Origin of the sequence: Allokutzneria sp. NRRL B-24872 (genome assembly GCF_002155965.1) — a bacterium.
In the GTDB taxonomy this organism is placed as follows: Bacteria; Actinomycetota; Actinomycetes; order Mycobacteriales; family Pseudonocardiaceae; genus Allokutzneria.
Genome location: NZ_MUMH01000065.1, coordinates 1 through 57,009, shown reverse-complemented (window position 1 = coordinate 57,009; position 57,009 = coordinate 1). Strand labels below are relative to the sequence as shown.

General features: G+C 69.8%; 52 protein-coding genes, 1 pseudogene and 2 riboswitches (1 of these 55 only partly in view). Of the genes and pseudogenes, 23 read left to right on the top strand and 30 right to left on the bottom strand.

Features of this window, described 5'->3' with window-relative positions:
• On the bottom strand, positions 1-149 hold the start of the coding sequence (locus CCN37_RS18335; RefSeq protein WP_086822235.1) for a DUF3263 domain-containing protein. 166 nt of this gene lie to the left of the window's left edge; only the first 149 of its 315 coding nucleotides appear in the window; the start codon lies at positions 147-149; its stop codon lies beyond the left edge, outside the window.
• Positions 150-281: 132 nt separating this feature from the next.
• On the opposite strand from CCN37_RS18335, the gene CCN37_RS18330 reads away from it, so the two are divergent.
• The 6 genes from CCN37_RS18330 (at position 282) to CCN37_RS18305 (ending at position 8,197) form a co-directional block, all read left to right on the top strand.
• On the top strand, positions 282-854 hold the full coding sequence (locus CCN37_RS18330; protein WP_086822232.1) for a peptide deformylase: 573 nt from the start codon (positions 282-284) through the stop codon (positions 852-854).
• 82 nt (positions 855-936) lie between these two features.
• Positions 937-1,063, top strand: a riboswitch (TPP riboswitch).
• Positions 1,054-2,700: a phosphomethylpyrimidine synthase ThiC gene (gene thiC / locus CCN37_RS18325; RefSeq protein WP_086822229.1), complete on the top strand. Its 1,647-nt coding sequence runs from the start codon at positions 1,054-1,056 to the stop codon at positions 2,698-2,700. (Overlaps the previous riboswitch by 10 nt.)
• A complete protein-coding gene (thiD, locus tag CCN37_RS18320; RefSeq protein ID WP_246843120.1) occupies positions 2,697-3,563 on the top strand; it encodes a bifunctional hydroxymethylpyrimidine kinase/phosphomethylpyrimidine kinase in 867 nt (288 codons plus the stop codon). Before thiC ends, thiD begins: the two co-directional genes overlap by 4 nt.
• A gap of 75 nt (positions 3,564-3,638) precedes the next feature.
• Positions 3,639-6,362: a hypothetical protein gene (locus tag CCN37_RS18315; RefSeq protein WP_086822226.1), complete on the top strand. Its 2,724-nt coding sequence runs from the start codon at positions 3,639-3,641 to the stop codon at positions 6,360-6,362.
• Entirely contained in the window at positions 6,359-7,333 is a 975-nt protein-coding gene (locus CCN37_RS18310; RefSeq protein WP_086822223.1) for a GNAT family N-acetyltransferase, read from the top strand. Before CCN37_RS18315 ends, CCN37_RS18310 begins: the two co-directional genes overlap by 4 nt.
• Before the next feature lie 72 nt (positions 7,334-7,405).
• Positions 7,406-8,197 carry an ion transporter gene (locus CCN37_RS18305; RefSeq protein WP_086822219.1) on the top strand — a complete coding sequence of 264 codons (792 nt, stop codon included), beginning with the start codon at positions 7,406-7,408 and terminating at the stop codon, positions 8,195-8,197.
• Here CCN37_RS18305 and CCN37_RS18300 read toward each other — a convergent pair.
• Genes CCN37_RS18300 through thiO form a run of 4 tightly spaced genes read right to left on the bottom strand, consistent with a single transcriptional unit; the run spans position 8,194 to position 10,754 of the window.
• Positions 8,194-8,757 (bottom strand): DUF3558 domain-containing protein, encoded by a 564-nt coding sequence (locus CCN37_RS18300; RefSeq protein ID WP_086822291.1) that lies wholly within the window; start codon positions 8,755-8,757, stop codon positions 8,194-8,196. The genes CCN37_RS18305 and CCN37_RS18300 overlap by 4 nt on opposite strands.
• An 11-nt stretch (positions 8,758-8,768) precedes the next feature.
• On the bottom strand, positions 8,769-9,533 hold the full coding sequence (locus CCN37_RS18295) for a thiazole synthase (protein WP_168200725.1): 765 nt from the start codon (positions 9,531-9,533) through the stop codon (positions 8,769-8,771).
• A 4-nt stretch (positions 9,534-9,537) separates the two neighbouring features.
• Positions 9,538-9,735, bottom strand: coding sequence for a sulfur carrier protein ThiS (gene thiS, locus CCN37_RS18290; RefSeq protein WP_086822218.1), 198 nt, complete (start codon positions 9,733-9,735; stop codon positions 9,538-9,540).
• A complete protein-coding gene (thiO, locus tag CCN37_RS18285; RefSeq protein ID WP_246843119.1) occupies positions 9,732-10,754 on the bottom strand; it encodes a glycine oxidase ThiO in 1,023 nt (340 codons plus the stop codon). The genes thiS and thiO overlap by 4 nt, the downstream gene beginning before the upstream one ends.
• A gap of 27 nt (positions 10,755-10,781) precedes the next feature.
• A riboswitch (TPP riboswitch) is annotated at positions 10,782-10,891 on the bottom strand.
• Between the two features lie 31 nt (positions 10,892-10,922).
• Between thiO and CCN37_RS18280 the strand changes: the two genes are divergently transcribed.
• Both CCN37_RS18280 and thiE read left to right on the top strand, forming a co-directional pair.
• Positions 10,923-11,111: a DUF397 domain-containing protein gene (locus CCN37_RS18280; protein ID WP_210408098.1), complete on the top strand. Its 189-nt coding sequence runs from the start codon at positions 10,923-10,925 to the stop codon at positions 11,109-11,111.
• Positions 11,112-11,160: 49 nt separating this feature from the next.
• Positions 11,161-11,817 carry a thiamine phosphate synthase gene (gene thiE / locus CCN37_RS18275; RefSeq protein ID WP_086822278.1) on the top strand — a complete coding sequence of 219 codons (657 nt, stop codon included), beginning with the start codon at positions 11,161-11,163 and terminating at the stop codon, positions 11,815-11,817.
• Positions 11,818-11,872: 55 nt separating this feature from the next.
• Here the strand turns inward: thiE and CCN37_RS18270 are convergent, their stop codons facing one another.
• From CCN37_RS18270 to CCN37_RS18260, 3 genes are all read right to left on the bottom strand, one after another.
• Positions 11,873-13,078, bottom strand: coding sequence for a S1 family peptidase (locus tag CCN37_RS18270; protein WP_086822216.1), 1,206 nt, complete (start codon positions 13,076-13,078; stop codon positions 11,873-11,875).
• 235 nt (positions 13,079-13,313) lie between these two features.
• The gene (locus tag CCN37_RS18265; protein WP_086822214.1) at positions 13,314-14,438 is read right to left on the bottom strand and encodes a S1 family peptidase; all 1,125 of its coding nucleotides are present in this window, start codon (positions 14,436-14,438) and stop codon (positions 13,314-13,316) included.
• Between the two features lie 324 nt (positions 14,439-14,762).
• Positions 14,763-15,413: a hypothetical protein gene (locus tag CCN37_RS18260; protein ID WP_086822212.1), complete on the bottom strand. Its 651-nt coding sequence runs from the start codon at positions 15,411-15,413 to the stop codon at positions 14,763-14,765.
• Positions 15,414-15,508: 95 nt separating this feature from the next.
• On the opposite strand from CCN37_RS18260, the gene CCN37_RS18255 reads away from it, so the two are divergent.
• Positions 15,509-16,462, top strand: coding sequence for a threonine/serine dehydratase (locus tag CCN37_RS18255; RefSeq protein WP_086822210.1), 954 nt, complete (start codon positions 15,509-15,511; stop codon positions 16,460-16,462).
• Here the strand turns inward: CCN37_RS18255 and CCN37_RS42390 are convergent.
• From CCN37_RS42390 to CCN37_RS18240, 3 genes and pseudogenes are all read right to left on the bottom strand, one after another.
• Positions 16,363-16,767, bottom strand: a pseudogene (locus CCN37_RS42390) (Imm1 family immunity protein); the annotation flags it as partial. The gene CCN37_RS18255 and the pseudogene CCN37_RS42390 sit on opposite strands and share 100 nt — an antisense overlap.
• A gap of 265 nt (positions 16,768-17,032) precedes the next feature.
• Positions 17,033-18,538, bottom strand: a complete 1,506-nt coding sequence (locus tag CCN37_RS18245) for an MFS transporter (protein ID WP_086822207.1) — start codon at positions 18,536-18,538, stop codon at positions 17,033-17,035.
• Entirely contained in the window at positions 18,535-19,290 is a 756-nt protein-coding gene (locus CCN37_RS18240; RefSeq protein ID WP_086822205.1) for a GntR family transcriptional regulator, read from the bottom strand. The genes CCN37_RS18245 and CCN37_RS18240 overlap by 4 nt, the downstream gene beginning before the upstream one ends.
• 294 nt (positions 19,291-19,584) lie before the next feature.
• Between CCN37_RS18240 and CCN37_RS18235 the strand changes: the two genes are divergently transcribed.
• The 6 genes from CCN37_RS18235 to CCN37_RS18210 all read left to right on the top strand — a co-directional run bounded on the left by CCN37_RS18235 (position 19,585) and on the right by CCN37_RS18210 (position 25,553).
• Entirely contained in the window at positions 19,585-20,853 is a 1,269-nt protein-coding gene (locus CCN37_RS18235) for an extracellular solute-binding protein (protein WP_086822203.1), read from the top strand.
• 7 nt (positions 20,854-20,860) lie between these two features.
• The gene (locus CCN37_RS18230) at positions 20,861-21,826 is read left to right on the top strand and encodes a carbohydrate ABC transporter permease (protein ID WP_086822201.1); all 966 of its coding nucleotides are present in this window, start codon (positions 20,861-20,863) and stop codon (positions 21,824-21,826) included.
• Positions 21,823-22,638, top strand: coding sequence for a carbohydrate ABC transporter permease (locus CCN37_RS18225; RefSeq protein ID WP_246843118.1), 816 nt, complete (start codon positions 21,823-21,825; stop codon positions 22,636-22,638). The genes CCN37_RS18230 and CCN37_RS18225 overlap by 4 nt, the downstream gene beginning before the upstream one ends.
• A 6-nt stretch (positions 22,639-22,644) precedes the next feature.
• Positions 22,645-24,081, top strand: a complete 1,437-nt coding sequence (locus CCN37_RS18220) for a glycoside hydrolase family 3 protein (protein WP_086822198.1) — start codon at positions 22,645-22,647, stop codon at positions 24,079-24,081.
• Complete coding sequence (locus CCN37_RS18215; RefSeq protein ID WP_086822195.1) at positions 24,078-25,118, top strand: SIS domain-containing protein; 1,041 nt, start codon at positions 24,078-24,080, stop codon at positions 25,116-25,118. The genes CCN37_RS18220 and CCN37_RS18215 overlap by 4 nt, the downstream gene beginning before the upstream one ends.
• A 99-nt stretch (positions 25,119-25,217) precedes the next feature.
• Positions 25,218-25,553, top strand: coding sequence for a hypothetical protein (locus CCN37_RS18210; protein ID WP_086822193.1), 336 nt, complete (start codon positions 25,218-25,220; stop codon positions 25,551-25,553).
• Between the two features lie 141 nt (positions 25,554-25,694).
• Here the strand turns inward: CCN37_RS18210 and CCN37_RS39055 are convergent, their stop codons facing one another.
• The 6 genes from CCN37_RS39055 to nagA all read right to left on the bottom strand — a co-directional run bounded on the left by CCN37_RS39055 (position 25,695) and on the right by nagA (position 29,605).
• Positions 25,695-25,982, bottom strand: coding sequence for a hypothetical protein (locus CCN37_RS39055; protein ID WP_143261668.1), 288 nt, complete (start codon positions 25,980-25,982; stop codon positions 25,695-25,697).
• Between the two features lie 6 nt (positions 25,983-25,988).
• The gene (locus tag CCN37_RS18205) at positions 25,989-26,456 is read right to left on the bottom strand and encodes an NAD(P)-dependent oxidoreductase (RefSeq protein ID WP_168200724.1); all 468 of its coding nucleotides are present in this window, start codon (positions 26,454-26,456) and stop codon (positions 25,989-25,991) included.
• A complete protein-coding gene (locus tag CCN37_RS18200; protein WP_086822187.1) occupies positions 26,453-26,890 on the bottom strand; it encodes a nuclear transport factor 2 family protein in 438 nt (145 codons plus the stop codon). Before CCN37_RS18200 ends, CCN37_RS18205 begins: the two co-directional genes overlap by 4 nt.
• 21 nt (positions 26,891-26,911) lie before the next feature.
• The gene (locus tag CCN37_RS18195) at positions 26,912-27,538 is read right to left on the bottom strand and encodes an FMN-dependent NADH-azoreductase (RefSeq protein WP_086822185.1); all 627 of its coding nucleotides are present in this window, start codon (positions 27,536-27,538) and stop codon (positions 26,912-26,914) included.
• Between the two features lie 100 nt (positions 27,539-27,638).
• A complete protein-coding gene (locus CCN37_RS18190; RefSeq protein WP_086822182.1) occupies positions 27,639-28,115 on the bottom strand; it encodes a hypothetical protein in 477 nt (158 codons plus the stop codon).
• 263 nt (positions 28,116-28,378) lie between these two features.
• Entirely contained in the window at positions 28,379-29,605 is a 1,227-nt protein-coding gene (gene nagA / locus CCN37_RS18185) for an N-acetylglucosamine-6-phosphate deacetylase (RefSeq protein ID WP_086822179.1), read from the bottom strand.
• A 253-nt stretch (positions 29,606-29,858) separates the two neighbouring features.
• Between nagA and CCN37_RS18180 the strand changes: the two genes are divergently transcribed.
• Together CCN37_RS18180 and CCN37_RS18175 are read left to right on the top strand one after the other, a co-directional pair.
• Positions 29,859-30,536 (top strand): FadR/GntR family transcriptional regulator, encoded by a 678-nt coding sequence (locus tag CCN37_RS18180; protein ID WP_086822272.1) that lies wholly within the window; start codon positions 29,859-29,861, stop codon positions 30,534-30,536.
• 115 nt (positions 30,537-30,651) lie between these two features.
• Entirely contained in the window at positions 30,652-33,501 is a 2,850-nt protein-coding gene (locus tag CCN37_RS18175) for a BREX system ATP-binding domain-containing protein (protein WP_086822176.1), read from the top strand.
• A gap of 71 nt (positions 33,502-33,572) precedes the next feature.
• Here the strand turns inward: CCN37_RS18175 and CCN37_RS18170 are convergent, their stop codons facing one another.
• From CCN37_RS18170 to CCN37_RS18125, 10 genes are all read right to left on the bottom strand, one after another.
• Positions 33,573-33,887, bottom strand: coding sequence for a hypothetical protein (locus CCN37_RS18170; protein WP_086822174.1), 315 nt, complete (start codon positions 33,885-33,887; stop codon positions 33,573-33,575).
• Positions 33,888-34,049: 162 nt separating this feature from the next.
• The gene (locus CCN37_RS18165; protein ID WP_086822171.1) at positions 34,050-34,586 is read right to left on the bottom strand and encodes a M23 family metallopeptidase; all 537 of its coding nucleotides are present in this window, start codon (positions 34,584-34,586) and stop codon (positions 34,050-34,052) included.
• A gap of 113 nt (positions 34,587-34,699) precedes the next feature.
• Entirely contained in the window at positions 34,700-35,530 is an 831-nt protein-coding gene (locus CCN37_RS18160; RefSeq protein WP_086822169.1) for an amidohydrolase, read from the bottom strand.
• Positions 35,527-36,471 (bottom strand): aldo/keto reductase, encoded by a 945-nt coding sequence (locus CCN37_RS18155; protein ID WP_256388053.1) that lies wholly within the window; start codon positions 36,469-36,471, stop codon positions 35,527-35,529. The genes CCN37_RS18160 and CCN37_RS18155 overlap by 4 nt, the downstream gene beginning before the upstream one ends.
• A gap of 38 nt (positions 36,472-36,509) precedes the next feature.
• Complete coding sequence (locus CCN37_RS18150; RefSeq protein WP_086822165.1) at positions 36,510-37,481, bottom strand: ABC transporter permease; 972 nt, start codon at positions 37,479-37,481, stop codon at positions 36,510-36,512.
• Positions 37,478-38,983, bottom strand: coding sequence for a sugar ABC transporter ATP-binding protein (locus tag CCN37_RS18145; protein WP_086822162.1), 1,506 nt, complete (start codon positions 38,981-38,983; stop codon positions 37,478-37,480). The genes CCN37_RS18150 and CCN37_RS18145 overlap by 4 nt, the downstream gene beginning before the upstream one ends.
• Entirely contained in the window at positions 38,984-40,006 is a 1,023-nt protein-coding gene (locus tag CCN37_RS18140) for a sugar ABC transporter substrate-binding protein (RefSeq protein ID WP_086822160.1), read from the bottom strand.
• Between the two features lie 33 nt (positions 40,007-40,039).
• The gene (locus CCN37_RS18135; protein WP_086822159.1) at positions 40,040-40,777 is read right to left on the bottom strand and encodes an SDR family NAD(P)-dependent oxidoreductase; all 738 of its coding nucleotides are present in this window, start codon (positions 40,775-40,777) and stop codon (positions 40,040-40,042) included.
• Positions 40,774-42,069: an enolase C-terminal domain-like protein gene (locus CCN37_RS18130; RefSeq protein WP_086822157.1), complete on the bottom strand. Its 1,296-nt coding sequence runs from the start codon at positions 42,067-42,069 to the stop codon at positions 40,774-40,776. The genes CCN37_RS18135 and CCN37_RS18130 overlap by 4 nt, the downstream gene beginning before the upstream one ends.
• Before the next feature lies 1 nt (position 42,070).
• On the bottom strand, positions 42,071-42,925 hold the full coding sequence (locus CCN37_RS18125) for a fumarylacetoacetate hydrolase family protein (protein WP_086822269.1): 855 nt from the start codon (positions 42,923-42,925) through the stop codon (positions 42,071-42,073).
• Between the two features lie 256 nt (positions 42,926-43,181).
• Here CCN37_RS18125 and CCN37_RS18120 point away from each other — a divergent pair, with 256 nt between their 5' ends.
• The 4 genes from CCN37_RS18120 (at position 43,182) to CCN37_RS18105 (ending at position 48,471) form a co-directional block, all read left to right on the top strand.
• Positions 43,182-46,469 (top strand): S8 family serine peptidase, encoded by a 3,288-nt coding sequence (locus CCN37_RS18120; RefSeq protein ID WP_086822155.1) that lies wholly within the window; start codon positions 43,182-43,184, stop codon positions 46,467-46,469.
• Positions 46,470-46,544: 75 nt separating this feature from the next.
• Positions 46,545-47,498 carry an N-acetylglucosamine kinase gene (locus CCN37_RS18115; protein ID WP_086822154.1) on the top strand — a complete coding sequence of 318 codons (954 nt, stop codon included), beginning with the start codon at positions 46,545-46,547 and terminating at the stop codon, positions 47,496-47,498.
• Between the two features lie 161 nt (positions 47,499-47,659).
• On the top strand, positions 47,660-47,965 hold the full coding sequence (locus tag CCN37_RS18110; protein WP_143261667.1) for a DUF6355 family natural product biosynthesis protein: 306 nt from the start codon (positions 47,660-47,662) through the stop codon (positions 47,963-47,965).
• Positions 47,966-48,150: 185 nt separating this feature from the next.
• Positions 48,151-48,471 carry a DUF6355 family natural product biosynthesis protein gene (locus CCN37_RS18105; protein ID WP_143261666.1) on the top strand — a complete coding sequence of 107 codons (321 nt, stop codon included), beginning with the start codon at positions 48,151-48,153 and terminating at the stop codon, positions 48,469-48,471.
• A gap of 60 nt (positions 48,472-48,531) precedes the next feature.
• On the opposite strand, the gene CCN37_RS18100 is transcribed toward CCN37_RS18105, so the two are convergent.
• The 3 genes from CCN37_RS18100 to CCN37_RS18090 all read right to left on the bottom strand — a co-directional run bounded on the left by CCN37_RS18100 (position 48,532) and on the right by CCN37_RS18090 (position 54,688).
• On the bottom strand, positions 48,532-52,869 hold the full coding sequence (locus CCN37_RS18100) for a DUF11 domain-containing protein (RefSeq protein WP_246843117.1): 4,338 nt from the start codon (positions 52,867-52,869) through the stop codon (positions 48,532-48,534).
• Positions 52,870-53,134: 265 nt separating this feature from the next.
• Positions 53,135-54,016: an RICIN domain-containing protein gene (locus CCN37_RS18095; protein WP_086822146.1), complete on the bottom strand. Its 882-nt coding sequence runs from the start codon at positions 54,014-54,016 to the stop codon at positions 53,135-53,137.
• A 9-nt stretch (positions 54,017-54,025) separates the two neighbouring features.
• A complete protein-coding gene (locus tag CCN37_RS18090) occupies positions 54,026-54,688 on the bottom strand; it encodes a DUF3159 domain-containing protein (protein ID WP_086822266.1) in 663 nt (220 codons plus the stop codon).
• Positions 54,689-54,848: 160 nt separating this feature from the next.
• Here CCN37_RS18090 and CCN37_RS18085 point away from each other — a divergent pair, with 160 nt between their 5' ends.
• Positions 54,849-56,057, top strand: coding sequence for an ROK family protein (locus CCN37_RS18085; RefSeq protein ID WP_086822144.1), 1,209 nt, complete (start codon positions 54,849-54,851; stop codon positions 56,055-56,057).
• A gap of 20 nt (positions 56,058-56,077) precedes the next feature.
• A partial coding sequence (locus tag CCN37_RS18080) for an extracellular solute-binding protein (protein ID WP_143261665.1) occupies positions 56,078-57,009 on the top strand: 932 nt, incomplete at its 3' end.

Genomic DNA, 57,009 nt, shown 5'->3' with positions numbered 1-57,009 from the left:
TCCCGGATGGCCTGTTCCTTCGCGCCCGCGTACTTCCACCACTGGCGCTCGAAGGCGAGGATCTCCTGCTCGGTACCGCTGAGGCCGCCGGTGCCCGGAGCGGACGGCGTGCGGCCGTCACCCTGGGCCCTCACCTCGGCGGCGTCCATCCCGCTCCTCGGAGTCACAGAAGAATCACAGGAGTGTGATTTCCAACTAGTTCTATTACATCACGAGGCACCGACACAGGCTCGGGCACAACCCGGCGCGTCACGGGGAGGGCGAACACTAGGGTTCTCGGCATGGCCATTCACGCGATCCGGATCGCGGGCGACCCGGTGCTGCACAACCCGACGCGCCCCGTCGAGACCTTCGACGACGAGCTCCGCGCCCTCATCGACGACATGTACGAGACGATGGACGCGGCCAACGGCGTCGGCCTCGCCGCCAACCAGATCGGTGTGGACCTGCGGCTGTTCGTCTACGACTGCCCCGACGACGAGGGCGCGCGGCACCGCGGTGTCGTGGTGAACCCGGTGCTGGAGACCTCCGAGCGGCCGGAGACCATGCCGGACCCGGAGGACGACTGGGAGGGCTGCCTGTCGGCCCCCGGCGAGTCCTTCCCCACCGGGCGGGCCACCTGGTCCAAGGTCACCGGTTTCGACGGCGACGGCAAGCCCGTGGAGGTCGAGGCGACCGGCTTCCTGGCCCGGTGCCTGCAGCACGAGACCGACCACCTGGACGGCTTCCTCTACCTGCACCGCCTCGTCGGCAGGTACGCCAAGGAGTCCAAGCGGATGCTCAAGCGCAACGGCTGGGGCGTTCCCGGGCTGTCCTGGATGCCGGGCGAGGACGAGGACCCGTTCGGCCACTGAGCCGCTGGAGCACTGAGCCGGTCGGGTCGGTGGACTTGGCAGTGAGCCGGGCCTGTGGTTAGCCTCGGGCCCGGAACAACTTCACATCGAACGCGGGAGCTCGCACCGAAGCGGGCTGAGAGGGCGGCTGGGCAACGATCCCGGCGCCGCCGACCGCCTGAACCTGTACCGGGTAATGCCGGCGTAGGGAGGATTCGCCATGACGGCCTTTGCCGACAGTTCCGTCGCGCCCAGCGTGACCACCGGCCCGATCACGGGCTCGCGCAAGGTCTACACCGATTCCCCTGGTGGACTGCGGATTCCGCGGCGCAGGGTGGAGCTGACCAACGGTGAGCACCTCGACCTCTACGACACCTCGGGCCCGTACACCGACTCCGAAGCCAGCATCGACGTCCACAGTGGACTGCCGAGGCTGCGCGAGGACTGGGGGCGCGAGCCGGTCAACGGCGCGGTTTCCCAGCTGGCGTACGCGAAAGCGGGGATCGTCACCCGCGAGATGGAGTTCATCGCCGCGCGCGAGGGCGTTGACGTGGAGCTGGTGCGGCACGAGGTGGCCATCGGCAGGGCGGTGATCCCGGCCAACCGGTGCCACCCGGAGACCGAGCCGATGATCATCGGCAAGAAGTTCCTCGTGAAGATCAACGGAAACCTTGGCAACTCCGCGGTGACCTCCTCGGTCGCCGAGGAGGTCGAGAAGATGGTGTGGGCGACCAGGTGGGGCGCGGACACCATCATGGACCTGTCCACCGGCAAGCGGATTCACGAGACGCGCGAGTGGATTCTGCGCAACTCCCCCGTTCCCGTCGGGACCGTGCCGATCTACCAGGCGCTGGAGAAGGTCGACGGCGATCCGGCGAAGCTGTCCTGGGAGGTCTACCGGGACACCGTGATCGAGCAGTGCGAGCAGGGCGTGGACTACATGACCGTGCACGCCGGGGTGCTGCTGCGCTACGTGCCGCTGACCGCGCGCCGGGTGACCGGGATCGTCTCGCGCGGGGGCTCGATCATGGCCGCGTGGTGCCTGGCCCACCACAGGGAGAGCTTCCTCTACACGCACTTCGAGGAGCTGTGCCAGATCCTGCGCACCTACGACGTGACGTTCTCCCTCGGCGACGGGTTGCGCCCCGGGTCGATCGCCGACGCCAACGACGCGGCCCAGTTCGCTGAGCTGCGCACGCTCGGCGAGCTGACCCACGTCGCCCGCGAGCACGACGTGCAGGTGATGATCGAGGGCCCCGGTCACGTGCCGATGGACAAGATCGCGGAGAACGTGCGGCTGGAGGAGGAGCTGTGCGGTGAGGCGCCGTTCTACACGCTCGGCCCGCTCGCGACCGACATCGCGCCCGCCTACGACCACATCACCTCGGCCATCGGCGCCGCGCAGATCGCCTGGCACGGCACGGCGATGCTCTGCTACGTCACGCCGAAGGAGCACCTGGGCCTGCCCAACCGCGACGACGTGAAGGCGGGCGTGATCGCCTACAAGATCGCCGCGCACTCCGCCGACCTGGCCAAGGGCCACCCCCGCGCGCAGGAGCGCGACGACGCGTTGTCCAGGGCGCGCTTCGAGTTCCGGTGGGAGGACCAGTTCAACCTCTCGCTCGACCCGGACACCGCGCGGTCCTTCCACGACGAGACGCTGCCCGCGGCTCCGGCGAAGACCGCGCACTTCTGCTCGATGTGCGGGCCGAAGTTCTGCTCCATGAAGATCACCCAGGACGTCCGCAGGTACGCGGAGGAGCGCGGACTGTCCACTGTGGAGGCGATCGAGGCCGGGATGCGGGAGAAGTCCGAGGAGTTCGACGAGCAGGGCGGCAAGGTGTACCTGCCGGTGGTGAACCCGTGAACGCGCTCCCGGGCCGCGCGCTCAGCTCGGACGGCACGTGGGAGACGCCGCCGTGCGCGCTGACGATCGCGGGCTCGGACTCCGCGGGCGGCGCGGGCATGCACGCCGACATCCGCGCGTTCCTGACCTGCGGCGTGCACGGGATGACCGCCGTCACCGCCGTGACCGTGCAGAACTCGTTGGGGGTCAAGGACTTCGTCGAGATCCCGGCCGAGGTCGTCGCGGCGCAGATCGAGGCGGTGGCCAGCGACATCGGCGTGGACGCGGCGAAGACCGGCATGCTGGCCTCGGCGGCGATCATCGACGCGGTGGCCAAGGTGTGCCACAAGGTCGGCATCGGCCGCGACGGCGTCGCTCCCTTCGTCGTCGACCCGGTCGCGGCGTCGATGCACGGCGACCCGCTGCTGCACGACGACGCGCTGAACGCCTTGCGGGACTTGCTGTTCCCGATGGCCACGCTGGTCACGCCGAACCTGGACGAGGTGCGCCTGCTGACCGGGGTCGAGGTGAGCACGCGCTCCCAGCTCGCCGACGCGGCGCGGGCGGTGCACGCGCTCGGTCCACAGTGGACACTCATCAAGAGCGGTCACCTCACCGAGGACCCGGAGTGCGTCGACCTGCTCTTCGACGGCACCGAGTTCTACGAGCTGCCGGGCGCGCGCTACGACACCCCGCACACCCACGGCGGCGGTGACACCATGGCTTCGGCGATCACGGCGGCGCTGGCCAGGGGCGCGCCGATGCTGGAGGCGGTGCGCTTCGGCAAGCGCTTCGTGCAGCGGGCGGTCGCGCACTCCTACCCGCTCGGCGCGGGTGTCGGCCCGGTCTCGACGTTCTGGCGGGTGTCCACAACACCCGTGTGAAGCACTCGAACGGACTAGCGCGGTGAACCCGGTGGCAAGGTAGAACGCAAGATCGCTGCTCGCCGGAGGTCCCCGTTGTCCCTGTCGTCCGTCGCCACCGTCGATCACGTCGCCGACCTGGTCCCCAGACTGCGCAAGGAGATCCCGCTCCGGGTGCGCAAGACTCTCGGCGAGTCGGACATCACCCAGGCCCTCAAGAAGGGCAGGGTGAACCCGGAGGTCGTCGAGAAGCGAACGGTGGCCCGCACCGACGAGTTGTTGCAGGCCACCAACCCGGAGATCGCCGACCTGCGCACGGCGGAGCTGAACCTGCTCGCCCACCAGAACCCCAGGGCGGCCTCTCCGGTCGCCACCGAGCACCGCCGCAGCTACCAGCGCGGTCAGCGGACGCTGGGGTTCGCGCTGTGGTGCGCGGCGGCCCACCCCTTCGCGGTGTGGCAGCTGTGGCCGGTGCTGCAACCGTTCGTCGGCGGGTTCTGGGTGGTGCTCGCCGCGATCGCGGCGGCGATCGCCATCCTGGTCCACGCCCACGACAGTTACGACAAGGACTGCGGCCAGCCCATCAGCGGCGCGGCGATGGTGCTGGCGCTGGGCCTTGGCGGCGGCCAGGCCCTGATGGTCACGCTCCTGTACGGACCGACGCGCAATGCCACGAACGAGTTCTTCGCCGGGGTGATCTGGATACCGACGAGCCTGCTCGTCGCGGGCTTGGTGCTGTTCTGCCTGTTCGGCGCCTACGGCGACCTCTCCGGCATCGATCGGGTGCGCGATGTCACCGTCAGCCTCTTCCTCGCGATCGCGCTGGGCGCGGCGGCGTGGATCGGGCTCGACCTCTGGGAAGCCGTCACCTGGGACTGGGTACCGGTCGCGGCGGCGGGCGCGGTGAGCCTGCTGGTCGTGGTGGTGTTGCGGCCGTTGACCGCCCGGCGCGGCACCGCATGGCTGCCGAAGTGGTTCTCCAGCGATCCCCGTCGCCTCGGCAGCCCGTCGTGGCGACGTCGGCTGACCGAGCTGAAAGACGCGCGGGACGCGGCCGAGGAGCAGTGGAAGCGCGCCGTGGTGGACAAGGCGATCCGGCCGCTGATCCTGCGCCAGGTCAACGACATGGTGAGCCCGCCGTTCTCCACCAACCTCGACGTGCACGACAGCAAGGGGCTGCACCACCTCCGGTCGAGCGAGTTCGTGGTGGCGACGGGGACCTTCGCGGAGTTCCGGCGCGTGCCCGAGGGCATCGGCGGTGGTGCGATCGGCATCGCGGGGCCGCGCGGCGCGGGGAAGTCGACGTTGCTGGAGGCCTACCGCGACGGGATCTTCCTCGGTCCCGGCGAGGAGCACATCGCGTTGGTGGAGAGCGTTCCTGTGCGCTACGACGCCCGCGACTTCACGCTGCACCTGTACGCGGGGCTGTGCCGTGAAGTGCTCCGCTTCGGCCGCTCGCACAGCCGCCCGGCGTCGAGGCGCTGGCACCGGGTCGGCAGGTGGGCGCAGAACGTCTCGGTGGCGGTCGTCGTGCTCGCGGGCTGGTTGGCCGTGGGATACCTGGGAACGACGACGTTGCGCGCGCCTGATCTCGCCGTGTTCCGCGAGGGGGTCTGGTGGCCGCTGGTCGCGGTGCTCGCGCTCGCGTCGTTGATCTTCCTTGCGGTGAAACGACGTCCGGCCGCGGCGCGGGTCGCGATGAGCGCCGGTGACGTGCGGAGTCTGCGCGATCTGTGCGACTGCGCGGAGGACAAGCTCGACGCGATCCGCTACCTCCAGAAGCACACCTCGGGGTGGTCCGGCAAGGTCGGGCTGCTCTTCGGCGCGGAGGGCAGCCGCTCGGGCGCGGTGGAGCTGGCGCGGCAGGCGATGACCTATCCCGAGGTGGTGAGCGACTTCCGCGAGTTCCTGACCACCGCCGCGAGGGTGCTCGGCACCGTGCCGAGGACCGCGCGCATCAGGATCGCGATCGTGCTCGACGAGCTGGACAAGATCCTTTCCCCGGAGAGCGCGCAGGAGTTCGTCAACGAGGTCAAGGCTTTGTTCTCCGTCGACGTCCCGGGCTGCCTGTTCCTGGTGTCGGTCTCCGAGGACGCGCTCGCCGCCTTCGAACGGCGCGGACTGCCCGTGCGCGACGCCTTCGACAGCGCGTTCGACACGATCTTCCGCATCGAGTACCTGGGGCTCGACGACGCGAGGGCCTTGCTGCGCAGCCGAGTGCTGGGCTTGTCGGAGCCGTTCGTGTGCCTGTGCCACAGCGTTTCCGGCGGTCTGCCGCGCGAGCTGATCAGGACCGCCCGCGCCGTGGTGGCCTCGCGGAAGCGCTCGCTCGCCGCTGTGTGCCAGGGCTTGGTCGCCGAGGACATCGCGGGCAAGACCGCCGCGCTGCGCACGGTGATCGCGCGCGGGCTCGCCGACGAACCGCACGCGAGCGAGCTGATGCGGCACATCCAGGTGCACGCCCGGCCCGACGCGGCGCGGTTGCTGCAAGGCGTGAGCACGCCGCCGATCGATGACGGCGAGCTGTGGCACCTCCAGCTCGAAGCGCTCTGCTACCTGTACTACGCCGCGACTCTGCTTGAGGTCTTCGACGACGGGCTCACCGAGCGCCAACTGGAGTTCGGCCGCACCCAGGACGGGCCCGGCGGCTTCAACACGCTCGCATCGGTGCGGCAGCTGTTCGGCGTCAACGTCCGGCTGGCGTGGCTGACCGTGAGCGACTTCCGCGAAGCGTGGGGGTTGGCCACCGTCGCACCGCCTCGCACGAAAGGGAAATTCGCTCGCGACGGGGAAGGACCGGCCGTAGCTTCCGGAGCATGAACCTGCTGTGGCGTCCGATGGCCGAGAGCGACATCCCGGGCTGGACCGCGCTGCTGGCCGCTGCCGAGCGGGTCGACGAGCAGGGCGAGAACTACAGCGAGGACGACCTGCGCGAGGAGTGGGCGGACCCCGACCTCGACGCCGAGCGGGATTCGATCGCGGTGCTGGACGGCTCGGTGTTGGTCGCCTACGCCATCGTGCACAGGCGGGTCACGCCGGAGGGCAAGCACCGCCTGCCTTCGCAGAGCGTTGTGCACCCGGACTGGCGCGGGCGCGGCATCGGCGCTCAGCTCGTGGACTGGATCACCCGGCGTGCCACCGAGTTGCACCGCGCGCACCGACCGGATCTGCCCGGCGAGGTCAACATTTCCTGTGCTGAGCACAACTCCGCGCTGCGCGCGCTGCTCGACGGGGCCGGTTATCTGCCGCGGCGGTGGTTCTTCGAGCTGAAGCGCTCCACCGAACCCGACGCGGAGGTCTCGCCACAGCCGCTGCCGGAGGGGCTGCGGCTGATCCCCTACGACGCGCGCCACGACGAAGCGCTCCGCTTGGCGCACAACGAAGCTTTCCGCGACCACTGGGGCAGCACGGAGGTCGACCTCGACGGCTGGAAGCAGTGGTACACCGGCGCCAGCTGGTTCCGGCCCGCGTTGTCCTACCTCGTGCTCGACGGCGAGGAGATCGCGGGTTACCTGCTGTCCAAGGAGTTCGAGGCCGATGCGGCGGTCACCGGTGTCCGCGAGGTCTGGTACGACCAGATCGGCGTCCGTCGCGCTTGGCGCGGGAACCGGCTCGCGACGGTGATGCTGTTGCGGGCGCTGGCGGACAGCCGTGACGCGGGGTTCACCCGGGCGGCGCTTTCCGTGGACGCCGACAACCCGACCGGTGCATTGGGCATCTACCAGCGGTGCGGATTCGTGCTCGTCTCACGGCAATCCGTCCACGCACGGGTACTGTCAGTGACTGACTGAGCACTCACCGCTGACCAGAGATTAGGCTCCCTCTCACCCTGATGATCGTTGTCACCCCTGGGAGCCCTGCTCATGACACGTGCGCGCCTTCGGCGGTTAGTCGACTCACCCGGATTCCAGCGCTTCATCATCGCGGTGATCCTGATCAACGCGGTGACCCTGGGCCTTGAGACCTCCGAGGCGCTGGTGTCCAGGTACGGCAGCGCGTTGCACGTGCTCGACCGGCTCGCCCTGGCGATCTTCGTCGGCGAGCTGGTGCTGCGCCTGTACGCCTTCGGCAAGGACTTCTTCCGCGATCCGTGGAACTGCTTCGACGCGGCCATCGTCAGCCTCGCGCTGCTGCCGACCTCCGGGTCGTTCGCGGTGCTGCGCGCGCTGCGCATCCTGCGGGCGCTGCGCCTGGTGTCGATGGTGAAGAGCATGCGGCGGGTGGTTTCCGCGCTGCTGACCGCGATTCCCGGCATGGCCTCGATCGCCGCGCTGCTGGCACTGGTGATCTACGTCGGCGGCGTGATGGCGACCAAGCTCTACGGCGCGCTCTCCCCCGAGTACTTCGGCGATCTCGGCCGCTCGTTGTTCACGCTGTTCCAGGTGATGACCGGCGAGGCGTGGTCAGACGTGGCCCGGCCGATCATGGACCAGGAGCCGTGGGCGTGGCTGTTCTTCGTCGGCTTCATCCTGATCACCTCCTTCACCGTGCTGAACCTGTTCATCGCGGTGGGGGTGAGCGCGATGGAGCACCAGGTCGCCGCCGAGCGCGAGCAGCAGGAGGAAACGCTGATCTCCAACGACATGCTGCTCGCCGAGGTGCAGGCGCTGCGCGGAGAACTGCGCGAACTCCGCGAGCAGTCCGGCCTGCGCTAGCTGCCCTTGAGGGTCTGCACGACGGAGGCTCCGGCCTTGGCAACCACCGGGCAGGGGTCCTGCGCGCCGGAGCCGCGGTCGTACTGCACGAGCAGGTTCACCGTCAGCTGGTCGGTCACCGCCACGAACAGGCCGCACTTGCCCTTGCTGCGGTGGTCGAGCGAGGCGGCGTAGACGGCCGGGTAGCCCTCGATCGTCGTCGGCTCGAAGTACTCGTTGTTGGCCTTGGTGTCGTAGATGTCGCTGAGGCCGTTCTTGTTGGCGGTGAACACCGTGAGGTCCATCTGGTTGAGCGGCTCGTCGGCGATCTGGAACGTGCAGCTCGGCCCGAACGCGCCGGAGCTCGGCTTGCCGGGGCCGTAGCCGAGCGAGGAGCGGTTCGAGGCCGAGATCGCGGCGCAGGCGTTGGACTGGACGGAACTCACGTTGAGCGCGGCCGGAACCCTTGGCGCGGAACCAGCTTGCGGCGCCGAGGGGGCGGGCGTCGGCTCGCCGACCGTGTTCGAGCAACCGGCGACCACGAGCAGCAGACCCATGGCGAGAAGACGTCGAGGACTCATCGCGCCATTGTTCAGCATTCCCTTGCCGGACTGGACGCGTGGGCCCAGAACCGCTGCGGGATGCGTCCGGCGCGCCGGGCGAGACGCCCGCCTTCGACGGCCGCGCGCATCGCCGCCGCCATCAGCTCCGGGTGCTGAGCCCTGGTGACGGCGGTGGCCAGCAACACCGCGTCACAGCCCAGTTCCATGGCCAGCGCGGCGTCGGAGGCGGTGCCGATGCCCGCGTCGAGGATGACCGGAACCGACGCCCTGGCAACGATCAGCTCGATGTTGTGCGGGTTGCGGATGCCGAGCCCGGTGCCGATGGGCGAGCCCAGCGGCATGACCGCGACGCACCCCGCGTCCTGGAGCCTGCGCGCCAGGACGGGATCGTCGTTGGTGTACGGGAGCACGGAGAAGCCCTCCTCCACAAGGGTTTCCGCCGCGTCGAGCAGTTCGTGCGGATCGGGCAGCAGGGTGTCCTCGTCGGCGATGACCTCCAGCTTCACCCAGTCCGTCCCGAGCGCTTCGCGGGCCAAGCGCGCCGTGAGCACGGCCTCCGCAGCGGTACGGCAGCCCGCTGTGTTCGGCAGCAGCCGAATGTTCAACCGCCGCAACAGCTCCAGCACGCCGGTGCCACCGTCGGCGTCCATCCGGCGCATCGCGACGGTGGTCATCTCGGTGCCCGAGGCCACCAGAGCCCGCTCCAGCACGGAGAGGTTGCCCGCGCCCCCGGTTCCCATGATCAACCGTGATCCGAACTCGCGGCCCGCGATCACCAACTGGTCGTCCGACACGCCCTCAGCCTCCTTGAACCGCAGTCAGAACTTCCACCACCGCGCCGTCGCGCAGAACCGTGCTCCACTGGCTCCGGGGCACCACGTCGCCGTCCACCGCGACCGCCACCCCGGAGTCCGGCGCCCCGAGCAACGCGAGCGCGTCAGCGACCGTGCTCCCGGACGCGAGCGCGGTTTCCTTGCCGTTGAGCCGAATCCTCATGACTTCCCTTCCAGCCGGTCGAGCACGAGGTCGGCGGTGATCGGCGCCAGCAGCATCCCGTTGCGGTGGTGCCCCGTTGCCACGACCAAGCCCGGCTCGACCTCGCGGATCACCGGCATGTTGTCCACTGTGGACGGCCGAAGTCCTGCCGCGCACTCTTCGAGCGAGTACTCCGAGATCGACGGCAGCACCTGTTCGGCCCACCGCAGCAGATCGCGGACCCCGCCCGCCGTGACCGTGGTGTCGAAGCCCGCCTCGTACTGCGTCGCTCCGACGACGAGCCCTCCGCCGCCCCTCGGCACGAGGTAGACCTGGTTTCCCTGCACCGAGCACCGCACAGTCCTGCTCGGCGGCGGAAGCGTGGACTTTGTGGCGCGCAGGCGAAGGATCTCTCCCTTCACCGGGCGCACCACCTCGCGCAGCGGCTCGTACAGCTGTCCGCTCCACGCCCCCGCTGCGAGCACGACGACGTCAACGCGCCGCGTCGTCCCGTCCGCCAACCGCACGGTTCCCGGGCCGACCCCGGCGACGCGAACCGGCTCGACCTCGCAGACCGAGCGCAGCGCCGCGAGCACCATCCGGTTGTCCACCGCCAGGTCCTCGGGCACTGACAGTCCACTTCGGACAGACGGCCCGATGCTGGGCTCCAATGCCCTGATTTGCTTGCCGGTCAACGACTCCGCAGCCCTGCCCAACGCCGCCAGGTACTCGGCCAGCACGCTCAGCGACTCCCGATCCGCCGCGTCCACCCCGACGACGAGCGTGCCCTCCTCGCGCAGCCCGACCTCCCGACCGCTCGCCGCGCCCAGCTCGCGCGCGAACTCCGGCCAGCGCCGTAACGACGCCGAACCCAGCTCCAGCAAGGATTCCTCGCCCGGCCACGCCTCCGTCACCGGCGCGAGCATGCCCCCCGCGACCGCCGACGCACCCGAAGCCGGGGCGGGATCGAGCACGGAGACGGCGAACCCCGCCGACGCCGCCCGCCAGGCGACGGACAGCCCGATGACTCCGGCACCCACGACGGCGACCGAACCACGCGCACCACTGAACAACGACCTCACGCTCCCTGCGCCGGCATTACCCGGATCAGGTTCGACGGTCGGGGTCGTCAGACCCCCTCTCAGCCCGGTCATCCCAGGCTCCCGTGCGGACCGCTGCCCACCCTACCCGCTCGCCACAACCTTCAGGTGTCGTGGCGAACGTCTTCTTACTCGGACGGCGGCCATCAAGGGCAGTGCGTTGAGGTCGGCATTGTTCCCGGGCGGCCCGAGGCGGGCGTGCACGTCCGCGACACGAAGGACCGCGAGGGCGGAACGCTCGTGGTCGGCGTCGACGCGTGGCGCCGATTCGTCGAGCAGCTGAAGGCGCGAGCCTGAGACGGACGGAGGGGGCACCGCCGCGTGCCCCCTCCGTACTGTGATCGCCATGCCCTTACTCGATGGCAAGGAAATCCGCCGCAAGCTCGCGGCGGCGCGCCTGTACCTGTGCACCGACGCGCGCACCGAGCGGGGCGATCTGGCCGAACTGGCCGACGCGGCGCTGGCGGGCGGGGTCGACGTCATCCAGCTGCGCGACAAGAACCTCGAAGCGAAGCAGGAGCTGACGGCGCTCGAAGTGCTGGCGGAAGCCTGTGCGCGGCACGACGCGCTGCTCGCGGTGAACGACCGCGCGGACATTGCGCTCGCGGCCGGGGCCGATGTGCTGCACCTCGGCCAGGACGACGTGCCGGTGCCGTGGGCGCGGCGGATTCTCGGCGAGGACGTGGTGATCGGTCGCTCGACCCACTCCCCCGCCCAGGCCGAGCACGCCGCGCACGAGGCCGGGGTGGACTACTTCTGCACCGGTCCGTGCTGGCCGACGCCGACCAAACCGGGGCGGCCCGCGGCCGGCCTGGACCTGGTCCGCTTCACCGCGGGGCAGAACTTCGAGCGGCCGTGGTTCGCCATCGGCGGCATCGACGAGTCCCGCATGGACGAGGTGATCGAGGCCGGAGCCCGTCGCGTGGTCGTGGTCCGCGCGATCACCGAGGCCGAGGACCCCCGCGCCGCCGCCGCGTCGATCAGGGCCCGCCTGCGCGCATGAAAAAAGGAGGTTGTCCCAGTGCGCGCTGGGACAACCTCCTGCTCGTGGGACGTGCTCAGCCGGTGAGCAGCGTGAGGCTGTACTCCTTGAGCGCCTCGTTGATCGGCTGGAACCACGACACCGAGGTCGCGCCCTCGTCGGCGCTGGAGAGACAGCGGAGCTTGCCGCCGACGTCCTTCAGGCGGGCGCCGCTGGTGAGGCCCTGCGCCTGGTCGCCGGAGATGTTGGAGCCGCCGCTGTCACCCTGCTCGACGCAGGCGGTGTACTGGGTGAGGCCGCGCACGACCACGGTGGAGCCGTCGGACTGGCCGTACTTCACCGTCACGTTGCGGGCCCGGACGGTGCCGCAGGTCCACTGGGTGGTGGAGCCGGACTTGCAGATCGCGCCGCCGAGCGGAGCCTCCTCGGAGCCCTTCACGGTGACGTTGCCGCCGTTCCACTGGTTCACCAGCGGCTGCAGCGTCCAGGTGAGCGGGTTGACCGCGACGGCGGCGAAGTCGTTGCCGTCCTTCCAGTTCGTGTTCACGAACTCGCCGATGCCCAGGTTGCCGAGCGCCACGACCGCGCCGGGCTTGGAGCAGTGGCCCGCGGTGATCAGGCGCGGCTCGTCCGAGGCGGTCTTGGCGGCGAAGCCCGCGGAGCAGCGACCGGCGGTGCCGCCGCCCATGTAGATCGCGTTGCCGCCGACGAGGTCACCGGAGGCGACAGGGGTGCCCTCGGTCTCCTCGACGCGGACGGGGGTGTTCGACTTGGCCAGGCCGCCGACGAAGGCGTCCGTGGCCGGGGTGCGCTTGCCCTTGGTGACGGTGACGACGACGGAGTTGCTGGGCTCGTCCACGTACCAGCTGCCCACCTCGGCGGGCGAGGAGTCGGTGCGGCGGTCCAGCTCGGCCTTGGCTCCGTCCAGCTGGGAGCGGCTGACGCCGACCACGCGGGCCTCGGCGCCGGCGGCGCGGACGGCCTCGGCGCGGGCGGGGTCGGAGACCGCGACGACGGGCTTGCCGGACTCGATCCACGAGCCTGCGTAGAAGTTGTCGGCCGCGGCGCGGGCGCTGGTGGTGATCCGGGCGGCGTCGGAGTCCTGACGGACGCGCTCGCGGGCCTGGTCGGCGGTGAGGCCGAGGTCGCGCTGCATCGCGGAGAGCACCGCGCTGGACGGGCCGCTGCCCGGGGCCGCGAGGGCGGGGGCGGAGAGGGAGCCAGCGGTGGCGGTGACAAGCAGAGCGACACCGACTGCGCGAGTCGCGGTGCGTCGAGACATCCGAACCGTCCTTCCGTCAGGTGGACCTGGGCGCTAGCCCGTCTGGACGGAAGCTATGCGACTCTCTGCGACAAATGAACCCCTTGCTTCACTCTTTTGGCCCACAAATTTTCAATCCAGCACCCGCCATTCGAAGGTTTCATCACTGAGCGCACAAAGAAGAGCACCCACGGGTGCAGGGTTCCCGTGGGTGCTCTCCTCGGGGACGGCGTCAGAGCCGGTCCCCTCCCCGTGATCAGCTGGTGACGAGCCGGAGCCCGTAGCGGCTGAGGATGGGGTTGACCGGGTAGAAGTAGGTCGTTCCGCCGGAGGAGCAGTTGCCGGAGCCGCCGGAGGTCACGCCCTGGGCCTGGTTGCCCGCCAGCCACGAGCCACCGGAGTCACCCGGCTCGGCGCACGCGTTGGTCCTGGTCATGCCGTTGACCGTGCCCTGGGGGTAGCGGACGGTCTGGTTCTTGGCCTGAACGGTGCCGCAGCGCCAGCCCGTGGTGGAGCCGGAGCGGCAGATCGACGCGCCGACCGCGGCCTCGGAGGAGCCCTTCACGGCGACGGTGCCGCCGTTGTAGCGGTTCACCACGCCGCGCGGGGTCCAGTTGGAGTTCGTGCCGACCCAGGCGTAGTCGTTGCCCGGGAAGCTGGAGCCGCGGAAGCTGCCGGAGGCGACGCGGTTGAAGCCCTGCGTCGCGGTGCCGACGGTGCCGCAGTGCCCGGCCGTGACGTAGCCGCCCTGGACGGAGAAGCCGACCGAGCAGCGCCCGCCGCCCATGTAGTACGCGTCGCCGCCACGGACGTCGTAGAGCGTGGTCGGGTCCTCGTTGCTCTGCAGGACCGTGATCGCCGCGGCGTCGGCGCCACTGGCCTTGATGAACTTCTCGCCGTCCGCGACGACCTTGGCGGTCACCACGACGCGGTTGCTGACGGTGTCGACGTACCAGCCGCTGACGCCGTTGGCCTGCTGGTCAGCCTTGTCCAAAGTGGACTTGACCGCGTCGAGCTGGGCGGCGCTGCGCGCGACGACGCGCACGTCGGCACCCGCCGAGCGGATCGCGTCGGCCTTGGCGGCGTCGGTCACCGACACGGTCAGCTTCGCGCTGCCGTTGGCGAAGTGGGAGCCGGCGTAGCTGTCGCCGAGCGTGCCGCGCAGGCTCGCGTCGGCCTCCGCCGCCTTCATCTCGTTGGTCACCCGGGCAGTCGCCTGGTCGGCGGTCAGACCGAGGTCGCGCTGCATCGCGGTGAGCATCTCCGGGGAGGCGAAGGCGTCACCCGTCGCGGCGGCCGCCGCGGGCAGGGTGAACGCCGCCGCCGATCCCAGAGCCAGTAGGGCGGTTCCGACGTAGCGGACCGCGGACTTCGGCTTCATGACATCTCCCTCTTGCTGCAGGGGTCCGTACCGGCCAGGTCAGGGGTGCCGGTGCGGGAAGCTAGAGCTGATGAGCATGTGCGCGGTGACTCACAGTGAGAGCCGAATCACTTTCGACGGACGTTATGGAGCCGTGATTGCCCTTGGCATCCGCCATTCGGGGTAAGCCATTCACTTCAAGCACATGTCCCTACTTTCGTAGGGGTCGACCCGCAGCAGTGCCTGCGGCCATCTCGTTCAGGCGGTTCGTCACGCCTGGGACAGCGCTTGCGCGTGCATGGAACGACGGTGAGCGCCGCCGCTAAACCCGACTTTCGGCGGTCCTCAACCCGACGTCTGGGGCTCTTGACTGGTCGTCGGCGGCCTGGACGTGGTCGTGACCTGCGGCGGAGTCGTCGTGGTCGGCGGCGCGGTCGTCGTCGGCGGGCTCTGCGTCGTCGGCGGGGCCGTGGTGGTCGGCTTCGGCTGCTCCGTTGTGGTGACCGGCGGCTGCTCCTCCTGCCGCGGCTGCTCGCGGTGCTTCCCGGGGCCGCCCTGGAAGAGCGTGCCGACCGTGGAGCCGTTCCCGTTGCCCGACAACGGTTGTCCCCCGATGAGTTCGATGCCCGTCACCAGCACCATCGCCAGCGCGAACGCCAGCCCGCTGGTCGCGCCGACCACCCACCAGCGCCGCCGCGTCCACCACGGCTTGCGCTCGGTCCCCGGCACGGCGATCACCTCGGTGGGCGCGTCGAGCTTCCCGGTGCCCTCCGGCTGGCCGGTCTTGATCTTGTCGCGCACGGCGGTGCGACTGCGGTCGAGCGAGTGTTCGTAGAGCGCGCCGCCGATCGTGCTGACCACGCTGGCCAGCGCCGCCCCGATCACCGTCCCCGCGACCCCGAGCTGGGCGCCGAGCACCGCCGCCGTCACCGCGGCCAGTGCCCCCGCGACCACCTTCGTCGTCGTGATGTCCAGTTTGCGCTTGTCGCTGCTCATCGCTGTTTCCTCGACCTCCCACAAGGTGGACGGGAGCGCGCGGGCAACGGTTGTCGGCACGTGAGCGCTGACACCATCGCGGGCATGATGGGCGCATGCCCGAGCTGATCACGATCGACGACGTCCGCTCCGCAGCTGAGCTCCTGCGCGGCACCGCGGTGCGCACGCCCCTGCTGCCCTGCCTCGCGGGCGACCCCGACCGTCCACTGTGGATCAAACCGGAGAACCTCCAGCCGACCGGCGCCTTCAAGATCCGCGGCGCGACGAACGCCTTGCTGCGCTTGACGAAACAGCAGCGCGAGCGCGGCGTCGTCACCCACTCCAGCGGAAACCACGCGCAGGCTCTGGCGTACGCGGCGAAGGTCACCGGCGTGCCTGCCGTGGTCGTTGTCCCTTACGGCACACCGCAAACGAAGGTCGACGCGGCTCGGCGGCACGGCGCGGAGATCGTGCAGTGCGAGCTCGCCGTGCGCCAGGAGACCGCCGAGGCCATCTCGCGCGAGCGCGGCCTGCCGATGATCCCGCCCTACGACCACCCGCACGTGATCGCGGGCCAGGGCACCGCGGGCCTGGAGATCGCCGAGGACCTGCCCGACGTCGAACTCGTGCTCGTCCCGGTCAGCGGCGGCGGCCTGCTCTCCGGAGTCGCGACCGCCGTCAAGGCGCTGTGCCCCTCAGCGAAGGTCGTCGGCGTCGAGCCCGAACTGGCCGCCGACGCCCAGGCCAGCTACCGCTCCGGCGTGCTCGACCAGTGGACCGCCGAGCAACGCGGGCGCACCGTCGCCGACGGACTGCGCAGCTACCTCTCCGAGCTGACCTTGGCGCACCTGCGCGCCCGCGTGGACGACATCGTGACCGTCACCGAGGACGAGATCACCTCGGCCGTCGGCTGGCTCGCGCACAACGCCCGCCTCGTCGCCGAGCCCAGCGGGGCCGTTCCCATGGCCGCCTACCTCAACCACGCCTCCGAGCTCCCGCGCGGCCGCACCGTCGTCCTCGTCAGCGGCGGCAACCTCGACGCATCCCTCTTCACGAAACTCGTCTCCTGATCAGGCGACAGCGGCCCGGCTCTACTCGGAGGCGTCGGGCCGCGCCACCTCGGCGTTGGCGGGGATCTCACGAAGATGCCCATGTAGCTGTACTCCACAGCGCTGCGATCCGCGTTCCCGTTGAAGCTGGTGACCGATCCCGCCGGGTTCGAGTACGTCATGAAACCCTTGCCGTGCTTGACGTTCACGCCGATGTAGGCCAGCGCCCACCCGTCCGGGGTGTCGCAGAACAGCTCGACCAGCGGGGGAACCTGCGCCTCCTGCCGACCGTCGGTGACCATGCGGTTCAGCAGGGCGTCGAGTTCCTCCGGAGCTGATGACGAGCGGTCCGCTGTCGCTGATCGTGTAACTGGCTTCTAGCGCCACCACGGCCTGGCTCCTCCGGTGAAGCGTCTGCGGTAGTTCGGGGCGTGCACCAAACGACCCGTTGAGGTACCTGAACGCACTGAACGACCCGTTCAGTGCGTTTAACGCACCAATCGAGGCGTTGGCGTCGCGCCGAGGCTTCCGGTGACACCCACCGCCGAGGGATGAGGTGTCTTCAAGACCACCAAACCCCGGCAGTGAACGTCAAACCGACTTGTTCACTGGTGCGCCGATGTGCGTGGGCGGAGCGTCTACGCCGCAGGTCAGGCACTCTCCGGGTCGGGGCTGCTCAGCCACGGGAGCGGGCTCTGACGGCGCGGCACCGAGCACGGAGTTGTCCACGCCGAGCGCCAGCACTCCGCCCACCGCCGCGAGCACCGCGCACACGACGAGGGCGACCTGCCAGCTGGCCGTCATCGCCACCGGGTCGGTGTAGGCATCCCCGGTCAGCCCCGCGACGGCAGGCAGGACAGCGACCGCGAGCAGGGTGCCGGTCCGAGCCACGGCGTTGTTCACCCCGGAAGCCACTCCGGCGTACCGATCGGGCGCGGCGGCGAGCACGGTCGCGGTCACCGGAGCCACCACGGCGGCCAGGCCGAAGCCGAACACGAGCAGGCCCGGGAGCACTCCGGTGAGGTAGCTCGCGCCGGGCACGACGAGGGACAGCAGAGCGATGCCCGTCGCGATCAACAACGGCCCGACGACGAGCTGAGCGCGCGGGCCGATGCGCTGCGCGAGCTTCCCCGAGCGCGCCGACAGCACGAGCATCAGCACGGTGATCGGCAGCCCGGCCAGCCCAGCGGCGGTCGGCGAGTAGCCGAGCGAGACCTGGAGCTGCAGCACGAGCAGCACCATGATCGAGCCGAGCGCCGCGTACACCACCAGGGTCAGCGCGTTGGACAGCACGAACGTCCTGGTCGCGAACAACGACGGCGGCACGAGGGGCACACGGCGACGCGTCTGCATCACGCCGAAGGTGATCATCAGAGCGAGCCCGCCGACACCGCCGACGAGCACGAGCGGATGCGTCACGCCGAGCCCGGGAGCCTCCACCAGCGCGGCGGTCACCCCGGCCAGGCCGAGCGCGCCGACCACGGCGGAGAGCACGTCGGGGCGGCGAGCGGCCTCGGGGTCGCTGGACTCCGGGACGTGCCGAACCGCCATCCACACGCACGCAGCGGCCATCGGCAGGTTGATCAGGAACGCGAGCCGCCAGGAGCCCGCCTGGATCAGCAGCCCGCCCACCAACGGCCCGATCGCGGTTGCCACACCGGAAAGCCCGGACCAGGCACCGATCGCCCGAGCACGCTGGTCGCGCGGGAACGCGGACTGGAGGATCGCCAGCGCGCCGGGCGCGAGCAGCGCTCCGCCGACACCCTGCAACACCCGCGCGAACACGAGCATGGTCGTGGTCTGCGCGACCCCGCAGAGCAGCGACGCGAGCCCGAACCACACGGTGCCGACGACGAACATCCGCCTGCGGCCGAAGATGTCGCCGAGCGAGCCCGCGACCAGGATCAGCGCGGCCAGCGACAGCAGGTAGCCGTCCAGAATCCACTGGAGTCCGGCCACGGAAGCGCCGAGCTCGGCGCCGATCGCGGGCAGCGCGACGTTGATGATCGTCCCGTCCAGCATCGCCATGCCGGAGCCGAGGATGGTCGTCGCGAGCACCGCCCTGGCCTGGGGTGTCCCCCAGACGACGGTGCTCATGCCTGCGGCGGGTTCAGGCGCGCGACGAACTTGTAGCGGTCACCCCGGTAGATCGAGCGCACCCACTCCACCGGGTTGCCCTCGGTGTCGAAGGAGTGCCGGGACAGCAGCAGCATCGGCAGGCCGATGTCGGCGCCGAGCAGCTCGGCCTCCTCCGGCGTGGCGAGCGCGGTCTCGATGGTCTCGTCTGCGTGCGCCATCTCCACGCCGAAGCGCTCGCGCAGCACCTGGTAGAGCGAGCCGCCGACGCCGATGTAGCGCCGCAGACCGCGGAAGCGGCCGAGCGCGAGGTGCGTGGTCTCGATGGCCATGGGCTCGCCGTCGGCCAGCCGCAGGCGCCGCAGCCGCAGCACCTTGGCGCCGGGGCGCACCCCGAGGTAGCGGGCCAGCTCGGCCTCGGCGGGCTGCTCGCTGGACTCCAGCAGCCGCGAGGTCGGCTGGCGGCCCTGGGCGCGCATGTCCTCGGTGTAGGAGGACAGCTGCAGCCGCTGGGCGACCTTGGGCGCGGCGGCGAAGGTGCCCTTGCCCTGCACGCGCAGCAGCCTGCCCTCGACGGTCAGCTCCGCGAGCGCCTGCCGGACCGTGGTGCGGGAAACGTCGAAGTCCGTGGCGAGCGAGCGCTCCGTCGGGATGGGCGAACCGGGCGGCATGGAGCGCAGCAGGTCGAGCAGGTGGCGCTTGAGCCCCCAGTACTTCGGCTCGCGCTGGGTCCGGGGGTTGACCCCGGCCTCCGACGGCGTCGCGTCGAGCATGGCCTCCCACTCCCTTCCCCCGAGCGGACTCGTTCGGTCAAGCATGCCCTAAGCAGCGCCGGAGTCGGCGCAGGACGCCCGTGACGCGGGTTTACAACGTCTTCGCAACTGCCTTGACAGTGCGGAGTGGTCCGGACCACTCTGCACGCATTGGTCTACACCACTTCTGTACGCCTGGCCACTGATCAGGCGCAACGGTCGGCCGTCGGGGCAAACGGGACTGTGGCGAGACAGTCCCAGGCCGGTTCCGTCGCGTGTGCGTCATGCGCCGGGCCCTGTGAAGGGCGGCATTCAGTGAAGGCTTGGGCAAAGGCGGCGACCGGCGTCGCGGCGGTGGCGTTGCTGGCCACCGGCTGTGGCGGCGGCAGCGGTACCGGTGCTTCGGGAGAGCGCTCCCTGACCGTGTGGCTGATGAACGGCTCGGCGCCGACGACGCTGACCGACGAGCTGCACAAGGAGTTCCAGGACAAGCACCCCGGCGTCAAGATCAAGTATGAGATCCAGCAGTGGACCGGCATCCAGGACAAGCTGACCACCGCGCTCGCGGGCAACCAGCCGCCGGACGTGGTCGAGCTGGGCAACACGCAGAACCCGAAGTTCTCCAAGGCGGGCGTGCTGACCGACCTCGCCGCCGACGCCAGCCAGCTGGGCGGCGGCCAGTGGCTGGAGGGCCTGAAGCAGTCCGGCGGCTGGCAGGGCAAGCAGTATGGCGTGCCGTTCTACGCGGCCAACCGCTCGGTGATCTACCGCAAGGACCTCTTCGACAAGGCGGGCATCAAGGAGCCCACCTCGCGCGCGGAGTGGCTGGAGGCCATCCGCAAGCTCAAGGCGGCCAACGCCTCCGACCCCGAGTTCCAGCCGCTGTACCTGGCCGGGCAGAACTGGTACTCGCTGCTGTCCTTCATCTGGGACGAGGGCGGTGACATCGCCAAGCAGGAGGGCGAGAAGTTCACCTCGACGCTGGAGAGCGCGGAGGTCAAGTCCGCGCTGGAGTTCTACAAGCAGCTCGTCGAGGTCTCCGGCACCAAGGCGCCCAAGGACGCCGACGAGCAGAAGCCGGAGCAGGCCGGCGTCTACGGCCAGGGCAAGGTCGGCATGATCATCGGCCTGCCGTGGGAGGTCGACACCGCCGCCAAGACCGATCCGTCGATCAAGGCCAAGTCCGCCGCGTTCCCGATCCCGTCGAAGAACGCGGGCACCACGGCGCCGGTCTTCCAGGGCGGCTCCAACCTGGCCATCCCGGCGGGCAGCAAGAACTCCGACCTGGCCAAGGACTACCTGAAGCTGCTCACCAGCGCGAAGTACCAGGCGCAGCTGGCCAAGAGCGGCATGGTGCCCGGCACCTCCAAGGACACCGGCGAGCTGGAGTCCAGCCCGGTCGGCGCGGCCATGGCCAAGGCCTCGCGCAACGGCAGGGCCGTCCCGGCCAGCCCCAAGTGGAGCACGGTCGAGGAGGGGCAGAACCCGTTGAAGGACATGCTGACCGCCTACCTGACCGGCGCCAAGGACGCGACCAGGGCGACGGCGGACGCGGCGGCCAAGCTCAACGGTCTGCTCGGCTGATCCAACCGTGACCGCGACGGTTGACGCGGTGGCGCCGGCGGGGCCCGTCCCCCCGGCGCCTTCCGCTGCGCGCAGGCGCCCCTTCGGGGAGCGCTCCCTGCCGTACCTGCTGCTCGCCCCGGCGGTGCTCGCGCTGCTGGTGATGCTGGGCTGGCCGGCGCTGCAGGTGGTCCTGATCAGCTTCCGCACCCTCGACCTCGGCGAGCTGGTGCGCGGGGAAGTGGTCTGGACGGGCTTCGACAACTACGCCGAAGTCCTCTCCGATCCCGGGTTCTGGAGCATCACGCTGCGGACCGTGCTGTTCACCGCGGGCTGCGTCGCCGGAACGGTGCTCGCCGCGCTGGGCATCGCGGTGCTGATGCGGCACATCGGCCCGAGGGTGCGCATCGCGCTGCAGATCTCGCTCGTGCTGGCGTGGGCGGTGCCGATCCTGGCCGCGACCACCGTCTTCCAGTGGATCTTCGACCAGCAGTACGGGATCTTGAACAAGACGTTGGTGCTGCTGGGTTTCGAGTCCTTCGCCGGGTACTCGTGGTTCTCGAGCGGGGCCTCGACGCTGGTGGTGATCGGGCTGCTCATCGTCTGGCAGGCCGTACCGTTCATCGCCTTCACCCTGTACGCCGGGCTCCTGGCGGTGCCGAGCGACCTCTACGAGGCCGCGGGCATGGACGGGGCGAGCGGGGCGCAGACCTTCCGCGCGGTGACCTGGCCGTCGATCGCCCCGCTGGTGACGATGTCGACGTTCCTGTCGGTGTTGTGGGACTTCAAGGTCTTCGCGCAGGTCTGGGCGATCCGCGAGGGCGGCCCCGACGGCGGGAGCACCACGCTGCCGGTGTTGCAGTACCTGAAAGGCATCTCCAGCAGCCAGTTCGGCGTCGCGGCGGCGGTCGCCGTCGTGATGATGCTCGTACTGGTCGTGTTCACCGCGCAGTACCTGCGCATGTTGCTGCGCTCCGGCCGGGAGGAACTGTGAAGCGATTCTCCTTGTCAGCGGTGGCACTGCTCATCGCGGCGCTGTTCGCGTTCCCGACGTACTGGATGCTCTCGACGGCGTTCAAGCCGAGCGGCCAGGTGCTCAGCTCGCGCTACGACCTGGTGCCCTTCGAGTTCACCTTCGACAACTTCCTCACCGCGGTCACCAAGCCGGGGTTCTCCTCGTTCCTGACCAACAGCCTCGTCGTCACGATCGGCGCGGTCCTGCTCGCGCTGGCCGCCGGGCTGCTCGCGGCGATCCCGTTGTCCAGGCTGAAGTTCCGCGGTCGCAAGGGTTTTCTGCTGCTGGTGCTCATCGCGCAGATGGCGCCACTGGAAGCCCTGCTCATTCCGATGTACCTGATGATGCGCGACCTCGACCTGTTGAACACCCTGCCCTCGTTGCTGTTGGTGTACTTCGCCACCACGCTGCCGTTCACCATCTGGACCCTGCGCGGCTTCGTGAACGGCATCCCGGCCGAGCTCGAAGAGGCGGCCATGGTGGACGGGTGCAGCCGCTGGCAGGCGTTCCGGCGGGTCACCCTGCCGCTGCTCGGCCCGGCGCTCGTGTCGACCTCGGTGTTCGCCTTCGTCACCGCGTGGAACGAGTTCCTCTACGCGCTGGTGTTCATGCGGGACAAGGAGAACCAGACGTTGCCGGTGTGGCTGTCGTCCTTCAAGACGGCCTTCGGCACCGACTGGGGCGGAGCGATGGCGGCCTCGGTGCTCTTCGCCGTCCCGGTGCTGACCTTCTTCCTCATCGTGCAGCGCAACCTGGTGGCCGGCACGACCGCCGGCGCCGTGAAGGGATAGTCCGCAATGGAGCTCCGACAGCTCGTGGATTCCGTGCTGCTGCCCGGTTTCCTCGGTACGACACCCCCGGACTGGGTGCGGCGCCGGATAGCGGAGGGACTCGGCGGCGTGGTGCTGTTCGCGCGCAACGTCGTCGACGACTCGCAGGTAGCCGCGCTGACGGAGACCCTGCGCGCCGAGCGGCCGGACGTGGTGGTCGGCATCGACGAGGAGGGCGGCGACGTCACCCGCCTCGACGCCGCGACGGGATCGCTGGTGCCGGGCAGCTTGGCGCTCGGGGTCGCCGACGACGTCGCGATGACCTCGGCGGTCGCTGCGGCCCTCGGCGCGCGGCTGGCGGCCTGCGGGGTGACCGTGGACCTCGCCCCGTCCGCCGATCTGACGCTCACCCCGGACGATCCGATCATCGGAGTGCGCGCGTTCGGCTCCGACCCGCACCGAGCCGCCGCGCACGTCGCCGCCTACGTCTCCGGCATGCAGAGCGCGGGGATCGCGGCCTGCGCCAAGCACTTCCCCGGCCACGGAGCGTCCACAGTGGACTCGCACCACACGCTCCCGGTGCTGCCGAGGACGGAGCGCCAGCTGTGGGAGACCGAGCTGGTGCCGTTCCGCGCGGCGGTCGGCGCGGGGGTGCGCTCGATCATGAGCGGTCACCTCGTCGTGCCGGACTGGGGTCCTGAGCCCGCGACCACCAATCGGCACGCGCTGACCGAAGTGCTGCGCAACCAGCTCGGATTCACCGGCGCGGTGATCACCGACGCGCTGGAGATGGGCGCGGTCGCGGGCACCTCCGGCATCGCCGAGGGTGCGATCCAGGCGCTCGTGGCTGGCGCTGACCTGCTGTGCGTCGGCGGCGAGCTGGCCGACTCCGACGTCGTGGACCAGCTCGCGGCGGCGATCATCGCGGCCGTGCGCTCGGGCGTACTGCCCGAGGAGCGCCTGGTCTCGGCGGCTGCGCGAGCGCGTTCGCTCGGTGGCCCGGTGTCACCGTCCGGCGCGTGGGACCCGGCCCTGGGCATGCTCGCCGCGCGGCGGGCGCTGCGGGTGACCGGCACACCGACGCTGAACGCTCCACCGCTGGTCATCGACGTGGAGGTGGCTCCGACCATCGCGGCGGGGCCGGTGCCGTGGGGCCTCGGCCCGCACCTGGCACAGCTGGTCCCGGGCACCGAGGTCGTCCGTTCCTCCGGTGAGCTTCCTCCGGTGTCCTCCGACCGGCCCGTCGTTGTTGTGACCAGGGACGCCCACCGGCATCCTGAGGCTCGCGATCTCGTGCTCAGCCTGACTAAGATTGGTCTAGACCTGGTGCACGTGGAAACGGGCGTTCCCGGTCCCGACCTGGGCAGTGCCGCCCGCATCGACACCCACGGCGGTTCGTACGTCAGCCTGCGCGCCGCCGCCGAGCTGCTCGCCGCGCACGCGGCGGGGGAGGACAGCCGATGACCAGCCAGCCTGGCCGCCACATGACGGCGGAGATCGCCGAGCAACCGGTCCTGTTCGACAACCTGGTGCGCAGGGCGGCCGAGATCGCCGCGGTCGCCGAGCAGATCAAACGGCGTGCGCCGCGCTTCGTGCTGCTCGCCGCGCGCGGCTCCAGCGACCACGCCGCGCTGTACGCGAAGTACCTCATCGAGGTGCTGCTGCAACTGCCCGCCGGGCTGGTGTCCGCGTCGACCACCACGCTCTACGGCGCGCAGCCCGACCTCACCGACGTCCTGCTGATCACGGTCAGCCAGAGCGGCGGCTCCCCCGACCTCGTCGAGGTGACCGAGTCGGCCCGCCGTCGCGGCGCGCTGACCGTCGCGGTGACCAACACCGACGACTCCCCGCTGAACCAGGTCGCGGAGCTGTCCGTGGACGTGGGCGCCGGCAAGGAGCACGCGGTCGCGGCGACCAAGACCTACAGCACCACCCTGCTGGCGCTGTACCTGCTGATCGACGCCATTCGCGGCGGCAAGGCGGAGTCCGCGCTCGACATCGGCGCGCTCGCGAAGTCCACTTTGGACGGTGCGGAGCCCGCCGTCGCCGAGGCGGTGCAGCGCTACCGCTTCGTCGAACGCATCCTCGCAACGGGCCGCGGCTACTCCTACGCCAGCGCGGCCGAGGCGGCGCTGAAGCTCGCCGAGACCAGCTACCTGGCCGCGCGTGCCTACAGCGGCGCGGACCTGTTGCACGGCCCCGTCGCCGCGGTCGACGGAGAGACCGCCGTGCTCGCGGTGACCAGTGCGGGCAAGGGCGGCGACGCGATGCGCGAGGTCCTTGAGGTCGTGCGTTCACGCGGAGCCGACGTGTGCGCCGTGGGTTCGGCGTCGGCGGATGTCGCGGCGGCGCTGCGGATCGGTGTGCCGCTGTGCCCGGAGGAGCTGTCCCCGGTACTGGAGATCCTGCCGTTGCAGCGGCTCGCGCTCGGCCTAGCGCTCGCGCGCGGCGGCGACCCCGACAGCCCGCGCGGATTGCTCAAGGTGACTAAGACGCGTTAGCCACCCGTTCTGGTTGCTCTTGGAAGAGAACCCGCGCCGAATTCGCCCGGCTCCGAAGAGAATGGGCGAATTCGGCGCAACGGGTTTACCTTGCCCCGCATGAAGACCTTCTCCGTCATTGGTGCCCTGGCCGCGATCCTGTGCGTTCTCAACGCTCCCGACGCGCGCGCCGCCGACGCCAACGGCTGCACCATCAGCATGAACTCCGCGAAGACCGGTACCAGTGGAACGTGCAGCGGTCACGGCATCAAGAAGTTCCGCCTCCACGTGGATTGCGTCACTTCCGACGCCGGACCGGTCACCGTCGTGAGCACCGACCTGATCAAGGCCGGCACGAAGGCGTCCGTGACCTGCCCCAAGGGCAAGAAGATCTGGTTCAACAAGCACGCGGGCACTTCGGGCGCGTACTCCTACGGTTACGTCCTGACGTACTGATCCTTCAGCCAGGCCATGTAGTCGACCAACCCCGTTTCCAGACTGTGCTCGGGCACGTACCCGAGTTCGCGCTCGGCAACGGTGAGGTCGAAATCCCCGAGCCGGTCGCTTCCAGGAACCGGCCCGGGACCGAGTTCGATGTCAGCTACCCGGAACGAGTGCGCGCACACGATCGGCGATCTCGGCGAGCGTGACGTGCACTCCCCCGCTGATGTTGTAGACCCAGCTGGTGAGCTGTTCAGCGGACAGCGCCAGCACACCTGCAGTGGCGGCATCGGCGACATGAATGGGTAACGTCCATTCATCCGCCCCATAAGGGAGCCGCAACGGATGCCGCTCCACGGCTGCGACCGCAATGGCTTGCAGTTCCGTGGGGAGCACCAGTCCCGGGCCGTACACCTCGGTGACGCGCAGACTGACGACTTCCACGCCGTACTATTCGCGCCACACATCGCCCAACAACTCACCGGTGACCTTTGTGACGCCGTAGGGCGTTGTGGGGCGCAACGCGTGGTCTTCGCGAACAAACCCTTCCGCGTTCCCATAAGCGCGTTCCGACGAGTAGTTGACGATCCGCGTGACACCGGTGATGCGTGCCGCTTCGTACAGGTTCAGCGTCCCAGTCACGTTGGCGTGGAAAGTCGCCGTGGGAAAGCTCAGGCTGAGCTTCGGGTGTGACTGTGCCGCCGTGTGCACGATGCGGTCCACGTCGCGCGCGTTGATAGCGGCCAACATCCGGGGCAAATCCCCGAGATCGCCCTGTACGTGCGTGACCGACTCCGTGTCCGGCGGTGGACTGGAACGGTCGTAGGTCACCACGCGGTGCCCGAGGCTCGTCAGCTGTTTCAGCAGCCGTTTGCCGACGAGCCCCGTGCTTCCGGTGAGCAGAACGGAGCCGGTCACGACGCGATCTCCGGCAACTCCGGAATCGCGTCGTAGTCGATCGCGAGCTCGGAATCGGCGCCGAAGGGGTGGTCGATGACGAAGCGCCACGAGCCGTCGGCCTGCTTGCGGACGACCTCGCAGCCGTGGTGCTTCAGCTCGACCGTCTCGCCGTCCGGACCGGTTCCGGTGATCCGCCACTGCGAGCGCAGCAGCGCGATGTCCCCGGACTGCGTGACGTGGTGGACGATCAGCTCCATGCGCGGGTTGAGGCCCACGTAGCTCGCCATGACCTCGCGGACGGCGACGCTGCCCGTGGCGAGGGTGCCACCCGCCTCGGGGAGCCTGCGGACGCTGGCGCCCTGCTCGTAGAGGTTGGTCGCGGTGTCGAGGTCGTTGGCGTTGAAGGCGTGCGCCAGCAGGTAGTCCACGTCTTCGGGGCGGGTGGCGTGCATGTCGGGACTCCTTTGGTCGTCTTAGAAGGACTTGCCGAGTTCGCGCGCCTGCGCGTGCGCGTCCGCCCGTGCTGCGTCCGCGTCACCGGTCAGCGTCGGGTGGAACCGGATCTCGCTGAGGTCGGTGATGCCGGTCCACCGGAGCCAGTCATTGAAGTAGGTGGACTGGAAGTCGCTGCCGAAGCCCGGCGCGATCCCGGGCGCCCACACCGCGCTCGTGTAGACCGTCGCGACCTTCTTGCCACGACCGGCCAGCAGGTGCTGGTACCCCGTTTCCAGGTCAACGCCGAAGACCCACCCCGGCTGACTCACCACGTCGATGAACTGCTTGAGGACATAGGGAATCCCCGAGTTCCACATGGGCACGCTGAACAGCACGCGGTCCGCGGCGTCGAACCGGTCGAAGACCCGGCGCGCGGCAGCCCACGCGTCGCCCTCCTCGCCCTGTGGCTCACCGCCGCCGAAGACCGTCATCTTGGCGCGGGCGCCCGCCGCGAACTCGGGGAGCGAGCCGTCCCACAGGTCCCAGTGCTCGACCTGGTCCTCGGGGTGGGTCTCTCGGTACGCCTCGATGAACTGCCGCGCGATCCGCAGCGACTCCGACGCCTCACCGCGCGGCGAGGCGGAGATGTGCAGCAACGTGCCCATCGCCTGACTCCTCTCAATCGGACCATAGTCCGCTTAATCTCGAGGTCGACGATAGGCGCGCGAAACCCCTGGGGTCAACCCCAAATGGACCACGGTCCGATTACCCGGCGGCGAGCCAGTCGTCGGTGTCGCGGTGACGGCCCAGCCCGACTGCCTCGAACTCGTCGAAGTACTCGTGCCTGGCGGCTCCGAGTTGCCGAAGCGCTTGGGAGACAGGGCTTCCAATGGCCGGGAACGGTTCACCCTCCGCCAGCCCCAGAGGTCCAAGGACCACCTTTCCCGCGTTCCACACCTGCGCGACCTGTGTCCCGTCGCCGCCGAAGAACTCAGCCTCGACATAGGCCACGGGCCCCTTCGCCGAGCACGCTGCCAGCGCACTGCCGAAGCCAAGGGGCGCCTTCCAGAATCCATCGAGTTCCGGAGCCCCGGGGACGGTGATCGCATCGAAGAACGCTGCGGTCATGGGCAACAGCGACAGGTGTTGGCCGAGGGGCACGATGCGCGCCTCCGCGACGATGCCGGCCAAGTCGCGAAGTACGAGTTCGCTGGCGATGACCGCCTCCAGGCAATACCCCATGCCCACATTGTCGTCTGGCAGGCGAGGTGCCGAGTTCGACCGGCTGCGGCGGCACACCCCCAACGTGCCCAAGGGTTTCGGCGCACCTCAGGGCACCTGGCGCGGGTAGTTGTCCACATCGGAGGTGGTTGTCCACAGATCCGCGACGAGGTCGGCCCTCCCCGCTCCGGAGCCCGCATCATCGAGACGAGGGCACTGGAGCGAGGAGGGCCGATGGCAAATCTGTGAGGGTCTGGCGGGAAGACCGGTGAGCGAACTCTCGGTCAGCGACCGGCGGCGGGCAGGCGCGCCTGCTCGGTCCGGGCGCTGCCGTGGCGGGCGACGCGACCGTCACGGGCGTCGAAGGCGACCTCGCCGTCCACCCACACCTGACGCGGCCGCAGTTGGGTGTCCCACCAGACCAGGTCGGCGACGGCACCGGGCTCGATGCGGCCGAGCCCGGGCTCTCCGAGGGCGTTCGCGGGCACCGTGCTCGCCGAAGCGAAGACCACCGCGGGGTCGACGCCGAGGGAGACGATGTTGCGAACGGCCCGGTCCATGGTGAGCGCGCTCCCCGCGATGGTGCCCTCGGGAGAGCGCGGAACACCCTCTTCGGTCAGCAGCACGTCGCAGCCGCCGAGCTGGTACCGGCCCGGCGGCATCCCGGCGGCGGCGACCGCGTCGGTGGTCAGCGCGACCCGCTCGGCGGCCGCGTTGAACACCAGGCGGCACACGTCCGCGTCGACGTGGGCGAGGTCGGCGATCAGGCCGAGGGTGAAGCGCTCGTCGACCAGCGCGGTGCCGGGGACGCCCGGCTCGCGGTGGCCGAGCCCGCGCTGGGCGTTGAACAGGTGCGTGACCATGGCCGCCCCCGCGTCGGCGGCGGCCTTGGTCTCCACCCCGGTGGCGTCGGTGTGGCCGACCGACACCAGCACTCCGGCCTCGCTCAGCCTGCGGATCGCCGCCAGTCCGCCCGGGCGCTCCGGCGCCAGGGTGAGCACGCGCAGCGCGGCGCGCAGCCGCTCGTCGTCCAGCAGCTGGTCGATGGCGGCGGGCGTCGGGTCGGCCATCAGGTTCGGGTCGTGCACGCCGTGCCGCAGCGGCGACAGGAACGGGCCTTCGAGGTGCAGTCCGAGCGGCCTGGCGGCGGGGCGGTCCGGCAGGGCCGCGATCGCGTCCAGCACCGCGTGGGACTGCTTGACGATCGTGTCCACCGGCGCGGTGATCAGCGTGGGCACGAACCGGGTCACCCCGGTCTGGGGCAGGGCTGAGGCGACGGCGGCCATGCTCTCGGCGTCGACCTCGGCGAAGTCCACGCCGACCGCGCCGTTGATCTGGACGTCGACCAGACCGGGGGTGAGCGTCCCGTCCTCCAGGACGTGCGTGACGCCCGTGCTGGGCGGTTGACCCACGCTGACGTCGGCGATCCGGCCGTCCTGGATGCGGACCGTCACCGGGCCGACCAGCTCCCGACCGAGCAGTGCGCGCTGAGCTGCGACAACGGCGTCCAAACTGCCCTCCCAATGGTTTAGACCATTATGCGGGTCGGAATCGTGTCAGTCCAGTGAATCCTTCACCAACATGGGAGGAGAACAGAAAAAGCCCGCCTCGTCGAGGGGGCGGGACGAGGCGGGCCTCGCCGAGGTTACGCCAAATGGAGCAGTGCGCGCCACGGGAACCGCGCGGGGCTGTCGGCCGTCGACCCTACGATGCCAGACATCGGAGGTCTTCCCCGTCGACCTCCCCGAGCACCCGGGAGTGGCCGTGGCCGTCACCGACGATGCGATCCTGCGGGTCCGCTCCATGATCGCTTCCGGCGAGCTGCGCCCCGGCGACCGGCTGCCCCGCGAGGCGGACCTCGCGGAACGGCTCGGTCTGTCCCGGAACTCGTTGCGCGAGGCGGTGAAGGCGCTGTCGCTGGTGCGCGTGCTCGACGTGCGCCAGGGCGACGGCACCTACGTGTCCAGCCTGCGGGCGGACGAACTGCTCGGCGCGCTGTCCTTCGTGCTCGACCTGCACCGGGGCGACGAGTCGGTACTGGAAGTGCTCGAAGTGCGCCGGGTGCTCGAACCCGCCGCGGCGGCCATGGCGGCGACCAAGGCCAGCGCGGAGGACATCGCCGCGCTCGAAGCGCTCTGCGAGCAGAGCGAGCGGGCCGACTCGGTGGAGCGCTTGGTCGAGCAGGACCTGGAGTTCCACCGGCGCATCGCCCAGATCTCCGGCAACGCCTACCTGGCGCGACTGCTGGACACGCTCGCCGGGCCGACCGTGCGGGCGCGCATCTGGCGCGGCATCAGCCAGGGTGGCGCGACGGACCGGACCATCGCCGAGCACAGGTCGATCATCGCCGCACTCGCCGCCGGAGAGCCGGAGCTGGCGCGCTCGTGGTCGACCGTGCACGTGGCCGGTGTCGAGCAGTGGCTGCGCGAGATCAGCGAGTGACGTGCAGTGCTCAGGGCCGCGCAGCTTACGCCACGCTCTGAACAGCAGGAAAGGGTTTGCTTCGAGTTCCCGATGCACCCTGTTGGCCCAACGGGGCGCGAACTAGCTTCGGGTCATGAGTGAGGCGCCTCCGGCGGTTGTCGGTCGCGAGCGGGAACTGGGGCTGATCTCGGCCTGCCTCGACCGGGCGGCGCGGGGCGGCTCCGCGGTGCTCGTGATCGACGGGCCGAGCGGCGCGGGCAAGACCACGTTGCTGCGCTCCGCCGCCGAGCGGGCGCGAGCGGCGGGCTTCCTGGTGTTGAGCGCGCAGGCGTCGACGGTGGAGCGCGACTTCGCCTTCGGCGTGGTTCGCCAACTCCTAGAACCCGGCGTGCTCGTTGTCGCGGAGTCCGAGCGGCGGGCGTTGCTGTCGGGCTTGGCGGAGCCCGCTGACCGGGTGCTCGGCATCTCCGGCGGCGCGGTCCAGCAGGCTCCGGGGCCGGACGTGTACGCCACGCTGCACGGGCTCTACCACCTCGTGGTCAATCTCGCGGCGCGGCAACCGGTTCTGCTGACCGTGGACGACGTGGAGCAGACCGATGTCGGCTCCCTGCGGTGGCTGGCCTACCTCGCGCGGCGCTTGGGCTCGCTGCCCGTGGCGGTGGCGATGACCGTGGGCGCGGGAAACGGCTTGTCCGACCCGACGCTGCTCGCGGGACTGACCGTGGACGCCACGCGGCTCACCGCGGAGGGGTTGGACCACGGTGGCTGCGAGGCGTTGATCGAGCACGAGTTCGGCGAGGCGCCCGCGTTGGAGTTCACGGCAGCCTGCCGGAGTGCGACGGGCGGAAACCCTTTCCTGGTCAAGGAACTGGCGAAGGCGCTCGCTTCGACGGGCACGCGTCCGACGTCGGCTTCGGCGCGGGAGCTGCACGACCTCGGGCCCGCTCAGCTCACGCGGACCGTGCTCACGCGGTTGCGGGCGCGGGACCCCGCTCTCGTGGCGGTGGCGCGCGCGGTGGCGGCGCTCGGCGAACCGGAACTCGCGGTGGCGGCAGCGGCGGCGGAGCTGGACCTCGCCGAGGCGGGTGCGGCCGTGCACACCCTGGTGGCCCGAGGGGTGTTCCGGCCGGGCCCGGCGCTGGCCTTCGAGCACTCGATCGTCCGCGCTGCGGTCGCGGCGGATTTGTCCACTGTGGACTACGAGCAGGCGAGCGCGCGGGCGGCGCGGTACCTCCACGATGCGGGTGCGAGTGCTGGTCAGATCGCGCCGCACCTGCTGCGCACGGGTGTCGCGCGCGGAGCGTGGGTGGTCGGTGTGCTGGAGCGGGCCTGCCGCGAGGCGATGCTGGGCGGGGCTCCGGACGTCGCCGCGGCCTGCCTCCGCCGGGTGCTGCGCGAACGGCTGCCGGAGCGGGAGCGCTCGGCGTCGCTGTTCCAGTTGGGCGTCGCGGAGCTGAGCCTGGACCCGCAGGCCGCGTTGGACAACCTCACCGAGGCGCACGCCCGCGCGCTCGATCCGTTGGCGAGGGCGGACATCGCGGTGGTGCTCGCGCAGGAGCTGGCGGAGCGGGAGCGCTACACCGAAGCCACGGAACTGCTGGACGCGGCGGCGAGCGAGGTCCGCCCGGTGAACCAGGACGTGGCGGTGCGGTTGGAGCTGTGCTCGGTCTGCGTCTCGCTCGACTCGCACCACGTGGTGTCGGTGCTAGCGGACCGGCTCGACCGCATCAAGGAGTACGACGACCTGCCGCCGGAGACCGTGCGCTTCCGCGATGCGCTGCTGACGTTCCTCGCGGCGGTGGACGGGGACTCGTGGGGAGCTGTCTCGGCGGCGGTGACGGCGTCCTGGGCGCAGCGGGTTCCCCCACGCTCCTGGCAGGGCACGCCGTGGGACGTCACGAGCGGCTGGCAGTACGTCTACCTGGCCATCTCGTTGATCGTGACCGAGAAGTTGGAGCTGGCCGACCAGTACTGCTCGGAGATGCTGACCGCGACCACCGCTCTCGGGCTCTCGTTGGGCAGCGCGGCCTCGGAGGCTTTGCGAGCGCAGGCGCGATTCCGCGCGGGCGCGCTCGCTGAGGCTGAGGACGACGCGCGGTCGGCGCTCGCGGTGCTGGACGAGATCCGCACGGGGACCAGGACCGCGACGATCTTCGCGTTGTCCACCCTGGTCGAGACGTTGATCGATCGGGGCCAGGCCGAGGCCGCCGCGACCGAGCTCGACCAGCGGGCGCTCACCGGAGAGCTGCCGCCTTCGTGGCGCTACAACTACCTCCTGCTGTCCCGGGGGCGGCTCTGGCTCGCGCTCGGTGATCCTCGGCGGGCCCTCGCGGATGTGCTGGAGTGCGGTCGACGCTATGCGCAGCGCGGGATGTCGGGTCGGGCGCCGCTCGCGTGGCGGATGCTGGCGGCGCTCGCGCACCACGCGCTCGGCGAAGCCGAAGCAGCGCGTGAGATGGCCGCGGTGGAGCTGGCGCACGCGCGGGAGTGGGCGGGGCCGGTGCGGCTCGGAGTCGCGCTCCGGGTGTCGGGCGTGGTCGCCGAAGGACCGGAAAAGCTCGCCCTGCTCATGGAATCGGCCTGCACGCTCTCGTCGTCGACGTTTCGGCTTGAGCGGGGGTGGTCGCTGGCGGAGTTGGGCGCGGAGCTGGTGCGGGCGGGGCGCGCCGATGAGGCCGAGCCACATCTGCGGTCGGCAAGGGAGATCGCGACGGCGTGCGGCTCCGACGCGCTGGCGGCGGCAGTGCGCGATGCTCGGGGCGGCGTCGGGGTGAAGCGCTGCGCCAGCGGTGGATTGACTCCGCATGAGCGCAGGATCGCGGATCTGGCCGTGCGGGGCATGACCAACCGAGAGATCGCCGAGGCGTTCCTGGTGACACGGCGCGCGGTGGAGCAGCACCTCACGCACGTCTACCGCAAGCTCGGTATCAACCGGCGCTCACAGCTCGGAATCGCGCTCCAGCGAACGGATCTCGGCAAGTAGGCGCACGAGACGGCAGGCGTCCCTCGGGGAAAGGACGCCTGCCGCTCGATGTGGCACTTAGAGGGCAGTTCTCAGAGAACGATGACGGTGTTGGCCACGAGCGAGCCGTCCACCTTGAAGCACAGCACCTTCACCTTGACGCCGGCGACCAGCTTGCCGGTGATCTCGGTGGCGGAGGTGAGCTTCACCGACGCGGAGGCACCCGTGCTGAGCTTGACGTTCAGCTTGCCCGCACTCACCGAGACCACGGTCGCGCTGTCCAGCACGATCTCGGCGGACGCGGTCGCGGTGCTCCCGGCGGCAGGGGCCGCGAGCGCGGTGCCCGCACCGAGCAGAACCGCGCCGGAAACGGTGATCGCGGCGAGAAACTTCGCGGAAATCGACATGTCCCCACTCCTTGTGGTCGAAGTGCTGTGCTTGCCAGTGCCAGGCAATGGTGAATCGCGAAAACCGTTGCTCACAACGGAGAAAGCCGAAGCACTGGGGGCTGTCGATCACCGCTTCGGTACCGGTGTCCTCCTTCGGTGTTCCGCAGGTGCCAGCAGGTGTCAGCAGTTGTTGCTGCGGAGGTTGAACGGGCGGTTCGGGCTCATCGTGTACTCGACGCCGTTGAAGATGGGCTTGACCCATTCCCCGTTCTCGCCGTTGTTGTTGCCGTTGGCATCGCGGAGCAGCTCGTAGTGCAGGTGCGCGACGCTGGTGTTGACCTTGCCGACGGTGCCGATGCGCTGGCCGCGCAGGACCCGGTCGCCGACGTTGACTGTCCGGATGCTCATGTGCAGGTACAGGGTGAACCAGCCGTCGCCGTGGTTGATCTCCACACCGCCGGAGCGCGGGTGGATCTCGTTGACCACGCCCGGTGCGGCGGCGACCACGTGCGCGCCCTCGGTCGGACCGTTGACGTTGAACATGTCGATCTTCTTGTCGTCGGGCGCGTGCCCGGCGTAGGTGGTCATCGCCCAGACCTGGCCGCAGGGGAACGGCAGCTGGAAGTTCGGGCGTGGAGCAGCGGAAGCGTTGCCGCTCAACAAGGTCAGCGACAGAACGCTGGCGGTGGCCAGCGCGATCACAGGGTTCTTCTTCATTGTTGGGCTCCTCGGCAGGGGTGGGGGCCTGCCAACCAGGTTGTGACCTGGGCCGCAACGGGTCAAGGAAGCGGAGATCCCGTTTGAACAGAGCCGAAACTCTTGCGGAATCGCTAACCGATCCGGTACGCCCGCGCGGCGTTCGCGTGGAAGATCGCGTGCTGCTCAGCCGGGGACAAAGCCGCGGTGAGCTCCCGCGCGGCGGCGACGACCTCGGAGTGCTCGGCGGCCAGCAGGCACACCGGCCAGTCCGAACCGAACATCAGCCGCTCGGGGCCGAAAGCCTCCAGCACCACGTCGAAGTACGGCCGGAGGTCGCTGACCGTCCACTGTGCCCAGTCAGCCTCGGTGACCAGACCGGAGAGCTTGCACGAGACGTTCTCGTTGAGCGCGAGCGCCCGGATGTTCTCCGCCCACGGGTAGAGCCGCCCGGAAGCGACCGGCGGCTTCGAGCAGTGGTCGAGCACGAAGTGCGTCGACGGCAGCGCCGAAGCGGTCTCGACAGCGGCCGGAATCTGATGCGGCAACGTCAACAACTCGTACACGAGCCCGTTGTCCGACACCGCCGAAAGCCCGCGCCGCACATCACGCCGACAGAGCCAACGAGGGTTGCGCTCCCCCTGGACCTGGTGCCGAATCCCCCGCAACCACGAACCGCCATGTCCATCCACATAGGACTGAACACGGTCAAAGACATCCGGAGCCGTCAGGTCCACCCAGCCGACGACGGCGCCGACGAGATCCGATTCTGCTGCCAGGGCAAGGAATTCCGGAGTCTCCGCCGCGTCGGTGACGGTCTGCACGAGCACAGTTGCCGTAACGTCCGGAGCCGCCGCGCGCAGATCCGACACACCGAAGTTCCGGCGCAACGGACGCATCGCGCCAGTGATCCACTCCTGGTCGCGAACGCCCAGGTCCCAGAAGTGCTGGTGCGCGTCGATCATGACGGCACCGGTGCATCCGGGCGCAGCAGCCCTTCGGACTTCAACGCCGCCCAGCACTCCGCGGGCACGGGCGCGGCGAACAACCGAGCGTTCTCCGCCATCTGCGAAGCCGTCCGCGCGCCGATCACCACCGATGCCACCGCCGGATGCCCCAACGGGAACTGCAACGCCGCCTGCGGGAGCGTCACACCGAATCGACCGCACACCTCAGCCATCCGCCGCGCGCGGTCGATCAGCGCAGGCGGGGCCGCCGAGTAGTTGTAGGTCGCATCAGGCGCAACAACTGGTCGAGCCAGGATTCCCGAGTTGAACACGGCCGCCGCGACCACGGACACCTGGCGCTCCGAGCAGAGCGGAAGCAGCTCGTCGAGCGCGGACTGTTCGAGCAGCGTGTAACGGCCCGCCAGCATCACCACGTCCACCGAGGTCTCCGCGACCAGGCGCGCCAGCATCTGCCACTGGTTCATGCCAGCACCGATCGCGCCAACCAAACCCTGAGCGCGGAGCGAAGCCAACGCGGGCAGGGCTTCGCCAACGGCTTGGTCCCAGTGGTCGTCGGGATCGTGCAGGAAGAGGATGTCGGCGCGCGAAACGCCCAGTCTGTCCAAAGAGGACTCGACGGACGCGAGCACTCCGGCAGCGCTGAAGTCCCAGACGCGCCGATGCGTTGCGGGCACGGCGAATCCGTTCGCCATGTCGTCCCCAACAACAGGAATCGGCTCAAGCCGACGACCGACCTTGGTGGAGATCACGAAGTCCGAGGCGGATGCCAGAGCCTTACCAAGCCGCCGCTCTGACAGGCCGAGGCCGTAGTGCGGCGCGGTGTCGAAGTACGAGACACCCGCCTCCAGCGCAGCCGCGACCGAACCCGCCGCGACCTCCTCGGAGACCGACCGGTAGAGCCCGGCCATGGGCGCAGCACCGAAGCCCAGGCTGCTCACCTGGACTTCGGTGCGTCCCAACCGGACTCGACGCACAGCTAGTCCTGCGCCTTGCCCGAGGTCAACCGCGCCAGCATCAGCGCAATGAGGATGATCGCGCCGTAGATGGCCTGAATCCAGTGCGGCGACACCCCGCCGAGCGTCAGGATGTTCTCGATCAGCCCGAGCGCCAGCACACCGGTCAGCGCACCGAAGAGCGTGCCCTTGCCGCCGTCCAGGCTGACCCCGCCGATCACCGCGGCGGCGAACACCGTGAAGATCATCCCCTGGCCCTGCGCCGGGCCGACCGAGCCGAGCCGACCGGTCATCAGCAGCCCGGCCAGCGCGGCCAGCAGGCTGGCGATGATCAGCACCGTCCACAGCACGCGCTCGGTGCGGATACCGGCCGCGCGCGCAGCCTCGACGTTGCCGCCGATCGCGTAGATCGAGCGCCCCTGCCGGAAGTACGCCAGCGCCACGATGCCCAGCACGAAGGCCACCAGGCAGATCAGCACCGACGCGGGCAGGCCGAACCACCGCGCGCTGCCGAGGTACGTGAACGACAGCGGCACCTCGAACAGGTTCTGCCCCTCGGTGAAGCCGATCTGCAAGCCCCGCAACACCGTCAGCATGCCCAGCGTCACGATGAACGCGGACAACTGGAGCTTGAGGATCAGGAACCCGTTGAACGCGCCGATCACCACACCGATCAGCAGGCACAGCGGGATCGCCGTCCACTCCGGCAGTTCGATGCCGAGCCCGTGCGCGGACGCCGGGATGATCAGCCCGAGCGCCAGCGCTGGAGCCAGGCCGATCGTCGACTCCAGCGACAGGTCGATCTTGCCGCTGATCAGCACCAGCGCCTGGCCGAGCACGAGCAGGCTCAGCTCGGTGCGCTGTTGCAGCACGTTGGTCAGGTTGTCCGCGCTGAGGAACACCGGGTCCACCAGCGCGCCCACGATCATCAGCACGACGATCGCCGGGAGCAGCGCCAGATCCCGGAAGCGGGCGAACCGCAGTGTCTTGGTCATTCGTCCGCTCCCTGCTCCGCAGAAACGCCCTCGATCGCGGCGACCAGTTCCCCGTCGGTCCACCCGCGCGGGAAGCTCGCCGTCACCTCGCCGTGGAACATCACCAGCACCCGGTCGCACGGCCGCAGGTCGTCCAGCTCGTCGGAGATCACCAACACCGCGGTGCCCTCCCCCGCGACCCGGTCGACCACGCCCAGCAACGACTCCTTCGAGCGCACGTCGACGCCCGCCGTCGGATCGGTCAGCACCAGCACCGAAGGATCGCTGGACAGCGCACGAGCCATCACGACCTTCTGCTGGTTGCCGCCGGACAGCCCCGACACCGGTTGCGACGGCCCGGAGGTCTTGATGCCGAGGTCAGCGATCATCCGCTCCGCGACGGTGCGCTGGCGGGTGGGCGAGATCGCTCCGAAGCGGCCTAGCCGATCGGTGATCGGCAGCGTGGCGTTCTCACCCACCCCCAGCGTCGGGACCAGCCCCTCCTTGTGCCGATCCTCAGGCACGAAGCCGATCCCCGCCTTCAGCGCGTCGGGCACGCTGCCCGAACGCACAGCCTTCTGTCCAACGTGGACAGTCCCGGACGAGACCTGGCGCAGCCCCACCACGGCCTCGCCCAACTCCACCTTCCCGCTACTGGCCGAGCCCGCGATGCCGACGACTTCCCCAGCGCGAATCGTAAGATCAACACCGAAGAACGCCTCCGAGCGGAGCCCGGAGACCGAGAGCACGACCGGCGCGTCATCGGCCAGCGACGGCCGCGTGTGCCCGACGCGCAAACCCGCAGCGTCACCCGTCATCGCCGCCACCAAGCTGTCGGTGGAGAGCGAGGAGACGGGACTCGTCAGCACGTGCCGCGCGTCGCGGAACACCGTCACCGTCTGGCAGATCTCGAAGATCTCCTGGAGGTGGTGGGAGATGAAGAGGAACGTCACCCCCGAGTCCTGGAGGCCGCGCATCCGCTCGAAGAGCCGTTCGATCGCCGGACCGTCCAGCTGGGCCGTCGGTTCGTCGAGGATGATGAACCGCGCCCCGAAGGACAACGCCCGCGCGATCTCCACGAGCTGCCGCTGCTCCACCGTCAGATCGGCGGCGGGGCGAGCGGGGTCGACGTCGACACCGTAGCTGGACAGGACCTCGGAAGCCTTGGTGCGCAAGGACTTCCAACTGATCAGCGAGCGGCGTTCCAACGATTGCCGGTTGATGAACAGGTTCTCCGCGACGGTGAGCGCGGGGATGATCGTGGATTTCTGGTAGACGCAGGCGACTTTGCGCCGCCACGCGTCGCGGTCGGCCAGCGCGGGCGCCGGGTCACCGCCGAAGGTGACGGAGCCGGCGTCCGCGCGGTTGAGCCCGGTCAGGATGGACACCAAGGTCGACTTGCCCGCGCCGTTGCGCCCGACGAGCGCGTGCGACTCCCCGTCAGCGACGGTGATGCCGACCTCGTCGAGCGCGACGGTGGAGCCGTACCGCTTGGTGACTCCCGTTGCTTCAACAGCAGCCATCTACTTGCCGATCTGGTTGCCCCACAGCTTGGGGTCGTCGACGTTGTCCTTGGTCACCAGGGGCGCGGGCAGCTGGTCCTCCAGCACCCCGTTGGCCACCTCGATGATCGTGCTGTCGTGGTCGGTCGGGCCGGGCTTGAAGACCTTGCCCTCGATCGCGGCCTTGGCGTAGTACAGCGCCCACTTCGCGTAGGAGTCGGCGGGCTGCGAGACGGTCGCGTCGATCTCGCCCTTGCGGATGGACTCGAACTCCTGCGGGATGCCGTCGTTGGACACGATGGTGATGTGCCTGGGGTCGCCGACCGGGAACAGCTTGCCCGCCGAGCGCAGCACCTGCAGCGTCGCCGCCAGGTACACCCCGCCCGCCTGCATGTAGATGCCGTTGATGTCCGGGTGCTGGGTGAGCCGGGTCTGCAAGGCCGCAGCGGCCTTGGTGTCCAGCCAGTCCGTGGGCTCCTCGAAGATCGTGATGCCCGGGTAGTGCTGCTTCATGCAGGAGGCGAAGGCCTCGGAGCGGTCGCGGCCGTTGATCGAGGACAGCGCGCCCTGGAACTCCACGACCTTGCCCGTGTTGCCCAGCTTCTCGCCGAGGTAGCGGCACGCCTTCTCGCCGTAGGCCTTGTTGTCGGCGCGCACGACCATGTACGCCTTGCCCTTGTCCGGGCGGGTGTCCACGGTGACCACCGGGATCTTCTTCTGCTCCAGCTGCGCGAGCGTGGTGGCGATGGCGCCGGTGTCCTGCGGGGCCATCACGATCGCCTTGGCGCCCTGGCTGGTCATGGCCTGGACGTTGGCGACGAGCTTGGCCACGTCGTTCTGCGAGTTGGTCGGCGACATCAGCCGCACGTCCAGCTCCTTGGCGAACTGCGGCGTGTACTTGATGTAGGAGTTCCAGAAGTCGGAGTCCGCGCGCGGGTAGTCAACACCGATCTGGGCTCCGCCGGTGGCGCCGCCGCCGCAGGCCGCGACGGTGCCGAGCAGGGCGATCCCGGAGATCAGGCTGAGGATTCTGCGTCGTTGCATGGATGTCCTCTGGGTGTCGTTTGTGGACCCGGTTCAGCTGTGCGGCCGCAGCCGCAGCCCGTGCATGCCGCCGTCGACGGCCAGCACGGTGCCCACACTGGCCCCGGAGAGCGGGCTGGCCAAGTAGGTGATCGCTTTTGCCACCTCTTCGGCGGAGACCAACCGGCCGGTGGGCTGGCGTGCCTCCAGCGCGGAGCGCTCCGCCCCCGGGCCCTCGGCGGCGTCCAGCAGCCTGCCGACCCACGGTGTGTCCACGGTGCCCGGCGCGACGCAGTTGACCCTGATCCCCTCGCGCACGTGGTCAGCGGCCATGGCCAGCGTGAGCGCGTACACGGCGCCCTTCGAGGCCGAGTACAGCGCGCGCTGCGGCAGCCCCGCCCACGCCGCGATCGAGCACGTGTTGACGATCGCCGCAGCCGGTGACCGGCGCAGGTGCGGCAGCGCGGCCCGGCTCACCCGCGCGATGCCCACGACGTTGACGTCGAGCACGCGGAACCACTCGGCGTCCTCGTTCGCGGAGACATCGCCCTGCGCGCCGATCCCAGCGTTGTTGACCAGCACGTCCAACCGCCCGTAGCGCTCCACCACCGCCTCGATCGCGGCCCGCACGGACTCGTCGTCAGTGACGTCGCACGCGATGCCGTCCGAGCCGGGATTGACGTCCAGCCTGGCGACCCGCGCGCCCCGCGCCTCCAGCTCGGCGGCGGTCGCGGCCCCGATGCCCGATGCCCCGCCCGTCACCGCCGCGACCAAGCCGTCGAAGTCGTTCATGGCGCGCTCCACTCGGGTCCGGAGGGGTAGGCGAAGTGGTGCAGCGAGGCCGGGTGGATCTCGGCGGAGAAGCCCGGCGCGGTCGGCGTCTCGTACCGTCCATTGTGGACGACAGCAGGGGTGACGAAGTGCTCGTGCAGGTGGTCCACCCACTCGATCACCCGGTTCTCCCAGGTGCCGGAGACCGCGACGAAGTCGAACATCGCCAGGTGCTGCACCAGCTCGCAGAGCCCGACGCCGCCCGCGTGCGGGCACACCGGGACGCCGAACTTGGCCGCCAGCAACAGGATCGCGAGGTTCTCGTTCACACCGCCGACCCGCGCCGCGTCCAGTTGGAGCACGTCGATCGCGCCGGAGGCCAGCAGCTGCTTGAACATCACGCGGTTGTGCACGTGCTCGCCGGTGGCCACCCGGATCGGGCGCAGCGCCCGCGCGATGGCGAGGTGGCCGAGCACGTCGTCCGGCGAGGTCGGCTCCTCGATCCAGTACGGGTCGAACTCGGCCAGCTCCTTCATCCAGCTCACCGCGTCCGCGACGTCCCACCGCTGGTTGGCGTCCACGGCGATGCGGACCTGGGAGCCGACCGCCGCGCGGGCCAGCCGCATCCGGCGCACGTCGTCACCGAGGTCCCCACCGACCTTGAGCTTGATCATGTCGAAGCCGTCCGCGACCGCCTGGCGGGCCAGCCCGGAGAGCTTGTCGTCGGAGTAGCCCAACCAACCCGGCGAGGTCGTGTAGGCCGGATAACCCTTGTCCAGCAACACCTTCATCCGCTCAGCACGCCCCGGATCGGCAGCCCGCAGCAGCGCGAGCGCCTCGCCGGGGGTGATCGCGTCGCTGAGGTAGCGGAAGTCCACCAGGGAGACCAGCTCCTCCGGTGACATCTCCGCCATGAACCTCCACAGTGGACGGTCGGCGAGCTTGGCGGCCAGGTCCCACGCGGCGTTCACCACCGCGCCGACCGCCATGTGCACAACGCCCTTCTCCGGCCCGAGCCACCGCAGCTGCGAGTCGCCGACGAGGTCGCGGGACAGCTCTCCGAGAGCGGCGGCGTCACGCGGCACCTCGCGGCCGACCACGTGCGGAGCGAGCGCCTGGATCGCGGCGGCCTGGACGTCGTTGCCCCGGCCGATGGTGAAGGCGAGCCCGTGACCGTCCACCCCGATGTCCGTCCGCAGCACGACGTAGGCGGCCGAGTAGTCCGGATCGGGGTTCATCGCGTCGGAGCCGTCCAGCTCCCGCGAGGTCGGGAAGCGGATGTCGAGCACGTCGACGCTGGTCACGCGGGCCATGTCAGGCCTGCCCGAGCGTCTGGCGCTGGCGGCCGAGGCCGTCGACCTCCAGCTCCACCACATCACCCGCGCGCAGGAACGGCTTGGGCTCCGGCTGCCCGAGCGCGACGCCGGCCGGAGTGCCCGTGTTGATCAGGTCGCCGGGGTGCAACACCATGAACTGGCTGACGTAGCGGACGATCTCGGCCACACCGAAGACCATGTCAGCGGTGCTGCCGTTCTGCCGCTCGACGCCGTTGACCGACAGCCGCAAGCCCAGGTTCTGCGGGAAGGGCACCTCGTCGGCGGGCACCAGCCACGGGCCGAGCGGGTTGAAGCTCTCGCAGGACTTGCCCTTGTCCCAGGTGCCACCGCGTTCCAGTTGGAACTCGCGCTCAGAAACGTCGTGCGAGACGGCGTAACCGGCCACATAGGACAGTGGGTCGTCGCCATCGGCGAGGTAGCGAGCGGTTTTCCCGATCACGACGCCGAGTTCGACCTCCCAGTCGGTCTTCGTGGAACCGCGCGGAACCAGCACCTCGTCGTACGCGCCGACGATCGTGTCCGGGGCCTTGAGGAACAGCACGGGCTCGGCCGGGATCTCGGCACCGGTCTCCGCCGCGTGGTCGCGGTAGTTCAGCCCGACGCAGACGATCTTGCCGGGCCGGGCGATCGGCGGACCGATCCGCAGGCCCTCGTCGGAGAGCCGGGGCAGCACGCCCGCCTCCAGCGCCGCGCGCACCATCGCGACACCCCCGTTGGCCAGGAACGCGCCGCCGATGTCGGCTGTCAGCCCGCCCAGGTCGTGCAGGGCTCCCTCGCCGTCGCGTACCACGGGTCGCTCCGCTCCCGGCGGACCAAGTCGCATCAGCTGCACGGGCGAACCCTCCTCGACCACGGCCACTCAGACATCCGATGTATAGCCCTCCGCATTCCCGAAGTCCAGCCTCCGACCGGCGCAGTCACGTGCTGAGATCCGATGAATCACCCTCCGCGCGTTCATGATCAACTTGCCTCCCGCACCGCGCCGACCTCCCCCAACGGGTGGTTCCCCGGGCTTGCGTCGCCACCACGGCCCCCGGGCGGGTCTGATGGACCGGTCAGTGATCACTTCCCCTTCGGAGAGGACGCGCATGGCACTCCGTCGAGAACGACAGGGCCGAGGACAGAAGGCGCTGCGCGGCGGGGCTGTGGTGCTCGTCGCCGCACTGGCCGCGGCCGGGCTCGCTGGCAACGCGAGCGCGCAGACCACCCCCGCCGACGGGCTCACCCCCGCGGCGCCGACCGGCCCCTGGCCGAAGGTGGCTGAGCGCGAACGGGTCGACCCCGCGCTGCTCGCCACGGACGGCACCGCGACGGCCTTCGTCGAGCTGAGCGAGCGCTCGCTGATCGACGTCTACGCCGAGCAGCGCCGCAACCGCGCGACGCCCGAGCAGACCGCGCAGGCCGTGCGCTCCACCCGCGAGCGGATGAACCAGCAGGCCGACCGCGTGGTCGCCGCGCTGGGCTCCGGTGGCGAGGAGCTGTACCGCACGGGCAACGCGCTCAACGGCCTGATGCTCAGCGGCAAGGCCGACAAGCTCGCCGCGCTCGGCAAGCTGCCCGAGGTGCGCTCGGTGCGCAGGCACATGCCGACCGAGCGGATGAACGCCAGCGCCGCGCAGCTCACCAAGGCCGTGAACGCGTGGAAGGCCACCGGGCGGCTCGGCGACAACATGCGCATCGGCATCGTCGACGACGGCGTGGACTACACGCACGCGACCTTCGGCGGGCCCGGCACCGAGGCGGCGTACAAGGCCATCGACTCCACCAAGATCGAGTCCTCGTACTTCCCGACCGCCAAGGTCGTCGGCGGGGCCGACCTCGTCGGCAACGACTACGACTCCTCCGGCCGTTTCGGTTCGCGCACGCCGAAGCCGGACCCCAACCCGATCGCCTGCGGACAGCACGGCACGCACGTGGCGGGGACGGCGGCGGGCTTCGGCGTCAACGCCGACGGCGGCACGTTCAAGGGCGACTACAACACCCTCGGCGGCGACCAGCTCGCGGCGATGCGCATCGGGCCCGGCACCGCGCCGAAGGCGAAGATCTACGCCTACAAGGTGTTCGGCTGCAAGGGCGGGACGAGCGTCACGTCCAAGGCGATGGACCTCGCGCTTGACCCCAACTCCGACGGCGACTTCGGCGACCGGCTCGACGTGGTGAACCTGTCGCTGGGCACCGACTTCGGCACCTCGGACACCCCGGAAAACAAGATCATGAAGACGCTGGCCGACCACGGCGTGCTCGTGGTGGCGGCCAACGGCAACGGCGGTGATATCACCGACGTCGGCGGCTCCCCCGCGAACGCGCCGTCCACGCTGGCGGTGGCCAACACCAGGGACGCCTACTCGCTGCGCGACGGCATCGAGGTCACTGCACCGTCCACAGTGGCCGGTCGCAAGGCGGGCCAGCTCAGCGTGGAGTACGGCGGCTACGCGAGCCTGGACCTCACCCGCCAGGTCGTCCCGATGTCCGACGAGGCCAACAAGGACGGCTGCAAGGCGTTCTCCGACGCGGACAAGGCCAAGGTCGCTGACAAGATCGTCTGGCTGGAGTGGGACGACGACGACGCGACGCGCAAGTGCGGTTCGGCGGTGCGCGCGAACAACGCCGAAGCCGCCGGGGCCAAGGCGGTCCTGTTGCCCACCACCGCCTTCGAGTTCGCCGCGGGCATCGGCGGCAACAAGACCACGCCGATGTTCCAGCTGACCCGCCAGGCCAGCGAGCAGGTGCGCCCGGTGCTCGGCCAGCTCAGCGTCCGCCTGCGCGGCTCGCTGCGCGGGTCCACCCCGAACGTCGAGCCCCGGATCGCCGACACGATCACGCCGTCCTCCTCGCGCGGCGGGCGCGGTCCCGCCGTGAAGCCGGACGTGGCCGCCCCCGGTGACACGATCTCCTCGGCGAAATCGGGCTCCGGCAACGACGTCCTGGTCATCGGCGGCACCTCGATGGCCACCCCGCACGTCGCCGGGATCGCCGCGCTGGTCCGCCAGGCGCACCCGGACTGGACTCCGGAAGAGGTCAAGGCGTCGGTGATGAACACCGCGACCGCGACCATCAACGCCGCCGCCGACAAGAAGGTCGCCGAAGGCCCGCAGCGGGTCGGCTCCGGTCGTGTCGACGCCCTAGCCGCGCAGCAGAACCAGCTGCTCGTGATGGCCGACGACCCGTCCCAGGCCGTCAGCGTCTCCTTCGGCACCGTCGAGGTGATCGACCGCGTGCGCGCCACCAGGACCGTGAAGGTGGTCAACAAGAGCGACAAGCCGGTCAGCGTGGCGATCGACTACGTGGCCGCGACCAAGATGCCCGGCGTGCGCTACGAGGTCACGCCGAGCGAGCTGGACCTGGGGCCGAAGCTCACCAGGACCTTCACCGTGACGCTGCGGATCGACGACGCGCGGGCGCTGCGCAAGGTCATCGACCCGACCATGCAGGAGAAGCAGGGCGGCAAGGCGCGGCAGTTCGTCAGCGACGCCTCCGGCTGGCTGACCGTGACTCCCCAGGGCGGATCGGCGCTGCGGCTGCCGGTCTACGCGGCGCCGAAGCCGGTCTCGCAGCTGGCCGCGCAGAAGCTGGAGGTCGGAACGCAGCGGCTGGTGCAGTTCACCGGGCGCGGGCTCGACCAGGGCAGTGGCAGCCAGGCGTACCGCTCGCTGGCCAGTGTCTTCGAGCTGCACGGCAGTTCCCCGCAGATGCGCGAGTGCGGCGGCGCGGTCGTCGACAACTGCACGATCAACCAGACGGCGCGCGGCGGTGACCTGCGCTGGTACGGCGCGAACAGCAACCAGCAGGGGCTCGTCACCTTCGGCATCGCGACCTGGGGCGACTGGTCCAGTGTCGGCGGCAACACCGTGCCGTTCGTGGACATCGACACCACCGGCGACGGCAGGCCCGACCGCCGCGTGGAGGTCGGCAGGCAGCCGCAGACCGATCTGCTCCTGGCGCAGACCAGGGACCTCACCAAGCGGGAGCCGGACGGCACCTTCGCGATCGTGGAGGCCCAGCCGGTCAACACCCAGTACGGCGACGTGGACACCAACGTCTACGACACCAGCGTGATCGCGCTGCCGACCACCTTGAAGGCGCTGGGCATCCCGGCCGGTGCGACCTCGGCGCCGTTGAAGTACATGGTGAACGTGCGGGGCTACTACGTGGCGCCCAGCGACTCCGACGGCCTCGTGGACACCAGCGGGACCCCGGTGAGCTTCGACCCGCTCAAGCCCGGCGTGGTCATCGGCTCGGCCCCCGCGGTCGCGCACGTGGCCCGCGACCGGTCGACGTTGCAGGTCAAGCCCGGTCCGGGCACCGTCCCGAAGGAGCTGTTGATCTTGCACCACCACAACGGGCGGGGTCAACGGGCCGGTCTCATCGCAATGTGATCGTGGGGAAACATTGACGATAAGGAGCCCCTTATCGGTCTTTTTCCCACGAGATCGCGCCGTTAGGGTCGGCTCGTGATCCTCGGAGTGGACATCGGCGGCACGTCGAGCAGGGCCCTGCTGGCCGACCTGGACGGCACGCGGCTGGGCTCGGGCAGGACGGGTGGCGGGAACCCCAACTCGCACGCCCCCGCCCAGGCCGCCGCCGAGGTGGCCGGTGCGCTCAAAGCGGCGTTGGACGGCCGCGATCCCGCCGGGGTCGTGGCCGCCGTCGTCGGCATGGCGGGCGCCAGCAAGATGTCCGACCCCGAGATCGTCGCGCTCTTCACCGAGATGTGGCACGGGGTCGGCCTGCGCTGCCCGCTGCGCGTCGTGACCGACTGCGAGGTCGGATTCGCCGCTGGCACCCCGAAACCGAACGGCGCCGCGCTCGTCGCGGGCACCGGCTCGGTGGCGATGCGGATCGTGGACCACCGGATGGCCGCGATCTTCGGCGGCAACGGCTGGCTGCTCGGCGACGAGGGCTCCGGCTACTGGGTCGGCCGCGAGGCCGTGCGCGCCACGCTCAAGGCCGTCGAGGGCCGCGCGCCGCTCACCGCGCTCAGCAGGGCCGTGCTCGCCGAGGTCGGCGGCACCGACTCCGCCGACCGCAGGCGCCTGGTGATCACCCGCTGCAACGCCGACGAGCCCGTGCGCCTTGCCCGGTTCGCGCCACTGGTCAGCACCGCCGCCGCCGAGGGCGACGAGATCGCGCAGGACATCGTGCGGCGCGGCGTGCTGCACCTGGTGGACATCACCCTCGCCGCCGCGCCCGCCGCGGACGACGACTCACCCGTGGTGCTCATCGGCAGTCTCACCGAGGCGGGGAACCCCTTCGGCGACGCGCTCCGGGTCGGCTTGAGCGCCAACGGTTTCTGCGACATCTCCGAGGCGACGGACGGGGCGGCCGGGGCCGCGTGGCTGGCCGCGACCGAACTCCTCCCGGACGAGGCACAGCGCCGCGCGCTGCACACCGCACTCCTCGCCTAGCCCCTGATTGTTTTCAGTTAATAAACGGCCGGAACGTGGCCTGTTCCAGGGACAAATCCGCCGTCATATACAAAGAATTCAAGAAGACGCCTCTTCGCACAGGTCACCCTCGTTACCGTTGTCACAACAGGACAATCCCGACTTCAAGCGAGGAATGATCGATGAGGATTGCACGCGCCCTTGGCGTGCTGGCGCTGAGCATCGTCGCGGCCGGAGTGGCGGCGCCCATCGCCCAGGCCGACCCCGCACCGCGCGGCTGCGGCTTCCAGAACTGGGGCAAGTACGAGCACTGCTCGAACGTGAACGTGATGCTCCAGGTGGAGCGGGTCTTCGGCAGTGACTTCAAGGTCTGTGTCAAGCCGGGCAGGACCAACCTCCAGGAGTACTCGCCGGGCTGGGCGGTCACCGACGCCTGGTACATCGGCGGAGCGAACTGCACCCCCGGCTACAAGGGCACCGTTGACTAAAAGAAGGTGACCAGGAGAAGGGTCCGCCACCAGGCGGACCCTTCTTTCCCCTGAAGAACGTGGCCAATTCAAGGGACAAATAACCCCGCAAATCCGAAGAAACGGCCAAAACACAGCTCCGCTCAACGCGACCTCGCTAGCGTCCGCGACGCCAGGACATTCCCTAGCTAAGCGAGGAAAACGCAATGAAAATTGCACGCGCCCTTGGCGTGCTGGCCCTCAGCATTGCCGTGACCGGGGCCGTCGTGCCCGCCGCGCAGGCCGAGCCCACCGCACGAGGCTGCGGGTACCAGGGCGGCGGCAAGTACAACCACTGCGAATCGAACCCGCGGCTGAGCGTGATGCTCCAGGTCTCCCGGTTCTTCGACAGTGATTTCAAGGTCTGCGTCCGCCCCGGTGTGACCGACCTCCAGCCGTACTCGCCGTACCCGAGGCACTGGGCGGTCACCGGAGCCTGGTACGTCGGCGGCAACTACTGCTCGCCCGGTTACTACGGCACCGTCTGATCGACGCCGTCTGATTCATGACGAAGCGGCCCGGTGGCAGACGGGCCGCTTCGCCTGTGTTCAGGCCCGTCGCCTCCGCGAGGCGACCAGCGCGGCGAATCCCGCGACGATGAGCAGCAAGCCCCAGGTCATCAGGGCTCCCACCGTGGCGCCCGTGTCGGCCAGCGGCGGCTTCGGGTCAACCGGCGTCGGCGGAGTGGGCGGCACCGGCGGCTTGGGGTCGACCGGGGTTTCGGTGGCGCACTGCGGGTCCTTGCCGTCGGGAACGCAGTTGCCACCAGGCGTGTCCGAAGTGACGGCGTTGCGGAGCTTGCTGTCACCGCTCACCGGGTCCTGGACGGTCACCGAGTACGTGATCGTGGCCGTCGCGCCGACCGCGAGGTCACCGCTCCAGCTCAACTTCGGCGCCGAGTACGTGACCGATCCCGGCAAGGCCAGGGCGTCGTCGTTGTACTTCGCGTCGTCGAGGACCCCGGTCATGTCGTCCACGAAGGACGCTCCGGTCAGCGGCGCGGTGCCGGTGTTGGTGACCTTGACCGTGTAGGTCACCTTCTCGCCGGGCTGCACGCGCTGCGGGTCGGCGGTCTTGACGATCAGCACGCCCGGGATCAGCGTGTTCGTGCTGCACTCCGGATCGGTGGAGCCGGGCGGGCAGTTGCCGCCGGGAGTCTCCGAGCTGACGGCGTTGGTGAGCTTGCGGTCGCCCCCACCGGCCTTCACGGTCACGGAGTACGTGATCTTGGCCGTCTCGCCGATCTTCAGGTCTCCGGTCCAGGTCACCTTCGGCGCCGCATACGTCGCGCTACCAAGGGAAGCGGCCACATCCGCGTTGTAATCGGCGTCGTCGAGGACCTTCGACAGGTCGTCGGTGAAGGTCGCCGCCTTCACGTCCTCCTGGCCGGTGTTGGCCACCGTCACGGTGTAGGTGACCTTGTCGCCGGGCTTGGCGACCTGCTTGTCCACGACCTTCTTGATCGCGATCCCGGGGACCGTGGTCGTGGTGGTGCAGTGCGGTTCGGTCGAACCGGGCGGGCAGTTGCCACCGGGCGTCTCGGAGCTGACCGCGTTGATCAGCTTGTTGTCACCGGTGTTGGGCTTGTTCACGGTCACCGAGTACTTGACGGTGGCCTTGGCGCCGATCGCCAGATCGCCCTTCCACGTCAACCGAGGAGCCGCGTAGGTCACCGCGCCGACGGTCGCGGTGGCGTCGTCGTTGTACTTCGCGTCGTCGAGCACCTTGGTCAGATCGTCCACAAAGGACGCTCCGGTCAGCGCCGTCTGCCCCTTGTTGGTCACGGTCACCGTGTACGTGACCTTGTCACCGGGATTGGCGGACTTCTTGTCGACCTCCTTGCGAATGTCCACACCGGACACCGGGGTCGTCGTCGAGCACTTCGGGTCCGTCGAGCCCGGCGGGCAGTTGCTGCCCGGGGTTTCCGAGCCGACCGCGTTGACGAGCTTGTGGTCGCCCTTGACCGGATCGCTCACGCGGACCGAGTACTTCACCGTCGCGGAGCCGCCGACCGCGAGGTCGCCCTTCCACGTCAGCCGAGGAGCTTCGTAGGTCACCGCGCCCGGCGAGGCGGTGGCGTCCCCGTTGTAGACCGCGTCGTCGAGGACGCCGGTCAGATCGTCCACAAAGGACACTGTGGTGAGGTCGACCTGCCCGGTGTTGGTCACGGTCACGGTGTAGGTCACCGTGCCACCGGGGTTGGCCTGCACGGGATCGGCTTTCTTCTCGATGCGGAAACCGGAGACCGGGGTCGTTGTGGTGCACGTGGTTTCACACCGATTGCCCGGCGTCTCGGAGCTGACGGTGTTGATCAGCTTGTTGTCACCGGGGTTCGGCGACTTCACCGTCACCGAGTACGTGATCTTCGCGCTCTCGCCGACCTTCAGGTCCCCCGTCCAGGTCAAGCGAGGCGCCGCGTACGTCGCGGCACCAACGGAAGCGGACGCGTCGGCGTTGTACACCGCGTCGTCGAGCACCTTGCTCAGATCGTCCACAAAGGACGCTCCGGTCAGCGTGGTCTGGCCGGTGTTGCGCACGGTCACCGTGTACGTGACCTTGTCGCCCGGGTTCGCCGACTTCTTGTCGACCTCCTTGTTGATCGACATGCCGGGGACGAGCGTGGTCTTCGAGCACGCCGGGTCGGTCGAGTCCGGCGGGCAGTTGCCGCCCGGCGTCTCCGAGGTCACCGCGTTGACGAGCTTGTGGTCCCCGGTGTTCGGCGACTTCACCGTCACCGAGTACGTGATGGTGGCCGTTCCCTGGACCGGGAGCGTTCCGGTCCACGTCAGCTTCGGCGCCGCATACGTCGGACTACCAACGGAAGCCGAGGCGTCGGAGTTGTAGTCAGCGTCGTCCAGCACCTTGGAAAGATCATCGACGACCTTGATGTCCTTGGCGGTCACCCGACCCGTGTTGCGCACGGTCAGCGTGTAGACGACCTTCTCGCCCGGCTTCGCTTCGGCCTTGTCGACGTTCTTGGTCACGGTGTAACCCGGACTGGGCACGACCGTGGTCGCGCAGGCCGCGGCGGCGTCGTCGGTGCACCGGTTCGCCGGCGGCACGGTGCCGGGCGGCCCGCCGGTTCCCTTGGCACGGTTGACGAGCGACTTGCCGATGGCGTCCTCGCCGACGCGGACCTTGACCTGGAGGTTCGCACTGCCGCCGATCGCGAGGTCACCCGCGTTCCACACCAGCGGCCCGGAACCCGACACCGAGCCCTGGGACGGCGTCGACTCGATGTAGCTCGTTCCCTCGGGAAGCGTGTCGGTGACCACGATCCCGGGCGCCGCAACGGTTCCTGTGTTCCGGATGCCCACGGTGTAGGTCAGCGTCTCACCGGGGAGGGCTTCGGCCTTGTCCACCGACTTGACCAGCTCGTAGCGCGGCGAGGTGACGGTGTTGCGCACGGTGTTGCTCTCGCGCGACTGCGGGCGCCCGGTCTGCGCGCCCTTGAACGTGAGCTGCGCGGTGTTGTCGAACTTCGTGCCGTCCGCGACGGAGTCACCGACCTTGACGCGGAAGGTGATGCGCGCGCTCGCACCCGGTTTGAGGTCCGCGAGCGGGCACGTGACGAGCTGACCGCTCGCCGAGCACCCGGCGCCCGATCCGGCCACATAAGACAGTCCCGCTGGCAGGCGGTCGGTCACCGAGATCGCGGTCGCGGTGTCCAGGTCCGTGATGCTGCCGTCTGCGTGCTTGTTGACGACGTCGAGGGTGTAGGTGATCTCACCGCCCTTGACGACCCACCCGGGCGGGTTGTCGGCGGTGTTGCCGGGCGGCGTGTTGGCCTTGGTGATCCGCAGATCGGGTTCGAGGGCGTCGGTCATCAGCCACACGGTCTGCGGGTAGATCGCGTCGCCGTTGGTGGCGATCTTCAACTGGAGCCGGTCGGTGCCCGCGGGGACTTTGCCGGTGACGTCGACCGTGCGGGCGTCGTAGCCGAAGTTGTTGACCGGAGCGGGATTCCTCGCGGTGATGTTGGTTCCGGCACCAGCGGCCGAGACGAGGTCGATGCGGCTGCTGAAAGCGTTGGGGCGACTGGAACCCGGCAGCGTCGGCGCGGGCATGGCGAGCGTCTGCAAGGACGACGCGTCCCGCCCGACCTGGAGGAAGTCCCCGTCGATGTCGGCGTCCCCGTCACCGGCGGTGATGCCGAGCGTGGCGTTCGGGACGCGGCTGCTGACGGACTTGATCCCGGTGAGGTCGATGGCGACGGAGTTGGTGCCGACGACCTTCTGGAAGCCGTCCCAGACCTGGAGGTAGCGCAGCGGCTCGGCCGGGTTCTCGTAGGCCACGACCAGCGACCAGCCGCCCCAGCAGCCGAGGTTCGTCGAAGAGTTGATCGACCTGCCCTGGCACGCCTGCACGTCGGCGACGGTGTAGTCACCCGAGCCCGCCGCGCGGACCAGGTCGGTGACGTCCTTCGCGCCCGCGTGCGCGGTGAGCACCGGGGTGCCCCGGCCCGCCGCGTCGAACCAGTCGTAGGTGTCGGCGGTCAGCCGCCGGTACGCGGTGCTGCCGGGGACCTTGAACGAGACCTGGTTCGCCTTGCTCGCATCACCCGAAGTCCCAGTGCTGGCAACGGGATTGAGCTGCCAGTAGAGCCGGGCGGAGAGCACGGTGGCACCGCTGGGCAGGCTGATCCGGGCGCTCGACGCGGTGTTGCCGGGAGCGGCCGGGTCGACCTTCACCCACGTGGCGGGCTGCCCGTTGCTGGTGCTGTCGGTGCAGGTGGTCGCGCCGCAGTTGACCACGGAGTTCGACGCCATGGTGATCGCGCCGTGGGCGAGGCCGGAGTACACCGGCGTCGGCCCGATCTGGCGCTCCGTCCCCAGTCCGCGCGCCTGCTGGGCGAAAGCGGCAGACGGCGCGAGCAGAGAAAGCACGAGAAGACAGGCCAAGGTGGAGCGCATAACACGAAATAGGCCGTGCCACAACGGCTTCGACATTTCCCTGCCCTTTCCGAAGGACGGCGGACACACGAACATAGACATGCCCGGACCAGGGCGAACGCGCCAGAATGGGGAAATACCTCAGACAGGGGACACACCGGAGATCACCGTCACGCCCCGCAGGTGATCACCCGAGGGACCCAAAAAGGGGCATCACCCGGAAGGGTTCACCACAAAGCGCAATGGCGAATTCGAGGGATTACTTCGGCAGCGGTTCGAAGGTGAGGACGGTCGCCGAGACGGGTGACTCGCACACGACCTGGCGCAGGGCCACCCACTCGTCCATCTCGCCGTCCGCGATCCCCACGCACAGGTTGCTGTGCAGCGCGCGCAGCCGGAAACCGTTGGCACCAGCGGATTCCACGTTGAACAGCTCGGCGTTGCCGGTGGCGCACTCGTCGTCGACCACCGCCGCGCCGACCTCCATGGACTCCTTGCGCACGCCGAGGCACCCCGGGCCGAACTGCGGGTGATCAGCGCGGAGGCGGTACGAGCCGTCTTCGACCCGGTCGAGCGTGTGGCGCGGGAGCGTGCGCACGCAGTCCTTCTGGAACAGGACCCCGGTGTCCGAGCCCTCGCGCTCCGACAGGCACAGGCCGGAGTGCGCGGCGCGGAGCCGGTAGTCGCCCTCGGCGGGCGCGGCTGGGTTCGGCTTGGCGGCGATCGGGTGCGACTCGTCGTCGGAGCGCCGGCCGCCCAGGATCATCGGAACGGCGACCGCCACCGCGACGAGCACGACCGCCGCGCCGCCGACCGGCCAGATCCACCGGCGCTTGGGCTTCTCTTCGGCGAGAACGGGTGCTTCGGCCTCGACAGCACCGGAAAGTCGCTCACGGGCCAGCAGCCAGCTCGCGTCGTCGGGCTCCCCGCACACCTTGAGCAAGGTGCTGACCAGCTCCGCGCGGGGCAGGGTGTCGCGGGTGAGCATCGAGGCGGCGGTGCTCTTCGGCAGGACCTCGCCGAGCGCTTCGGCACGGCGTTCGATCTCCCGGTAGGTGAGCCCCGAACGGTCCCTGACCTCCCTCAGCAGGGCGACGAACTCGGCGGGAGTGGTCGCGCCGCCCGGCTCCAGCCGACTCATGGGCCGAGTCTAGGGAACGCGCGGGTGCCGGATGCCCGGGTGGTCGTCGGGCAGCACCTTGCGGAAGATCCACCAGCTCACCGCGAGGTTCAGCGCGACCAGCGGATAGGTCAGCGCGGCGCGCGTGGTGCCCAGCGCGACGGTGGCGTCGATCCACCACAGCGGGATGAACACGGCCAGCCGGATCACGTACTGGAGCACCCACGACCAGCTCGCCAGGCTGTAGGCGCGCAGCAGCGCGGGGTCCTTGCGCCAGCGCGTGCGCTGCCCGAGCGCGGTGCCGACCACGACGCCGAGCAGCGGCCAGCGGATCACGATGCTCACCGCCCACGCGAGCGCGCTGCCCGCGTTCGCGATCAGCTGGAGCAGGAAGAAGTCGGACGCGCGCCCGGTGTAGAGCGGGACCAGCGCGGCGAGCACGACGCCGAGCATGCCCAGCAGCACCGCGCGGGGCTTGTCCCCGCGCCGCTGCCGGATGACCGCCAGCACCGCGCCCACGACCACCGCCGACACCGCGCCGAGCAGCACGGAGTCGCCGAAGGCGAGCCAGCCGACGACGAAGGCCACCGGCGGCAGCGTCGCGTCCACGGCCGCCCGGCGCCCACCGAGCAGCGAGGCGAGCGACTCCTCACCGGGGTTGGCCTCCTGCGAGGCGGCAGACCGTTGCGTCACCCCTCCAGCCTGCCTGAACAGCCCGCCGACGAACACCACTTAGGCAACCCTTTGTGCCTGGAGTTCGCTAACGGTTTGGGGATTGACCTCCGTGAGGCGGGTTACTACGGTGGCGGAAATCGTCTGGGAAGTTAACAGACAAGTCGGAACGGAGGAGCGGATGAGGGCGGGGAGTCCGAGGCTGCTGCGGGAGATCAACGACCGCGCCGCGATCGAGGCGCTGCTCCAGCGCGGCGCCATGACGCGGTCCGAGGTCGAGGCGATCATCGGACTGTCCAAGCCCGCCACCGCTCAGCTGCTGACCCGGCTGGAGCAGGACGGCGCGGTCGTGCGCGACGGGCTGCGCGGCGGGAGCCGGGGGCCGCGCGCCCAGCTGTGGGCGGTCAACGGGGCGCTCGCGCACGTCGTGGCCGTCGACCTCACCCCGAGCCACGCCGACATCGTGGTCGCCGACATCACCGGCGCGATCCTGGCCGAACAGCAGCAGGAACTGCCCGACGGCGGCCCCGGCGTGGTCACCGCCTTCGCCGACGCGGTGCGCGCGACGGTGGGCAGCGCGGGGCTGTCCACGAACCAGCTGTGCTCGGTCGTCGTCGGCTCGCCCGGTGCGGTGAACCCCGCCGACGGGCACCTCGGCTTCGCGCCGCACCTGCCCGGCTGGGAGGGCTTCGACATGCCGGGGCGGCTGCGCGAGCTGCTGGAGGCCCCGGTCACCGTCGAGAACGACGTCAACCTGGTCGCGCTGGAGGAGATGGTCGCCGGGCGGGCCACCGACATCGACGACTTCGTGCTGATCTGGCTCAGCGAGGGCATCGGCGCCGCGGTGGTGATCAACCGCAGGATGCTGCGCGGGGCCACCGGCGGTGCGGGCGAGATCGACTGGATGCGCGTTCCCGACCTGGCCGCCGCTGACACCGGCATAGACCGCAGGGGCATCCGGCTCGGCGACCTGCTCGGCTCGCCGACCATCCTCAAGCTCGCCCGCGCACACGGGCTGTCCGCGCGCACCGCGTGGTCGGCCGTGCGCAAGGCGCGCACCTCCGGCGAGGACGGCCAGCCGTTCCTCACCGATCTGGCCAAGCGGATCGCCACCGGGGTCGCCGGGGTGGTCAGCGTGGTCGACCCGCAACTCGTCCTGCTGGCCGGGGAGACCGGTCAGGCGGGCGGGGAGGCGCTGTGCGGTCTCGTCGCCACCGAGCTGCACGAACTGGTGGTGCCCCGCACCCCGGTCGCTCCCACCCTGGTCACCGGGAACCCGGTGCGCGCGGGCGCGCTGCACTCCGCGCTCGCGCTGGCCAGGCAGAAGGTTTTTGGACTCACCGCCGCCGCCACGGCCGAACCCTTCCGCGGGTCCCCGAGACCCGCCTGACCTCTTCGACGGAGGGCTTGATGCGCAAGACACTTGCGGGACTCACCGCGGTGGCGGTGCTGACGACAGCGTGCGCCGGTGGTGGCGGACGCGGCGGTGGCGGCGGGGTCGCCGAACCGCCGAAGAAGGACGACAAGCTGACGCTGACGGTGTTCTCCAAGTACTCCGACCGGGAGGAACGCGAGGTCACCAAGGCGCTCAACAGCTTCAAGGCGAAGTTCCCGAACATCGAGATCAAGCACGAGGGCAACCAGGACGACGACAAGATCACCGGTGCGGTGCGCGGCGGGAACCCGCCGGACGTGGCGATGACCTTCATGACCGACAACCTCGGCCAGTTCTGCTCCAGCGGCTCCTGGCAGAACCTCAAGGGCTACCTCGACCGCGACAAGGTCGACCTCTCGGTGATCCCGCAGGCGGTGCGCGACTACACCGACTTCAAGGGCACCCGCTGCGCGCTGCCGATGCTCGCCGACGTCTACGGGCTCTTCTACAACAAGGACCAGTTCTCCGCGGCGGGCATCACCGAGGTCCCGAAGACCACCGACCAGCTGCTGGACGCGGCGAAGCGGCTGACCCAGAAGAACCCGGACGGCTCGATCAAGGTCGCGGGCTTCCTGCCGTCGATGCCCTTCTACAACAACCAGGCGCAGATCTGGGCGCCGTCCTGGGGCGCGCGCTACCTCGACGCCAACGGCAAGTCCGCGCTCGCGGGCAGCGCCGAGTGGAAGGCGATGTTCGAGTTCCAGAAGAAGCTGGTGGAGTTCTACGGCTACGAGAACCTGGAGCGCTTCCGCGCCGGGCTCGGCCAGGAGTACTCCGCCGACCACGCCTTCCAGCAGGGCAAGCTCGCGATGATCATGGACGGTGAGTACCGGACCGCCTTCATCGCCGACCAGTCGCCGAACATCGCCTTCGGCACCGCCCCGTTCCCGCACTCCCCCGCCCGCCC

Coding starts and splice junctions, on each gene's coding strand:
- CCN37_RS18330 (WP_086822232.1), top strand. CDS start 282: ATGGCCATTCACGCGATCCGGATCGCGGGCGACCCGGTGCTGCACAAC.
- thiC (WP_086822229.1), top strand. CDS start 1,054: ATGACGGCCTTTGCCGACAGTTCCGTCGCGCCCAGCGTGACCACCGGC.
- CCN37_RS18310 (WP_086822223.1), top strand. CDS start 6,359: ATGAACCTGCTGTGGCGTCCGATGGCCGAGAGCGACATCCCGGGCTGG.
- CCN37_RS18305 (WP_086822219.1), top strand. CDS start 7,406: ATGACACGTGCGCGCCTTCGGCGGTTAGTCGACTCACCCGGATTCCAG.
- CCN37_RS18300 (WP_086822291.1), bottom strand. CDS start 8,757: ATGAGTCCTCGACGTCTTCTCGCCATGGGTCTGCTGCTCGTGGTCGCC.
- thiS (WP_086822218.1), bottom strand. CDS start 9,735: ATGAGGATTCGGCTCAACGGCAAGGAAACCGCGCTCGCGTCCGGGAGC.
- thiE (WP_086822278.1), top strand. CDS start 11,161: ATGCCCTTACTCGATGGCAAGGAAATCCGCCGCAAGCTCGCGGCGGCG.
- CCN37_RS18270 (WP_086822216.1), bottom strand. CDS start 13,078: ATGTCTCGACGCACCGCGACTCGCGCAGTCGGTGTCGCTCTGCTTGTC.
- CCN37_RS18265 (WP_086822214.1), bottom strand. CDS start 14,438: ATGAAGCCGAAGTCCGCGGTCCGCTACGTCGGAACCGCCCTACTGGCT.
- CCN37_RS18260 (WP_086822212.1), bottom strand. CDS start 15,413: ATGAGCAGCGACAAGCGCAAACTGGACATCACGACGACGAAGGTGGTC.
- CCN37_RS18255 (WP_086822210.1), top strand. CDS start 15,509: ATGCCCGAGCTGATCACGATCGACGACGTCCGCTCCGCAGCTGAGCTC.
- CCN37_RS18245 (WP_086822207.1), bottom strand. CDS start 18,538: ATGAGCACCGTCGTCTGGGGGACACCCCAGGCCAGGGCGGTGCTCGCG.
- CCN37_RS18240 (WP_086822205.1), bottom strand. CDS start 19,290: ATGCTCGACGCGACGCCGTCGGAGGCCGGGGTCAACCCCCGGACCCAG.
- CCN37_RS18220 (WP_086822198.1), top strand. CDS start 22,645: ATGGAGCTCCGACAGCTCGTGGATTCCGTGCTGCTGCCCGGTTTCCTC.
- CCN37_RS18215 (WP_086822195.1), top strand. CDS start 24,078: ATGACCAGCCAGCCTGGCCGCCACATGACGGCGGAGATCGCCGAGCAA.
- CCN37_RS18210 (WP_086822193.1), top strand. CDS start 25,218: ATGAAGACCTTCTCCGTCATTGGTGCCCTGGCCGCGATCCTGTGCGTT.
- CCN37_RS18200 (WP_086822187.1), bottom strand. CDS start 26,890: ATGCACGCCACCCGCCCCGAAGACGTGGACTACCTGCTGGCGCACGCC.
- CCN37_RS18195 (WP_086822185.1), bottom strand. CDS start 27,538: ATGGGCACGTTGCTGCACATCTCCGCCTCGCCGCGCGGTGAGGCGTCG.
- CCN37_RS18190 (WP_086822182.1), bottom strand. CDS start 28,115: ATGGGGTATTGCCTGGAGGCGGTCATCGCCAGCGAACTCGTACTTCGC.
- CCN37_RS18175 (WP_086822176.1), top strand. CDS start 30,652: ATGAGTGAGGCGCCTCCGGCGGTTGTCGGTCGCGAGCGGGAACTGGGG.
- CCN37_RS18170 (WP_086822174.1), bottom strand. CDS start 33,887: ATGTCGATTTCCGCGAAGTTTCTCGCCGCGATCACCGTTTCCGGCGCG.
- CCN37_RS18165 (WP_086822171.1), bottom strand. CDS start 34,586: ATGAAGAAGAACCCTGTGATCGCGCTGGCCACCGCCAGCGTTCTGTCG.
- CCN37_RS18160 (WP_086822169.1), bottom strand. CDS start 35,530: ATGATCGACGCGCACCAGCACTTCTGGGACCTGGGCGTTCGCGACCAG.
- CCN37_RS18150 (WP_086822165.1), bottom strand. CDS start 37,481: ATGACCAAGACACTGCGGTTCGCCCGCTTCCGGGATCTGGCGCTGCTC.
- CCN37_RS18145 (WP_086822162.1), bottom strand. CDS start 38,983: ATGGCTGCTGTTGAAGCAACGGGAGTCACCAAGCGGTACGGCTCCACC.
- CCN37_RS18140 (WP_086822160.1), bottom strand. CDS start 40,006: ATGCAACGACGCAGAATCCTCAGCCTGATCTCCGGGATCGCCCTGCTC.
- CCN37_RS18135 (WP_086822159.1), bottom strand. CDS start 40,777: ATGAACGACTTCGACGGCTTGGTCGCGGCGGTGACGGGCGGGGCATCG.
- CCN37_RS18130 (WP_086822157.1), bottom strand. CDS start 42,069: ATGGCCCGCGTGACCAGCGTCGACGTGCTCGACATCCGCTTCCCGACC.
- CCN37_RS18120 (WP_086822155.1), top strand. CDS start 43,182: ATGGCACTCCGTCGAGAACGACAGGGCCGAGGACAGAAGGCGCTGCGC.
- CCN37_RS18110 (WP_143261667.1), top strand. CDS start 47,660: ATGAGGATTGCACGCGCCCTTGGCGTGCTGGCGCTGAGCATCGTCGCG.
- CCN37_RS18105 (WP_143261666.1), top strand. CDS start 48,151: ATGAAAATTGCACGCGCCCTTGGCGTGCTGGCCCTCAGCATTGCCGTG.
- CCN37_RS18095 (WP_086822146.1), bottom strand. CDS start 54,016: ATGAGTCGGCTGGAGCCGGGCGGCGCGACCACTCCCGCCGAGTTCGTC.
- CCN37_RS18085 (WP_086822144.1), top strand. CDS start 54,849: ATGAGGGCGGGGAGTCCGAGGCTGCTGCGGGAGATCAACGACCGCGCC.